The sequence below is a fragment of the Mucilaginibacter metallidurans genome (assembly GCF_003286435.2).
Classification (GTDB): domain Bacteria; phylum Bacteroidota; class Bacteroidia; order Sphingobacteriales; family Sphingobacteriaceae; genus Mucilaginibacter; species Mucilaginibacter gossypii.
This window is the reverse complement of record NZ_CP043449.1, coordinates 4,142,604-4,200,274: the sequence shown is the minus strand read 5'-3', so window position 1 is coordinate 4,200,274 and position 57,671 is coordinate 4,142,604. Positions and strand designations below refer to the sequence as shown.

Annotated in this window: 33 protein-coding genes and 1 riboswitch (2 of these 34 cut by a window edge); of the genes, 24 read left to right on the top strand and 9 right to left on the bottom strand. The window is 43.8% G+C overall.

The genetic code is table 11. The features are described from left to right. The 3 genes from DIU38_RS17935 to DIU38_RS17925 form a co-directional block, all read left to right on the top strand. A protein-coding gene (locus DIU38_RS17935; protein WP_208057785.1) for a glycoside hydrolase family 2 TIM barrel-domain containing protein crosses the window boundary here: on the top strand, nucleotides 1-992 show its final stretch. Its footprint begins 2,317 nt before the window's first position; only the last 992 of its 3,309 coding nucleotides appear in the window; its start codon lies beyond the left edge, outside the window; it ends in the stop codon at nucleotides 990-992. Then, nucleotides 989-4,330, top strand: coding sequence for a glycosyl hydrolase (locus tag DIU38_RS17930; RefSeq protein WP_112654695.1), 3,342 nt, complete (start codon nucleotides 989-991; stop codon nucleotides 4,328-4,330). Before DIU38_RS17935 ends, DIU38_RS17930 begins: the two co-directional genes overlap by 4 nt. Nucleotides 4,331-4,427: 97 nt before the next feature. Continuing rightward, nucleotides 4,428-6,470, top strand: coding sequence for an aceric acid hydrolase (locus DIU38_RS17925; protein ID WP_112654822.1), 2,043 nt, complete (start codon nucleotides 4,428-4,430; stop codon nucleotides 6,468-6,470). Between the two features lie 620 nt (nucleotides 6,471-7,090). On the opposite strand, the gene DIU38_RS17920 is transcribed toward DIU38_RS17925, so the two are convergent. The 7 genes from DIU38_RS17920 to DIU38_RS17890 all read right to left on the bottom strand — a co-directional run bounded on the left by DIU38_RS17920 (nucleotide 7,091) and on the right by DIU38_RS17890 (nucleotide 16,713). Then, nucleotides 7,091-9,403, bottom strand: a complete 2,313-nt coding sequence (locus DIU38_RS17920; protein WP_112654694.1) for a DUF5703 domain-containing protein — start codon at nucleotides 9,401-9,403, stop codon at nucleotides 7,091-7,093. 2 nt (nucleotides 9,404-9,405) lie between these two features. After that, nucleotides 9,406-10,827, bottom strand: coding sequence for a sialate O-acetylesterase (locus DIU38_RS17915; protein WP_112654693.1), 1,422 nt, complete (start codon nucleotides 10,825-10,827; stop codon nucleotides 9,406-9,408). A 119-nt stretch (nucleotides 10,828-10,946) separates the two neighbouring features. After that, nucleotides 10,947-12,401 (bottom strand): sodium:solute symporter, encoded by a 1,455-nt coding sequence (locus DIU38_RS17910; protein ID WP_244311218.1) that lies wholly within the window; start codon nucleotides 12,399-12,401, stop codon nucleotides 10,947-10,949. After that, a complete protein-coding gene (locus DIU38_RS17905) occupies nucleotides 12,398-13,564 on the bottom strand; it encodes a four-carbon acid sugar kinase family protein (protein ID WP_112654691.1) in 1,167 nt (388 codons plus the stop codon). Before DIU38_RS17905 ends, DIU38_RS17910 begins: the two co-directional genes overlap by 4 nt. Nucleotides 13,565-13,567: 3 nt before the next feature. Then, complete coding sequence (pdxA, locus tag DIU38_RS17900; protein WP_112654690.1) at nucleotides 13,568-14,608, bottom strand: 4-hydroxythreonine-4-phosphate dehydrogenase PdxA; 1,041 nt, start codon at nucleotides 14,606-14,608, stop codon at nucleotides 13,568-13,570. Further along, nucleotides 14,605-15,537 carry a dihydrodipicolinate synthase family protein gene (locus DIU38_RS17895; RefSeq protein WP_112654689.1) on the bottom strand — a complete coding sequence of 311 codons (933 nt, stop codon included), beginning with the start codon at nucleotides 15,535-15,537 and terminating at the stop codon, nucleotides 14,605-14,607. Before DIU38_RS17895 ends, pdxA begins: the two co-directional genes overlap by 4 nt. 9 nt (nucleotides 15,538-15,546) lie before the next feature. After that, the gene (locus tag DIU38_RS17890; protein WP_112654821.1) at nucleotides 15,547-16,713 is read right to left on the bottom strand and encodes an iron-containing alcohol dehydrogenase; all 1,167 of its coding nucleotides are present in this window, start codon (nucleotides 16,711-16,713) and stop codon (nucleotides 15,547-15,549) included. A gap of 418 nt (nucleotides 16,714-17,131) precedes the next feature. Between DIU38_RS17890 and fbp the strand changes: the two genes are divergently transcribed. The 21 genes from fbp (at nucleotide 17,132) to DIU38_RS17785 (ending at nucleotide 56,600) form a co-directional block, all read left to right on the top strand. After that, a complete protein-coding gene (gene fbp / locus DIU38_RS17885; RefSeq protein ID WP_112654688.1) occupies nucleotides 17,132-18,175 on the top strand; it encodes a class 1 fructose-bisphosphatase in 1,044 nt (347 codons plus the stop codon). A gap of 139 nt (nucleotides 18,176-18,314) precedes the next feature. Further along, nucleotides 18,315-20,780, top strand: coding sequence for a TonB-dependent receptor (locus DIU38_RS17880; RefSeq protein WP_112654687.1), 2,466 nt, complete (start codon nucleotides 18,315-18,317; stop codon nucleotides 20,778-20,780). A gap of 292 nt (nucleotides 20,781-21,072) precedes the next feature. Beyond that, nucleotides 21,073-23,286 (top strand): alpha-N-acetylglucosaminidase, encoded by a 2,214-nt coding sequence (locus DIU38_RS17875; RefSeq protein WP_243770722.1) that lies wholly within the window; start codon nucleotides 21,073-21,075, stop codon nucleotides 23,284-23,286. Then, the gene (locus DIU38_RS17870) at nucleotides 23,286-24,458 is read left to right on the top strand and encodes an acyltransferase family protein (RefSeq protein ID WP_112654685.1); all 1,173 of its coding nucleotides are present in this window, start codon (nucleotides 23,286-23,288) and stop codon (nucleotides 24,456-24,458) included. Before DIU38_RS17875 ends, DIU38_RS17870 begins: the two co-directional genes overlap by 1 nt. 264 nt (nucleotides 24,459-24,722) lie before the next feature. Continuing rightward, a complete protein-coding gene (locus DIU38_RS17865) occupies nucleotides 24,723-25,682 on the top strand; it encodes a family 43 glycosylhydrolase (RefSeq protein ID WP_112654684.1) in 960 nt (319 codons plus the stop codon). A gap of 14 nt (nucleotides 25,683-25,696) precedes the next feature. Then, on the top strand, nucleotides 25,697-27,679 hold the full coding sequence (locus DIU38_RS17860; RefSeq protein ID WP_208057786.1) for an alpha-L-arabinofuranosidase C-terminal domain-containing protein: 1,983 nt from the start codon (nucleotides 25,697-25,699) through the stop codon (nucleotides 27,677-27,679). Between the two features lie 37 nt (nucleotides 27,680-27,716). After that, nucleotides 27,717-29,858: a family 43 glycosylhydrolase gene (locus DIU38_RS17855; RefSeq protein ID WP_112654682.1), complete on the top strand. Its 2,142-nt coding sequence runs from the start codon at nucleotides 27,717-27,719 to the stop codon at nucleotides 29,856-29,858. Between the two features lie 409 nt (nucleotides 29,859-30,267). Next, a complete protein-coding gene (locus tag DIU38_RS17850) occupies nucleotides 30,268-31,083 on the top strand; it encodes a helix-turn-helix domain-containing protein (RefSeq protein WP_090531577.1) in 816 nt (271 codons plus the stop codon). Nucleotides 31,084-31,154: 71 nt separating this feature from the next. Further along, a complete protein-coding gene (locus DIU38_RS17845) occupies nucleotides 31,155-31,535 on the top strand; it encodes a YybH family protein (protein ID WP_112654681.1) in 381 nt (126 codons plus the stop codon). Between the two features lie 192 nt (nucleotides 31,536-31,727). Beyond that, nucleotides 31,728-32,516 (top strand): isocitrate lyase/PEP mutase family protein, encoded by a 789-nt coding sequence (locus tag DIU38_RS17840; RefSeq protein ID WP_112657998.1) that lies wholly within the window; start codon nucleotides 31,728-31,730, stop codon nucleotides 32,514-32,516. Between the two features lie 305 nt (nucleotides 32,517-32,821). Then, nucleotides 32,822-32,935, top strand: a riboswitch (SAM riboswitch). 112 nt (nucleotides 32,936-33,047) lie between these two features. Next, nucleotides 33,048-33,614 (top strand): TlpA disulfide reductase family protein, encoded by a 567-nt coding sequence (locus tag DIU38_RS17835; protein ID WP_112658000.1) that lies wholly within the window; start codon nucleotides 33,048-33,050, stop codon nucleotides 33,612-33,614. Between the two features lie 373 nt (nucleotides 33,615-33,987). After that, nucleotides 33,988-37,170, top strand: coding sequence for a SusC/RagA family TonB-linked outer membrane protein (locus DIU38_RS17830; protein ID WP_112658002.1), 3,183 nt, complete (start codon nucleotides 33,988-33,990; stop codon nucleotides 37,168-37,170). A gap of 6 nt (nucleotides 37,171-37,176) precedes the next feature. Then, complete coding sequence (locus DIU38_RS17825; protein WP_112658004.1) at nucleotides 37,177-38,613, top strand: SusD/RagB family nutrient-binding outer membrane lipoprotein; 1,437 nt, start codon at nucleotides 37,177-37,179, stop codon at nucleotides 38,611-38,613. Between the two features lie 177 nt (nucleotides 38,614-38,790). Beyond that, nucleotides 38,791-39,333, top strand: coding sequence for an isopentenyl-diphosphate Delta-isomerase (idi, locus tag DIU38_RS17820; RefSeq protein WP_243770723.1), 543 nt, complete (start codon nucleotides 38,791-38,793; stop codon nucleotides 39,331-39,333). 174 nt (nucleotides 39,334-39,507) lie between these two features. Then, complete coding sequence (locus DIU38_RS17815; RefSeq protein ID WP_112658006.1) at nucleotides 39,508-43,695, top strand: hybrid sensor histidine kinase/response regulator transcription factor; 4,188 nt, start codon at nucleotides 39,508-39,510, stop codon at nucleotides 43,693-43,695. Between the two features lie 470 nt (nucleotides 43,696-44,165). Then, entirely contained in the window at nucleotides 44,166-47,375 is a 3,210-nt protein-coding gene (locus DIU38_RS17810; RefSeq protein ID WP_208057787.1) for a SusC/RagA family TonB-linked outer membrane protein, read from the top strand. A 13-nt stretch (nucleotides 47,376-47,388) separates the two neighbouring features. Continuing rightward, the gene (locus tag DIU38_RS17805) at nucleotides 47,389-49,092 is read left to right on the top strand and encodes a RagB/SusD family nutrient uptake outer membrane protein (protein ID WP_112658008.1); all 1,704 of its coding nucleotides are present in this window, start codon (nucleotides 47,389-47,391) and stop codon (nucleotides 49,090-49,092) included. A 72-nt stretch (nucleotides 49,093-49,164) separates the two neighbouring features. Further along, nucleotides 49,165-50,667: an RICIN domain-containing protein gene (locus DIU38_RS17800; RefSeq protein ID WP_112683088.1), complete on the top strand. Its 1,503-nt coding sequence runs from the start codon at nucleotides 49,165-49,167 to the stop codon at nucleotides 50,665-50,667. 54 nt (nucleotides 50,668-50,721) lie between these two features. Further along, nucleotides 50,722-52,257, top strand: coding sequence for a glycoside hydrolase (locus tag DIU38_RS17795; RefSeq protein ID WP_112658010.1), 1,536 nt, complete (start codon nucleotides 50,722-50,724; stop codon nucleotides 52,255-52,257). Nucleotides 52,258-52,279: 22 nt separating this feature from the next. Continuing rightward, nucleotides 52,280-54,712 (top strand): glycoside hydrolase family 2 TIM barrel-domain containing protein, encoded by a 2,433-nt coding sequence (locus DIU38_RS17790; RefSeq protein ID WP_112658012.1) that lies wholly within the window; start codon nucleotides 52,280-52,282, stop codon nucleotides 54,710-54,712. A gap of 49 nt (nucleotides 54,713-54,761) precedes the next feature. Next, nucleotides 54,762-56,600 carry a glycoside hydrolase family 35 protein gene (locus DIU38_RS17785; protein ID WP_112658014.1) on the top strand — a complete coding sequence of 613 codons (1,839 nt, stop codon included), beginning with the start codon at nucleotides 54,762-54,764 and terminating at the stop codon, nucleotides 56,598-56,600. Between the two features lie 85 nt (nucleotides 56,601-56,685). Here the strand turns inward: DIU38_RS17785 and DIU38_RS17780 are convergent, their stop codons facing one another. Both DIU38_RS17780 and DIU38_RS17775 read right to left on the bottom strand, forming a co-directional pair. Then, nucleotides 56,686-57,528, bottom strand: coding sequence for a hypothetical protein (locus DIU38_RS17780; RefSeq protein ID WP_112658016.1), 843 nt, complete (start codon nucleotides 57,526-57,528; stop codon nucleotides 56,686-56,688). 68 nt (nucleotides 57,529-57,596) lie between these two features. Next, nucleotides 57,597-57,671, bottom strand: the end of a protein-coding gene (locus DIU38_RS17775; protein WP_112658018.1) for a cupin domain-containing protein. The gene runs 507 nt beyond the window's last position; the window shows 75 of its 582 coding nt (coding positions 508-582); its start codon lies beyond the right edge, outside the window — the gene reads right to left on this strand; its stop codon occupies nucleotides 57,597-57,599.

Genomic DNA, 57,671 nt, shown 5'->3' with positions numbered 1-57,671 from the left:
GCTACGAAATAGCCAGCGATCAGTTTCAATTAACTAAGCTTGAAACATCGGCTGTAAAAGCTGACCATAAGCAATCTCCGGAAACAAAACTATCCGAAGATGATAAGGCTTATCATATCAGCGGTAAAGATTTTGAGATAGGCATCAGTAAAAGTAACGGTGCTTTAAGCTCATACCTGTACAAAGGTAATCAGCAGATATTTGCGCCTTTATTGCCACATTTCACCCGATCAGTTACCGATAATGATCATCGCGGCTGGAAGATGGAAAAGAAACTGGCGGCCTGGTTTAAAGCGTCACCTGTTTTGAAAAAACTCTCGAGCCAAAAAACTGAAGATGGTGCGGTTGTAATAACAAGTATTTATTCCATGCTTAATGATAGTGCTTCGGTACAGGTGAACTACACCATTTGCGGCGATGGCTTGCTAAAAGTTGCGTATGTGTTTGATGCTAAACCGGGTTTGCCAAACCTGCCAAAGGTTGGTATGCAAATGGGTATTGCGCAGGCCGATAGCAATGTCAGTTATTATGGCCGCGGTCCTTATGAAAACTATATCGACAGGCGTACAGGCTCGGAAGCGGGCATATATTCGCAAAGCATTAACCAATTCATGGAACCTTACGTAGTTCCCCAGGAAAACGGCAACCGTACCGATGTACGCTGGATGCTGCTGCACCATACAACAGGTGGTTTGCTGATCACCGCCGATAGCCTGCTGAGCATGAGTGCCTGGCCTTATACCGAAGAGAATATTCAGACGGCAAAGCACACCAATAAACTAAAAGATGCCGGTTTTATCACGCTGAATATCGATCTGATACAAATGGGCGTAGGTGGTAACGATAGCTGGTCGGAAGTGGCCGAGCCATTGGAGCAATACCGGATCCCCGCCAAAAAGTATCAATACAGCTTTTACCTGAAACCTTATGAGGGTAAGCCGGAAGGCGCTGGAAACGCGGCGTACCAAATAAAATTTAACAGGAAGCCATGAGGAAGGTCATTTGTATAATTTGCCTTTGCTGTCTGTTGTTACCGGGGATAGCCCAACAGCGTAAACTACCTCTTAAAAATGATGATTTGAAGGAGGCTTTCCTGCATCCGCCCGAATCTGCAAAGCCCTGGGTATTTTGGTACTGGATGCAGGGTGCTGTAAGCCGAGAGGGCATCACTGCTGATCTGCAGGCTATGAAGCAGGCCGGAATAGCGGGTGCTTATTTAATGCCCATCAAAGGCCCTGCTAATCCACCGTTTATCACGACATCAATTAACCAGTTAAGCCCGGAGTGGTGGGCAATGGTAAAATTTACCATGCAGGAAGCCGACAGGATAGGCCTAAAACTGGCTATGCATGATAGCGATGGCTTTGCGCTGGCTGGTGGCCCGTGGATAACACCGGAACTTTCTATGCAAAAGGTGGTATGGTCAAAAGTTGAGCTTGAGGGTGGCAAAGCTTACCATGATACTTTGCCTGTTCCAAAGCACTATAAAAACTACTACAAGGACATCGAGATATTGGCTTATCCGTCGTTGCCCGGTGAGGGACAGAGTAGCTACGACGAGCATCCGAAGGTTACCGCCAGCCTGCCTAATACCGATGTACAATATCTCGCTGAAAAAGGAAATACAAAAAGCTTCACCAGCAACGAGCGTTGCTGGCTGCAGCTTGAATTTGAAAAGCCCTTTACCTGCCGCTCGCTTGTTATCCATACCTCGGCAAGCAATTACCAGTCGCAACGGTTGATGCTTGAGGTAAGTGATGATGGCAAAAACTTCCGTTCGGTAGGTAGGTTGGAACCTCCACGCCATGGCTGGCAGGATGGCGATGCGGAGATCACAAATGCCATTACCCCGACAACTGCAAAATATTTCAGGTTTACGTACGATAAAGAAGGTTCCGAACCGGGAGCCGAGGATCTGGATTTTGCCAAATGGAAACCTACACTGAAACTATCTGGTATTGAGTTGCTGGGCGAACCACGTATCCATCAGTATGAAAGTAAAACCGGTGAGGTTTGGCGTTTAAGCAAAAAAACTACTGATGCCCAATTGCCAACCGATCTTTGTGTAGATAAAAAGAAGGTCATCAACCTTACTGATAAATTAGGAGTAGATGGCAAACTGAACTGGCAGGCACCCGCTGGTAACTGGACAATTATCCGTATCGGGCATACTTCAACCGGGCATACTAATGCTACCGGCGGTGGGGGCATTGGTTTGGAGTGCGATAAGTTTAACCCGGAGGCTGCCAAAATACAGTTTGAGAACTGGTTTGGCGAGGCTGTAAAACAGGTTGGCCCGGATTTGGCTAAACGGGTTCTGAAAATCTTTCATGTGGATAGTTGGGAGTGCGGCAGCCAAAACTGGTCGCCGGTTTTTGCTGCTGAATTTCAAAAGCGAAGGGGATATGACCTGCTGCCATATCTTCCGTTAATGGCCGGTGTGCCGATGGAAAGCGCCGAAAAATCTGAAAAAGTATTAGCAGATGTGAGGCAAACCATAGCCGAGTTATTGGTAGATAATTTCTACGGTACGATGGCCAAACTGGCGCATGAAAAAGGCTGCACTTTTACCGCCGAAAGCGTAGCCCCAACTATGATGAGCGATGGCATGTTGCATTACCAAAAGGCCGATATTCCGATGGGGGAGTTTTGGTTTAGGAGCCCTACGCATGATAAGCCCAACGATATGCTGGATGCCATTTCAGGAGGGCATATCTATGGGAAAAATATTATCCAGGCCGAGGCATTTACCGAATTACGATTATTATGGGACGAACACCCTGGCATGCTTAAAACCGCGGCTGACCGGAATTTCGCCCTGGGCATCAACCGCTATGTTTTCCACGTAAATGTGCATAACCCATGGCTTGACCGTAAGCCGGGTATGACGCTTGATGGTATCGGTCTGTTTTTTCAGCGGGATCAAACCTGGTGGGAGCCGGGCAAGGCCTGGTTTGATTATATCAGCCGTTGCCAGGCTATGCTGCAACAGGGGCATCCCGTTGCCGATATCGCTGTTTTTACCGGCGAAGAAACACCACGCCGCACAATTTTGCCCGACAGGTTGGTTAATACCCTTCCCGGTATCTTCGGCACCGAACGTGTGAAGCAGGAAAAGGAGCGCTTAGCCAACAAAGGTGTGCCAATTATCAATTCGATTGAGGATGCAAGCCATTCGGCTAATATGGCACTGCCCGAAAATTGGACAGACCCGCTGAGAGGATATAACTACGATTCTTTTAACAAAGACGCTTTACTGCGTTTAGCTACAGTAAAAAAAGGCAGGATCATTCTGCCCGGCGGGGCAAGTTATGCCATGCTGGTAATACCCGGTGTAAGCCAGATGTCGCCTCAGCCATGGCAGTTATCGGCAGAAGTAATAAAAAAGCTTCAGCAATTGGTAAATGAAGGCGCTACGGTTTTATTCGGCGATAAGCGGATGAAAGCGCTTTTATCTAATGGTTCTGCAGGAAAGGTACTCATTGGCCCGTATCAAAAAGATACGTTTGATGAGGTAGGCCTCTCCCGCGATCTGATAGCTATAGATTCAGCTAATCAAACGGCAAAAGATATTGCATGGACACATCGTAGCGCTGATGGCTTTGATATTTATTTCATTTCCAATCAACAGGCTTTAAACCGAACCATCAAACTGTCATTGAGAGTAACAGATCGAGTTCCTGAACTATGGGATCCTTTAACAGGGGAGATAAAACAGTTGGGCGGCATTAGTAAATCCGGGCGTACAAATATTACGCTTGATTTGGCTGCCGATGGTTCTGCTTTTATCGTTTTCAGAAATGGAGTTTCTGTTGTAAAAAATGTGAATGATAAACCTGCTCATTTTAAAACGGCACAAACTTTTACAAACTGGCAGGTACAATTTGATCCTAAATTTGGTGGCCCTGCGAAACCGGTAATGTTCGATAAAGGTGATGATTGGTCGCGCAACGCCAACGATAGTATAAAGTATTATTCGGGAACTGCGGTTTACATTCGCACTTTCCAGTTTACGGCAAAAGCAGGGGCCAAAACCTATCTTGATCTGGGAAATGTAGCCAACCTGGCCGAAGTATATTTAAACGGCATCAATTGCGGCACAGCCTGGACATTTCCTTACCGGTTAGATCTCAGCAAGGCCATTAAAACCGGTGAAAACAAACTTGTGATCAAAGTAACCAACACCTGGGCTAACCGCCTGATGGGTGATCATGCCCTGCCCGAAAATAAACGTATTACCTGGACAAACGCGCCTTACCGTTTGGAGGGCCGTTCGCTGTTATCGGCTGGTTTGCTGAGCCCCGTAAAGTTGCTCATTGATATCCCTTAATGATATGAAAACGATTTTTAAATATATTGGAATAACCTCGCCCGCGTCCCATCAGGGTCTCTCGCAGAGGACCCTGAGGCCTTCGCTTGCTCCCGAAATGAAAACATTGTATAAGTACTTTATCATCCTAATATTGATGATTGCCGGCAATGAACTATCGGCCCAAAACAAGGCACTGGTAAATACCAGCAAAAGCAATTACGCCAAACTCAGCAGTCTTGATATGGGCGCGGTACAATGGACAGGCGGCTTCTGGGCCGACAGGTTCAAGGTTTGCCGTGATACCATGATCCCTAACCTGTGGCGGGTTTATACCGATCCGAAGATCAGTCATGCTTATCGCAACTTTGAGATAGCCGCCGGGTTGGATACCGGTTCGCACGAAGGGCCGCCATTTCATGATGGTGATTTTTACAAGCTGTTTGAAGCTGTAGCCAGCATGTACGCTAATACGCATGATCCCAAACTGGATGAACTGATGGACAAAACCATAGCCGTTATTGCTAAAGCGCAGCGGGCCGATGGTTATATCCATACACCAACCCTTATTGAAGAACGCAAGAACAGCGGCAAGGAAAAAGCTTTTAACGATCGTCTTAATTTTGAAACGTATAATCTTGGTCACCTCATGACAGCGGCCTGTGTACACTATCGGGTTACAGGCAAAACCACTTTGTTGAAAGTGGCTATCAAGGCTACAGACTATCTCTATAAATTTTATAAAACGGCCTCGCCCGAACTGGCGCGGAATGCCATTTGCCCTTCGCATTACATGGGCGTAGTGGAGATGTACCGTACCACCCGCGATCCCCGATACCTGGAACTGGCTAAAAACCTGATCGATATCCGCGGGTTGATGAAGGACGGTACCGACGATAACCAGGACAGAACACCTTTCCGGCAGCAAACACAGGCGATGGGGCACGCGGTGAGGGCCAATTATCTTTTCGCTGGTGCTGCCGATGTTTATGCCGAAACCGGGGATACCACACTTATGCACACTTTAAATTTAATGTGGAACGATGTGGTTAACCGCAAAATGTATATCACCGGTGGCTGCGGCTCGCTCTATGATGGTGTTTCGCCTGATGGTACATCTTACAATCCTAACGAGGTGCAAAAGGTACATCAGGCTTACGGCCGCGATTACCAGTTGCCAAGTTTTACAGCCCACAACGAAACCTGCGCCAACATAGGCAAGGTACTCTGGAACTGGCGCATGCTGCAGGTAACCGGCGATGCCAAATATGCGGATGTAATGGAACTTGCGTTGTACAACAGTGTGCTTTCGGGTATTAGTCTTAATGGTCGTAATTTTTTATATACCAATCCACTGGCTTATTCGGATAGTTTGCCCTTTAAGCAGCGTTGGTCTAAGGATAGGATAGGGTATATCAAACTTTCTAACTGTTGTCCGCCCAATGTGGTGCGAACCATTGCTGAGGTAAGCGACTATGCCTACAGTGCCTCTGATAAAGGGTTGTGGTTTAATCTGTACGGCAGCAACACCATAACCGCTAAATTGAAAGATGGCACCCCGGTAAAAATGACTCAAACTACAAATTACCCCTGGGATGGGAAGATCCATATCAGGTTTGATGAAGTACCGGGCAATAAAGCATTCTCGGTATTTTTGAGGATCCCTGGCTGGTGTAAGGGCGCAAGTATCAAACTCGAAGGTCAGCCGGTGCCGCAGTTGGATGCTACGCCAGGAACCTACGCTCAAATTAATGCCGTTTGGCGCAAAGGAATGACGATTGATCTCGACCTGCCGATGCCGGTAACCCTAATGGAAGCAAACCCGCTGGTTGAGGAAACCCGCAACCAGGTAGCCGTAAAACGTGGCCCGGTGGTGTATTGCCTGGAATCGGCCGATTTGGCCAAAGGGCAAAAGGTTTTCAATGTGGCTTTATCTGCCAATAGTCAACTCAAACCCGAAATGATCAGGATAGATAACAGTGAGATCATGAGCTTAGCCGGTAAAGCTGACTTGCGTGATGAAAATAACTGGATTAACCGGCTTTACAAAGAGGTATCTACCCCAAAACAAAACGCTGTTGATATCAGGCTGATCCCGTATTATGCATGGGGTAACCGGGGACATGTAGATATGGAGACCTGGATGCCGTTGGATAGGTAGTTTCGAGGCGAAAGGTAAAAGGCCAAAGGTAAAAGGTTGGAATGAAAAAAAGCCGCCGCTCGGCTCCCTGCCGGGTGGCAACTATTACACGGCCTCTGGCCGCCGAAGCGCAAGTGTAAAAGCCTATTATTAATCAAAGGTTAGTCCCGACGGCCAGAGGCCGCCCTGATAATTGCCACTCGGCTGGAGCCGAGCGGCGGCGGTTGTTTTTTCGTCCCAATATGATAGTAACCGGATGGCATGAAATATCGGTATTCATCCCCACAATTTTGGTGGCATTATTTTGTCAGTACCATTTATAACTGATGTGATCAATTTCAAAAAAGCCTAAAAACCACTAAAAAAACACGAAATAAGAAAGGCTTTTTTACCTGCCTTTGAAATAAGGAAAGTTTACTCTTTAAAGTTTTAATATTTGATAATCAGTTACTTAGCAGTGTTTCGAGTGGATTAATATCTCTTTGATTATCAGTGTGTTTCATTTTTAAGGTGCTCCGCGTTTTCACTCTCAAAAAATGGAACAGTCTCTTTTTACAAAAAAGAGCAGCGGGAGTTTTTTCAATTTTTTTTTGAGAATCAAAAAAATGGGACACCCTTTTTGTTACAAATGAACGAGGGAATTATTGGGCTAACATCATTGTAATATCCTTCCTTCTATCTTCGGGGAGAACTTTTAAATCAACCATCTTTCCATCCTTCAGTGTGGCTTCAACAGTGGTATTATAAGGCGCATGAAGTTTAAAATGCACATCCCAGTCCTTCGGCCAGGCGGGGAACAGCAGGATCTTTTTATCATCCACCTGCATCAGCATTTCCTGTAAGCCGATCATGCCTGATCCTCCCCAGTTATGATCGGGAGTCCAGTCGAAACCCGGCCCCCAAAATGCCGGGAAACGCCTGCCTGAGTTTTTGAGCTTGAAGGTGGTTAATTTGGCAGCCTCATCTGTCAGACCTAAGCGGGCCGCAAAAATATTATCCTGTTTCCAGCCAATGCCACTTCTGAATTTGGCTACAAGGGTGTCGAGTTTCCAGGTGTTTATGGCAACATCCAATCCCGGTTTGCCCAAGCCGAATATACCCCAGGGGAACACCGGGTAAAATTGAGTGTTTTCTTCGTTATTAACCCGCTCCCATGATTTTGCAGGGGTAAGGGTTTTATGGCCATCAATCTCTGCAAATGTAATAGGAGGGATGCGTTTTAATAGGCCTTCCAGTTTGGTACGCTCTTCTTTATTGAAATAACTATCCGGCAGGGCCAGCATCCGTTTGGTGATGGTTTGCAGGGCAGCGATAGTCGAGTTGGAATTATAGGCCATTTTGAAAGTCTCGGCAGACGAGCCCGGATATAGCACAAGATGCCCATTGCCATCAAGCGCTTTGGCGCTGCGCTTGCGGGAGAGGTATTGGTAATGCTCATCGAAGAAGGTTAAACAGCTTTCAATAAAGGGAATGTATTGATGGATATCATCGCTTTTGTATCGTTCCGTTTCCAGCATCATGAGGCAAAACTCAAAGACGGTATCCCAGGTATATTCCAGCCAGGCGTTATATTCTATGCCCTTGTCAAAGTTGGCAGGGCGTTTCCAGGTGTACTCGGCACTATTGGGCAGACCGAAATTCTCCACCTGCTCGGTAAAGCAGGCACCGTTATGGCCCCAATAGACCTTGCTGCGCAATTCGGCGTTTTTTAGGGAGCGGAGATAGAAATCAAACTCCGGTTTCATCATATCAATATCTCCGCTTTTGAGCATCGGGAAATAAACCAACCGCTGGTTTTGGGCCGTCATTAAGCCACCTCCCCAGTTACGAAAATCGGGTGTAAAAGCGTATTGAGGATTGACGAAAACTGGATCGTAAGTGAATAACCCGCCGTTAAATTTGGTGGGCGCTTGTCCGTAAGCATTGCAGCCTAACATATACCTGAACAACTGGTAGTTTTTGCCGGTTTGCCAGGCCAAAGTATCATTAGTCGGCTTGTTGGTATTGATGTTAATAAAGCCCCTATCCCAATATTGTTTCCACCAGTCGGCAGTTTTTTGCCAAGCATCTTTAGTGCTGTTTTCGGCTTCTTTAAGTACTTTTTCGAGTCCTTGCTGCCATTCGTTTACCGAAGCAGTTTGTTGGGTATACAGGCAGATTTTAAGATCCTGGTTGGTGGCCGGTTTAACGCTCTCCAGTTTCCAGCCCTCAAAATCGGTGTTGAGATATTGTCCTTTGGTAGTGCCTGCAGGCTTTAGATTTTTGCCCTGCATCAACCCACCGAAAGTTAAATTTTTAAGCGGATTGTACATCTGCTCCTTAACCGCATCCATACCCTGCTGTTTTATGGTAACATCAAATATGGTGGAATCAAGGTTATGATGATAGAACTGGATAGCATTGCCTTTGAAGTCGATGTTATCTTTCAGTGTTTTAACATCATTACGCGGGGCAAATTTCCACGAGCCTTCATTTTTTTCGAGGCCTTTAACTTCCCTGTTGCGGTAACGCCAGCTTTCAAAAATAGCGTCAGTTTTAATGGCTTTATTGCTGTTGATGTTGATGTGGATCACCGGGCGGTAAACATCAACCCAAAGTTTTATTTCGGCGTTTAAATCGCCATTTTTTCCGCTGATAAGCACAGAGCCATCTTGAAGCTTGAGCTCCTGTTTAAAATCATTGCCTTCAAAAGGATTGGGCGATAATTTGACCCTTACCCGGCCCGGTTTGAGCATGGCGTTGTTTTCGTCAAAGGTGCCGCTCCGGGCTATGTAAAAAAGGAGTTCACCTTTTTCAACCCAAACGTTCAGTCCGATATCGCCTCCGCCGCATGGCATGGATTGGCCTGAGTTTTGACTTTGGCTGGTCCAAACTTCATTGTATTGTTCGATGCCTTTATTTTGAGCTAACGCGATATTGCAGTACAGGAAGCAGAGCAGCAGGAGTTTTTTCATAATTACCAGTCGTCGGTTCTGAATGAGGAAACGGGGAGCCCGTTGGTGCCGAACAGGTCGCCCACAACAAAATCTTTGAAGGCGTAACGCACGGCCACAGGCTCTTTTACCAAGGGTGAAGATACAATTATTACGCTGCCCGATATCATTGCTTGCGCAGGATAAAACATTTTGTCTTTACCGGCTATCTCAAAGTTTTGAATGGGCTTGTTGAATGAGGTCAATCCATTTTCTGCATGTTCAAACCTGATGGTAGCCCGGTTGCCGTCAACCGTCATTTCTTTATATAACGGACTCGCATAATCGAAACCTTTAATACCATACGTTTGCGCCAAGGCCAGGTAGGCTAACCGCGTGCCGATAGGTTCTTTGCGCGGAGGGTGGATGAGTGTCTGTTCGCCCACATCAAGCGATACTGCCATACCGCTGTTAGGTATCGTTTTTAGCGATTGTCGTTGAGCATCGCGCAGATAGGCCGAATTGTATTTACCCCCGCTATTATAAGGCGGAAGCTGTGCGTAATCATACGGGGCTATCTGCATATAATAAAAAGGGAAAACACCTTGCTGCCAAAGCTCACGCCAGCGTTTTACCAGGGCCGGAAATAGTTTTTCGTATTGATCAGGCCGGTCGTAGTTCGATTCACCCTGGTACCAGATGCAGCCTTTGATGCCGTAACCAATCACCGGGTTCAGCATGCCATTGAACAGGGTAGTAGGTGTGCGCGATACTGCTTTGATGGAGTCTGTTTTGGCCGGGATCTTGATCTCCGGAAAATCTTTCAGTCCATCAGCATCCATCCAGGCTTCGGCATTCGAGCCCGCGTAACAATCACTGATTAAACCGATAGGTACATGCAGTATCTCGTTTAATAATCTGCCGAAATAATAACCTGTAGCACTAAAGTTGGAGACAAATTCGGGGGAGGCGACATGCCATTCTGATGGTTTGCTATTGTCCTGTACTTCGGTTACTGATGAGTGGGGAACGGTGTAAATATGGATGTTGGCGTTAGATGATTTAAGTATAGCATCAACAGAACCGCTTATTGGCTGGCTTTTATACCCCTTCATAGGGATCTCCATATTTGATTGTCCGGTGCACAGCCAAACTTCGCCAATAAGCACGTTGTTTAGTTTGATGGTATTACCATCGCTGATGGTAACGGTATACGGGCCGCCGTAAACCGGGGTGCTTACTTTAACAAGCCATTTGCCGTTGGCATTTACTTTGGCTTTGTAGTTTTTTTTGTTCCATGAGGTGTTAACGGTAACCGTTGAGCCTGCCTTGTCCCAGCCCCAGATTGGCGCCTCGCTTTGTTGCTGCAACACCATGTTATCGGTAAAAATGGATGCCAGTTTTACTTGCGCCTGTGTGGATATAAACAGGCACAAACCCAAGCCTGATGCCAGTAACTGTTTCATTGCTGTAAATTATTTAGTTAGCTTTCCGGCGCGCTTAGCCTCAAGCCATCCGCTGAAAAGGAGGTTTTTATTCAACTCGGGTTTAGGGAAAAACAAGCTGGCCACATAGCCTACTATGATTACCACCAGGTGACTATACACCCGAGCATGTATTTATGCTGATTGAAATTGTACCTGCCTAAATCAAGCAAGATGTGTTTGTCCGTACCCAAACCAATTTTAGTTGATGTTAAAAAAGCATAGCCCGTAAACAGGATACAGGCAATAATACCAATGTTCACCCCTTGGCGATTGGCGCGGCTGCTGAACAAGCCCAATAAAAATATCCCGGCAATACCGCCTGAAAATATCGCGTAAAGGGTAAAAACAATGCCCAGCGCACCTTCGTCGCCGGCAAGCAGGTAGAGGGTGGCTATACCCATTGCGCCCAAACCCGCCAGGATCACTATCCAACGACCAGCTTTTAAATATTCTTTATCCGATTTATTGGGCCTGAATTTTTTGTAATAGTCTTCCACACCAATCGCAGAAAGGCAGTTAAGATCGGCGCCCAGGCTTGAGATAGCCGCTGAAATTAATGCCGCCAATATCAATCCTACAACCCCGGTAGGCAATTTACTCATGATAAAATAGGGGAAAACGGCGTCGGCTTTAATGCCTGCTGGTAGGGGATTTTGTTGGTAGAAGGCGAATAAAGCCGTGCCTATGAACATGAATAATGCCCATAGCGGTACGGTGAGTGCTACACCTAATATGGATGCTTTTATGGCTGCCTTATCGGTTTTGGCTGTAAGATAACGTTGCACCATGGTTTGATCGGTGCCATATTTTTGGATGGCATAAAAAACACCATTAATGGCCATTACAATGAACGTAAGCTTTTTGAAATCCCAGGAATAGGGGCCGAAATTGTTTTTGTGGTTTATGCTGGCAATATGCCAGAGTTCGGGGAAGCCGCCTTTTATCGAACAGATGAGGATGATGAACGATGCGATGCCGCCGCCTATCAGCAGGAAACCCTGTACTACATCAGCCCAGATTACGGCTTCGATACCACCGATAAGTGTGATGACGATGATCACAAACCCTATCACCCAGATAATGGCGAACGTATTGGTATTGGTCATGTTGGAGAGTGCCAGTGCCAACAGAAAAAACACAGTACCCATTTTTGAAAAATGGGTTAATAAGAAACTGATAGAGCTGTAAAAGCGGGCAAACAGGCCAAAACGCTTTTCAAAATATTCATACGTGCTTACGCCTATCACCTCGCGGTACAGGGGCACTATAAACCAAACCATCAGCAATAAAACTACCGGAACCATTAAGCCCTGGACCAGCAAGATCCAGTTGGAGGCAAATCCTTCGCCGGGGTAGGCCAAAAACGTTACGCTGCTGATGAGCGTTGCCATTAATGACATGCCTATAGCCCAGGCCGGGATAGAACCGCGGGACACAAAATATTTTTTGGTAGAATTTTGTCCTTTTGAAAACTTAAGACCGATGGTTAATGAAATGGCCAGTGCCAGGGCTATGATGATATAATCTGCCAGGTGCAGGGTTTCATGTTTCATATGCAGGTATAATTATTGGTTGCCCAAATGGGGGCAGGCCAGGGGTAGCTGCCAGGTTTTAAAGTTAAACATAATTGGTTATTGCCGGCTATGCGCATATGAATAACTCCGGGAGCTATTAGTTTTGAGGGATATAATTTTTCAATGTTTAAACGCTCAAGTATAGCCCAGGCTGTTGCCCCGCCTTCAATCAGCAATTCGTGAAGCGAGGTGTGGTCAATAACCTGTTTTACAATATCTGCCATCTTGTGACTGAGTAATACCGGGTCTACCTTTATATCCTTGATGAAATCGGGGTTTATGGCAATGATTGCATTATTGCCGGCTACAATGCTTGATGCTACATGACTTGCGAAAAGGCCATGTACATGATCACCGCTGGTTTCGGCACAGATGGTTGCCGCAGGTACATAATGTACCGGGATATTGTTATGCTTGCCATCTTGAAGATTCAGCTTACCCTGATAAAAGGTGCTGCCAAATACAAACAGCCGCCTGCCTGTGGTTTCCGGGTCAGGGATTTCGATCCTTTGCGGAGTTGTTAAGTATTCAAGCAGTGTAGTAAACAGATTGGCCGAACCCGCTAAAAGGGTATTGCCATCTGTTTTACTGATCCAGTATTTAAGATCATCCTCGTCTTCGGCCGCTCCTATGATAATTCCTGTCGATGGTAGCTTGTCTCCATTGTTTACTAATTTGATACTTCCATCAGCCCTTAATAACTCAACAATATTTGAGCTTAAGGCCGGGAAGGTCGGATCGTTAGCAAAATCACTGAGGTGGATTGGCGCACCATTGTAATGGAACGTATCGCCGATAAGTTTTTTTGAATGATGGGGGTTGCCGGGTACAATAAGTGCCCGTTTTAACCCTGAAGCTGAAAGCTCACTCTGTAACTCCTCAATGATATGTCCTCTTAAAACGGAATCTATCTTCTTGAAAAGAAACCGGGGTTTTAGTTGCTGTAATTGGACGGTAAGATCATGAACAATATTCTTCGCTTCATTTACAGCGAGTGAACGGGTGTCGGTAGCTATAACCAACAGGTCGGCATCGCAGTGTTCATCAACAGTGGTGCTCACCTCGGTTCTTAATCCGTGGTTAAGACCTATGCCCGCCAGCTCGGCGGCTCCTGTTAAATCATCTGCAATTACAGCTATCATAGCCTATGCTTTTATCCGGTTTTTGCTCAACTGCACCGCTGATTCGATGGCCAATATCATGGCATCGCTGCTCGCCACGCCTTTGCCTGCAATTTCAAAGGCGGTTCCATGATCAACCGAGGTGCGGATAATCGGCAGTCCCATAGTGATGTTAACACCTTTTACACTGTCCATTTGCTGCTGTTCGGCGTTCCATTTAAAGCCGGTAAGCTTAAAGGGGATGTGGCCCTGATCATGGTACATAGCCACTACGCCACCATAATACCCGGTTGATGCTTTTGAAAATAAAGTGTCGGCAGGTACGGGACCTTCCACATCATAGCCTGATTTTAGAGCTTCCTGTACAGCAGGGAGGATCTCAAAATCATCTTCGGTACCAAACAAGCCTGAGTCACCTGCATGGGGGTTAAGCCCGGCTACACCTATCTTCAGGTTTTTCTCGCCCAGAGAAATAAGGCCCTCATGCAATAATTCAATTACTTCAATGATCCGATCTTTTTTAACCAGGTCACAGGCCTGCCTTAGCGAAACATGGGTTGATACATGGATCACCTTCATATTATGCTCAACCAATAACATGGCATACTTTTTTGTGCCGGTGTAATGCGCGTAGATTTCGGTATGCCCGGCAAAATGATGACCGGCTTCGTTAACGGATTTTTTGTTGATAGGTCCGGTCACCGTTGCATCAACATCGCCGGCAAGCGCCAGTTCAATCGCTTTTTTAACGGCTTCAAATGAGGCATTGCCTGCCATAGCCGAGATCTCGCCAAAGCGCAGCTGTTCCATATCTACATTTTGCAGATCATAAACGTCGGGCTTGCCAAACTCAAAATTTGCATTGCGGATATCTTTTATGGAGTTGATGCGCGCATTGAAACCCAACCGTTTTACGATGTCAAAAAACACCCCTGTATCACCTATAATTACCGGGCGGCAGATGTCGTATAATCTTTCCGTTAACAATGCTTTAACGGCTATTTCAGGGCCAATACTGGCCGGATCGCCCATGGTTATGGCTATGATCGGTTTTTCGGCTGTCATTGGTATATTGGTAAGCTGAGGTTTTCAACGTTAAGCATGCGCTGTAGTTTTCTTTGCAGGTCTTCGGCTTCGGCTTCAGTAACTTGCAATAAAGGCGCCATCATGTAAGTTCGGCACAATCCCGCGCTTTGCATCAGTGATTTTAATGCTGCCAATGACTCGCCCAGCAGGCGTTTGCCCTGGTAAATATCACCTATCAGGTTGGAATGCCTTTGTAGTTGCAGCGCGGCGGCTTCGTCGTTATTATCTGCAGCAACTATCATTTTGTAATAAATATCCGGGAACAGGTTTCCTGTACTCGGCACCAGGCCGTCGCTGCCGGTAAACAGCGCATGGGCAGATTGCGCACCCCAACCCAAAAAGTGGCTGAAATCTTGTCTGTGCGCCCATAACTTCAATGAATCCTTTAAACGCTCGTGATTCCGTTCCGAATCTTTAGTCCCAACAATATTTTCATGGTGACTTAATTCGTCGAGAAGATTTAGGTTTATTGATACATTGGTGGTAGCCGGAATGTTGTAAACTATCAGCGGGATAGGTATTTCATTGGCCAGCGTTTCAAAGTATGTTTTAATTTCGTATTCAGTTAAAGTGAAATAGGCAGGTAAGTGTGCTACTGCAACGTCAATACCTTCGTCGGCACAGCGTTTGGCAAGATCAATTGAATCGGCCAGGCAATTGGATGAAATGCCTGCATAAAGCAAGCGGCCAGGTTGCCTTATAGAAACAGCACATTTAATGAAATCGAGCTTGAGCTCGTTTGATAACGACGCTGACTCGCCGGTAGTTCCCAATATGAAAGGTACGCCTCCGTAGTTAAAGATGCTGTCGAATATTTTTTCAACTGCTTCGTGGTCAAGTTTGTAGTTGTCGGTAAGTGGCGTAATTGATGGCACTACCAGGCCATTATATTTCTTTTTTAGTTTCATTAGTATGTTTTAATAAGCAGCCTCGTAAATGTTAACGGCATCATCTATGTTTATCGGTCGCGGGTTGTTTTTAAGCAAGCGCGTAATTTTCATGGCATCAGCAGCCATTTGCGGTATGGTATTTTTATCTATGTCTATTTCTTTTAAGCTTGCAGGGATTCCGCATTCGCTGATCAGCTGCTTGATCTTTTCAACCCCGGCATAAGCGGTTTCAAAATCATTGATACTACTGTTACAACCCAATGCACGGGCAACGGCAGCATATCGCTCAGGTGCGGCAGGGATATTATACTCCATTACAAAAGGTAGCAGTAAGGCATTGGATAAGCCGTGGGCAATATGGTATAAGCTCCCCAACGGATAGGAGAGCGCATGCACTCCAGCCGTATTTACCGGGCCTAAACAAAAGCCACCCATCAAACTGCCAATAGACAATTGTGTACGGGCATCTTCATCAGTACTATCATTTACTGCTTTAACCAGGTTGCCGGCTATAAGCCTGATCCCTTCAAGTGCATACATATCTATAAAAGGATGTGCGTATAGATTGGTATATGCTTCAAGGCAATGAGTTAAAGCATCAAGACCTGTAGCTGCAGTAACTTCTGCCGGCAGGCTGATCATCAAAGCCGGATCAATGATCACTATATCCGGAACCAGGTAAGGGCTGATAATACCTTTCTTCTGGTTGTCTGCATCATCTATTAATATAGCGTTGGGTGATGCTTCGCTGCCTGTACCCGCCGTTGTAGGCACACAAATGAGTTTTTTATTGCGGTTTTTAAGCAAGCCAATTCCCGTGATATCTGCCAGGGTTTGGTCATTATCAAACTGCGCAGCTATGAGTTTAGCCACATCAAGCACACTGCCACCACCAATACCTATGATCACATCTACTTCAGTATGTTTTACAGATGCAAGCAAATCTCCAAAATCCTTGAACGAAGGCTCCCGTACTATGGAGGTATCAACACGAGCGTTAATCCCTGCTTCTTTAAATTGAGCCAAAAGTGGTTCAAGTTTATTTAATAGCGGACTGATGGTAATAATTAAAGCTGATTTATACCCGCCGCTGATAACATCACCGGTTAATTTAAAAAGCGAGTTTTTGCCAACAATTACCTGGCCCGGAAACCGGATAGTGATGTCGCGATAAGGATGTACAGTTTGCGGCATATACTTATATATTAATAATAGCTGGCCCTGGTTAATTGGTTTTGATATAAAACAAAGATGGATAATGCCGCCTCCCATTTTTATCCAACCGTTATCCAATTATTATACGATATTATCAAAAGGGATATCTGCCGGTAAGTTATTATGATATGATCTGCCTGTAATTGGCTTTAATAGGTAGTTGGAGTAGTAAATAATCGCTAAAATATAAGGAGACGGGGCATGACAGTTCGGCAATTAAAGGCCGGTAACTTAGCAAAAAGTTGAATATGAGGATATAGGGCCAAGTTTATATCGGCTGTTTATTTTTAATGCTTTTAATCACCGGTGGTTAAACTTCCACTTCCTAATTATAAACCATCCGGCTAAACTCCGGTATTTTTTAATATTTCTGTTAACCAATTAAATACATATCTCCATGAAAGTAGTAAAAACGTTAGGACAATTTATTATAGAGAAACAAGCAGATTTCCCTTTTGCCAAAGGCGAACTGTCAAGGCTTTTGCGGGATATAGGCATTGCCGCTAAAATTGTTAACCGCGAGATTAGTAAAGCGGGACTTATCGATATCATAGGCGAAACCGATTCTGTGAACTCCCATGGTGAACGTCAGAAAAAGATGGACGTTTATGCCAATGAGCAATTCATTTCGGCATTGCGTAGCGGCGGCGAATGCTGTGTTGTGGCTTCTGAGGAAAATGATGAACATATCCTGATAGAATCAGAGATCTCAAAACATGCCAAATATATTGTGGCGATTGACCCGCTTGATGGCTCATCAAATATTGATGTGAATGTAAGTGTGGGCACCATATTTTCTATCTATCGCCGTAAATCAACCGAAGGTGCAGCTAAACTGGAAGATGTATTGCAAAAAGGTACTGAGCAGGTAGCGGCCGGTTATGTAATTTACGGTTCGTCAACCATGCTGGTTTATACAACTGGCAAAGGAGTTAACGGCTTTACACTTGATCCATCAATAGGCGAGTTTTGCCTGTCGCATCCTGATATTAAAATGCCTAAAGATGGCTATATCTATTCTATTAATGAGGGGTATTATGCGCATTTTCCTCTGGGGGTAAAAAAATATATCAAATACTGTCAGGTTGAAGATGAGACAACTAACCGCCCCTACACCTCACGCTACACCGGGTCAATGATTGCCGATATTCATCGTAACCTGATTAAAGGGGGCATATTCCTGTATCCAACTACGGCCCAATATCCTAACGGAAAATTACGATTGGTTTATGAATGTAACCCAATGGCTTTTATTGTTGAACAGGCGGGCGGTACAGCTTCTACCGGTTATGAGCGCATCCTGGATTTAGATGTTAATGAACTTCATCAGCGTTCGGCTATTTTTATCGGTTCGGAGAATATGGTTAAGCGGGCCGAAGATTTCATGCTGGCTTTTTCTTCGCATCAGCCATCTATAAATCAGCATAAACAGGTTATTTAGTTATCTAAAGATTTCATTTTTATAGCGTAGCTGTTATTGAGATTGATAAGTGGAGTAATTTGCATGCTTTATTATTAAAATTAGATAAGGCTAATTTTTTTTATTTGTTTTGTATATTATTTATGATATGCTGAAACGAATGAGAAAAATATTTTTACTATGCTTTTTATTAATGCCGATAGCGGTTTTTGCCCAGCATGGTTCGCTCAAAGGAAGATTAACAGCCGGCAGCGAACCGCTCTCTTTTGCTACTGTTGCACTTTCAGGAACTTCTATCGGGGCTACTACCAATGATAAAGGCTATTACCATTTAAAAAATGTTCCGGCAGGCACATACACAATAGTATTCTCTAACATTGGGTATGTTACTGAGCGCCATAGCGTGAGTGTAAAACCCGATGAAGCAATTTTATTGGATGGCAATCTTAAGGAAAGCAGCTCCAAATTAAATGAGGTGACGGTAACCGGCGTTTCACGCAAAACTGAGTTGAGGAGTAACCCCATTCCCATCGCAGTAATGACCAAGAAGGAAATGGATCAGAATGTGAATAATAACATTATTGACGCCATTGTGAAAGGAGTACCGGGTGTTAATTCGGTTACTACCGGGCCCAATATTTCAAAACCGTTTATCAGGGGATTAGGCTACAACCGCGTTTTAACTTTGTATGATGGCGTACGCCAGGAAGGGCAGCAATGGGGCGATGAACACGGTATTGAGATAGACCAGTATGGCATTGGCCGGGCCGAAGTAGTGAAAGGGCCGGCAAGTTTAACTTATGGCTCAGATGCATTGGCAGGCGTGATCAACATGATCCCATATCTGCCGGTTGGCGAAAATAATGTTTTGAGAGCTGACTATACTGCCGATTATCATACCAATAACGGCATGATAGGTACCTCGTTAGGACTGTCATACAAAAAGAACGATTGGCGATACGCCTTCCGGGCAACTGCGAAAGCGGCGCATGATTATCATAATAGTGTTGATGGTTATGTGTATAACACAGGTTTCCGGGAGTTCAATTTATCGGGTATGGCCAGGGTTGATAAAAATTGGGGGTACTCGCAAATCGCAGCAACAGTTTACGATAACCGGCAGGAGATCCCCGATGGGAGCAGGGACTCGCTTACAAGGCAGTTTACCAAACAAATAGCCGAAAGCAGTACTGACAATATCAGGAACCGGCCAATTGTGAGTGATGATGAGTTAAGATCATACAGTATTACCCCGCTGCACCAGCGCATTCAGCATTATCGTATTTACTCGCACAATGAGTTTAAACTTGGCGAAGGCAGCAGTATCAATGCTTCAATCGGTTTGCAACAAAGTATCCGCAGAGAATATAACCACCCTACCTTGGCCGATCAGCCGGGCTTGTATGTAGTACTTAATACCCTTAATTACGATTTTAAATATAACCTGCCATCTATCGCGGGTATAGAAAGTAGCTTTGGTGTAAATGGCATGTACCAAACTAACCGGAGCAAGGCTGCAACAGATTTTCCGATTCCGGATTATAACCTGTTTGATGCCGGGACTTTTTTCTTCGCCAAAAAAACAATTGGGAAAGTTGATATCTCAGGAGGGCTCAGATATGATAACCGGCACATCCATTGGAACGATTTTTATGTGGGGCCTAACTCCAAAAACAGGTTTGAGCAACATGTGAAATTACCGGATACGGCGGGCGCTCATTTACAGTTTCCAGCTTTTAAACATGTATATCAGGGTGTTTCGGGGAGTTTGGGGATAACTTATAATATCAGCGAACGCTTATTGTTTAAAGCCAACATCGCGCGCGGATACCGTGCACCTAATATCACCGAAATAGGTTCAAACGGCCTCGACCCCGGGGCGCATATCGTGTATTTAGGTAACCGCAGTTTTAACCCTGAGTTTAGTTTACAGGAGGATCTGGGCTTCATCGCCTACTTGAAGGATGTCGACCTGATTGCAGAGCTGTTTAATAACCACATCAATAATTACATTTACCAGGCTAAACTTACTGATGCCGATGGCAATCCTGTGGTGATTGTACCGGGTAACAGCACTTATCAATACCAGCAAAGTAGTGCCCGCCTGTATGGGGCCGAGTTTACGCTGAATGTGCATCCTCAAAATGTTAAATGGCTGGCTTTTAACAATAGCTTGGCTTATGTAACCGGCATCAACGGCAACAAACAGCTTGTTGATGAATCTAACGGTGCAGCTAAATATCTGCCATTCATCCCGCCGCTGCATATCCGGTCGGAGTTTAAGGCGAGTTTGCAGAAGGCTTATGGCCCTTTTTCGAAGATTTACTTTAAGGCCGAAATGGATGCTTATGCTACCCAAAATCGCTTTTATGCTTTGGATAATACAGAAACAGCTACGCCGGGTTATGCCCTGTTTAATATCGGAGCTGGCGCCACTATCAAAAATAAATCGGACAAAGCCATTTGTGAGCTTTTTTTGCAAATTGATAATTTGTTTGATAAGGCCTACCAGTCCAACCTTAACCGTTTAAAATATTTTGAGTATTACCAGTCGTCGCCAAACGGGCATCTTGGCATTTATAATATCGGGCGAAATGTAAGTTTTAAAGCAATTTTCCCTTTTTGATTTATTTTCAATGAAATATGCCTTTTTTTGTTTTTATTGCCTTGAGTTTCTGAACATCGTGTAAGCGTGCGATAATAACGTGCCCTCAGGGTCTCTCGCAGAGGACCCTGATGTATACACCGAGTAAATTCTCCGTTCTGAATGCCCTCGAAGAAGTATAGAACGCGGCTGAACCTCAGGGTCCTCTGCGAGAGACCCTGAGGGGACATGAAGGATATGATCGGTGCGACAACGATTCGGAATTCATCGATTGACGTTCTTAACTCAATAATCATAAAAACATCTAAAGTAAATGGTTTATAAAACGAAGGTTTTCATTTGTATGCTGCTGTGTGGCATATGCGGTGGGATGATCAGCGCTCAGGCACAGTTGCAAGTGCCGGCTTCTTATGCTTTAATTAAACGGGTGGTGCCCGGTTATGCACAAAATTTTGTTGTTCAACCGCTTTCTGAAAATGAAGGCAAAGATGTTTTTGAAGTAGAAGGTGCTAAAGGCAAAATTGTACTCAGGGGCAATAATGGTATCGCAGTGGCGTCGGCATTATATTATTACCTTACCGAATATGCACATTGCCAAATCACCTGGAACGGTACAAATTTGAACCTTCCCGTAAAGTTACCTATACCAGCTCAAAGGGTTCATAAAACTACGCCTTACCAATACCGGTACTACCTTAACTATTGCACCTATAGCTACAGTATGAGCTGGTGGGACTGGAAACGGTGGGAAAAGGAAATTGACTGGATGGCCTTGCACGGCATCAATATGCCGCTGGCCATAACCGGGCAGGAATACGTATGGGATAAAGTTTATAAAGGCATGGGCTTTAACAATAAAGATATGCAGGACTTTTTTACCGGCCCCGCATATTTTGGCTGGTTTTATATGGGCAATATAGATAAATGGGACGGCCCGCTGCCCGCAAGCTGGATAACCAGTCACCGGGATTTGCAGATCAAAATATTGCAGCGCGAACGCGAACTGGGGATAAAACCAGTACTTCCGGCATTTACAGGTCACGTGCCGGCATCGTTTAAAAAACATTTCCCGAATGCTAAGCTAAAGCAAACCAACTGGAACAACGGCTTTGCCGATACCTATATCCTTGATTCGGAAGACCCGCTATTTGCAGAGATCGGTAAAAAATTTATACAGGAACAAACCAAGGTTTATGGCACGGATCATTTATACTCTGCCGATACATTTAATGAGAATGAGCCTCCATCAAACGATCCTAAATTCCTTTCGGAACTAAGCGCAAGGGTTTATGACGGCATGAAAGGGGCCGATCCGAAAGCTGTTTGGGTGATGCAGGGCTGGTTGTTTTTCAGCGATCGTAAATTTTGGCAAAACGAGCAGATTAAGGCATTGCTGAATGCTGTGCCTGATGATCATATGATTGTGCTTGACCTCAATACCGATTATGAACCGATATGGAAGCGCACCGAAGCATTTTACGGTAAACCCTGGATCTGGAATATGCTGCATAACTATGGCGGTAACAATAGCTTGTTTGGCAGGATAGAGGCCGTCGCAACCCAACCCGCACAGGCTCTTAACGACCCTAAATCAGGAAAAATGGTGGGCATAGGTTTAACTATGGAAGCTATTGAACAAACTCCTGTGCTTTATGAATTAATGACGCAACATACCTGGCAAAATAAGCCAATTGATCTTGATCAATGGTTGCCGGAGTACTTATTTAATCGTTATGGTGTAAAAAGTAAGGATGCGCTTGACGCCTGGCAAACACTCAGGGCTACCGTTTTTAATGGCAAGGATATCCGTGATGGGGCCGAGTCGATCATCACCGGAAGGCCAACACTTGATTCGGCCGCAGTATGGACCCGTACACGTTTAAATTATAAACGTAAAGATCTGCTGCCGGCCTGGGATAAAATAGTTGCAGCTATACCCACATGTAAAAAAAGTAGTGGTTTTAATTACGACCTGGTTGATATTACCCGCCAGATGCTGGCTAACTATGGCCGGCCGCTACAGTTGAAATGGATCAAGGCATACCATGATAAAGATGAAAAGGCTTTTGATAAGTATGCTGCCGAATACCTCACCCTGATTACCGATATGGACAGGCTGCTGGCCACCCGCAAAGATTTTATGCTGGGCCCATGGATAGCCGATGCCCGAAACAGGGGAACTACCCCGGCCGAAAAAGTGCTTTATGAGAAAAACGCCCGCAACCTGATAACGCTTTGGGGCGATGCCAATAGTCCGCTGCATGAATATTCATGCAGGCAGTGGAGTGGATTGCTCAATGACTTTTATAAAGTGCGCTGGCGAAAATTTTTCGATTTATTGAAAGGATCGTTTAAAACCGGTAAAGAACCCGATTTTAAACAATTTGACAAATCAATAAGCAATTGGGAATGGCAATGGGTTAATTCGTCCAAAACGTACCCGGTTGCTCCTGCCGGAAGCAGCGCTGCTGTTGCAAAACAGCTTTATGAAAAATACAGAACAAACATGGATAAGGATCTTAAATAATGGATACATTAACAGCTAAACCTGGAAATTCTGCGGCAAAGCCTGCAAGATTGTTATCGTTAGATGCCCTTCGTGGTTTTGATATGTTTTGGATAATGAGCGGGGAAGGGGTGGTGCATGCCCTTGCTAAAGCCACCGGCTGGCCACTGCTGGTATGGATGTCGGGGCAACTACATCATACCGAATGGAATGGCATCACCTTTTATGATATGATCTTTCCTTTGTTTTTGTTTATTGCCGGGGTTTCCATGCCTTATTCAATGGGCAATAAAGTTGCTAAACATGGGGTAGCTCACCCATATCTGTTGCCGTCCTCATCCAAAGGAGAAATTTATCGCACTATGCTCAGGCGTACCATTATCCTGCTGTTTTTAGGGGTGGTTGTTAACGGCTTGTTTAAGTTTAACGGTTTGGAGAATACACGTTTTGCAAGTGTGCTGGGGCGCATTGGTCTGGCTTGGTTTTTTGCAGGTGTAATTTATCTCAATTTTGGTACTCGTGGACAAATTTTATGGTTTGGTATTTTGCTGTTTGGTTATTGGGCAGTAATGGAGCTAATTCCGGTGCCTGGCTACGGGGCTGGGGTTTTAACCATGGACGGTAGCCTGGAATCTTACATAGATCGTTTATTGCTTCCCGGACGCCTGCACGATAAGGTACATGATCCCGAGGGTGTATTATCTACCATTCCGGCTATTGGCACTGCTATGCTGGGGATTTTTACAGGCCAGTTTCTGAAGTTTGAATCTGCAAAATGGCCGATGTGGAAAAAGGGAGTTTGTTTATTTGCAGTCGGTGTTTTATTTATTGGCTTAGGGATACTTTGGAATCTTGCTTTCCCTATTAATAAACGCTTATGGACAAGTTCATTCGTGATGTTTGTAGGTGGGTGGAGCCTGGTTTTCCTGTCGGTATTTTACCTGGTGATTGATGTCGCCGGATACAAAAAATGGGCATTTCCTTTTGTGCTTATTGGTGTAAACTCTATCCTGATCTATCTGGCATCAGAAGGGATGGTTGATTTTCAGCATACAGCCAATTTTTTCTTCGGGGGAATTATTAGCCATCTCGCACAAAGCTGGCAACCGGTATGGGCAGCAATATCCATTGTGGTTGTACAGCTTGCTTTGTTGTACTTTTTATATCGTAATAAGATCTTCCTGAAAATATAAATATAAAGTAGTTTTTTGAATGTAGAGACGCATAATTGCGTCTCCCGCATGCAAGTTAGGGCGATTTACTCCGTTGCAAGGTGGCTCGTCCTTTGGGAGACGCAATTATGCGTCTCTACATAAAAATATTTTAACCAAATTATCCAGTTACTCAGAATCACTTTTAATCGCAAGGCGATTGGAAAAAAATAATTGAGATAAAATCGTATTTAATTCGTTAATTGTTAAAATAACACTTAATATTGAATTGTTTTTACCTTCATTATGATCAAGCGCATACTTTTCTTTTTTACACTTGTTTTGATTGGCGCAGCTTCGCGTGCACAAAAGCAAATGATCCCAAATCCAATAACCGGGGGATACTTCGCCGATCCAACTATTGTGAAAGATAAAGGCCGCTATTTTATTTATGCCACAATTGATCCCTGGGGCGATAAAGAGCTGGCCGTATTGGAGACTACCGATTTTATTAAGTTTACGAGGCATCATATCAACTGGCCTACTAAACAAGCCTGCACCACTCCAACCTCGCTCAACGAAATGGTTTGGGCGCCATCTGTAGTAAAAGGAAAGGACAACAAATTTTACATGTATGTAGCCGTAGGCGGTGAAGTTTGGGGAGGCGTAAGCAATACACCGCTTGGGCCCTGGAAAAATTTAAAGAGTGATAATACGCCTATGGTAAAATCTACAGATTACCCGCAAGTGCATAATATCGATCCGGATTGTTTTATTGATGCCGATGGCAGCGCTTATTTGTATTGGGGATCGGGATATAAATGGATCAACGGGCATTGTATGGCTGTAAAGCTAAAGAGTGATATGGTTTCGTTTGACGGAACTCCGAAAGATATCACCACACCTCATTTTTTTGAAGGCGCGCATATGGTTAAACGCAATCAAACCTATTACCTCATGTTTTCAGAGGGTAAAGCGATTGATGCCACTTACCAGGTAGGCTATGCAAAGGGAAGCAGTCCGCTTGGCCCATTTCAGGAGGATGAGCACCGGATTATATTAAATACTTCTGCGGATAGTACCGTGATTGGTCCCGGTCACCATACTACCTTCGTTGAAAAAGGACAGCGCTATATTTTATACCACCGCATTTTTCCGCAAAAGGAATCTTTTGTGTTGCGACAGCTGTGCCTTGATAGTTTAAATTTTGATGTGGATGGCAATATTAAAAAGGTAAGTACCAAAGGAGTACAAAAGTTCAATTAACCTTATAACCTGTTATGATGAAAAAAATAGCCAGCACTGCGCTGTTAACAATTATGGTATTTACCTGGTTTGGAGCTTCTGCGCAGCAAAAAGCCGATGCCACAAAGATTAAAAAGATCAGTCCTGACCTTTTCGGGATCTTTTTTGAAGATTTAAGTTATGCGGCTGATGGAGGCCTTTATGCCGAACTTATCCAGAACCGCTCGTTTGAGTATAACCCGGCCGATAACCGCGACTGGAATTCGATGACCGCGTGGAAATATGAGACGGATGGTTTTGGCTATGGTACCATTTCGGTAGAAACGGCTGCTCCGGTTCATCCTAATAACCCGCATTATATTTTGCTTGATATCCAGGATGAAGGGCAAAAAGGAGTGGGGCTTGAAAATTCAGGCTTTGATGGGATCCCTGTAAAGGCTGGTAAAAACTATAATTTTTCGGTTTTTTTAAATGTGCTTTCAGATCAGTCTTTACCTGTAAAAGTAGCTCTTGTTGATCGGAAGGGTAAAGAATTAGGTTCTTCTTCATTTACAACGTCTGGTAAAGGCTGGAAAAAATACGCCGAACAGATTCATGTGAATTTTGATAATGACAGTGCCAAACTGGTATTGTTGATTAAAGCGAAAGGAAAAATCGGGATAGATATGGTGTCATTGTTCCCGGAAGAAACTTTTAAAAATCATAAAAATGGATTGAGGGCAGACCTGGCGCAGGTTATTGCCGATATAAGACCAAAGTTTATGCGTTTCCCCGGCGGCTGCCTTACTCATGGTGATGGCATAGCCAACATTTACCGCTGGAAAAATACCATCGGCCCGGTTGAGCAAAGGGTTGAGCAACGTAATATCTGGAACTATCATCAAACAGCAGGTTTAGGTTATTTTGAATATTTTCAGTTTTGTGAGGATATCGGTGCAAAGCCGGTTCCTGTACTTGCGGCCGGCGTAAGCTGTCAAAATTCTGGCGGTACCTGGAGGATAGGTTCTACCGGGCAAAAAGGCATTCCGATGGAAGAAATGAAAGCTTATGTGCAGGATGTACTTGATCTGGTAGAATATGCTAACGGGTCGGTCACTTCTACGTGGGGGGCAAAACGCGCCGCTGCAGGCCATCCCGCGCCTTTTAACCTGGAATACGTTGGTATAGGTAATGAAGATAAGATCACCGGTGTATTTGAAAAACGTTTCAGGATGATTTATGATGCCTTGCATAAGGCGCATCCCGAAATTAAAATCATCGGCACAGTAGGGCCAAGTCCAAGCGGCGAAGATTTTGAGAAAGGCTGGAAACTGGCCGATCAACTTTCGGTTGGTATTGTTGATGAGCATTATTATGAAAAACCACAATGGTTTTTAAAAAATACCCAGCGTTATGATGCATACAACAGGCTTAGGTCAAAAGTTTATATAGGCGAATATGCCTCATGGGGCAATACGCTGTTTAACGCCTTGGCTGAAGCTGTTTACATGACCAATTTAGAACGTAACGGAGATGTGGTAAGGATGGCATCATACGCGCCACTCATTGCCAGGATAGGCCATACTTCATGGAATCCCAATTTGATATATTTTAATGGTAGCAAGGTTTTCCCAACGGTAAACTATTATGTTCAGCAGCAGTTTGCTGCTAACTCGGGCAATGAGTATTTGCCGGGTGTAATAAAGCTGAAAGGGGAAAAAGCGGCTCTTGACACTACGGCAGGTGTTTCAACAGTACGCGACTCTGCGACGGGTGATCTGATCCTGAAAATTGCCAATGCCGGTAATGCGGCCGTTTCGGGAGAGGCGGATCTGTCAAAAATTGGTCAACTACCCCAATCGGCGACGCTTATTGTTATTACAGGCAATCCGGAGGTAAAGAATTCCGCCGATAACCCGCAAGCTATCGTGCCGCAATCGTCAGTAATAAAATTGCAAAAGAAGTGGGCTTTCACTGTACCTGCCTATTCATTGACAGTTGTCAGAATTAGCAGCAAAGGGATGGAAAAGCACAAATAATTATCCTGAACATTCGAAAAAAACAAACCAATTATACATGAGAAAAATAGTTTTACTGGGCGTTTTAGTTGGCTTTTACACAGTAGTCATAGCGCAGCCGCGGCAAAAATTCAGCGCCTATCTTTTTACATATTTTACAGGTGGCAAAGGCGGTGAAGAAATTCGTTTTGCCTTGAGTAATGATGGTTATCATTTCCGTGCCTTGAATAACAATCATCCCGTTTTAAATTCGGCTGATATCAGCGCTACAGGTGGTGTACGTGACCCGCATATTATGCGTGCTGCCGACGGTAAAACTTTTTATATGGTTGCCACAGACATGAACACCGAAAAATATGGCTGGGGACCGGATTATTCCATGGTATTGCTAAAATCAACCGACCTGGTACACTGGACCTCAAAAACCATTGATATCGCCAAAACCTTTGAAAAGTTTGCTGGTGTAAACAGGGTTTGGGCACCACAAACTATTTATGATCCGCAGAAAAAACAATATATGATCTACTGGTCGATGCGCTTTGGCGAAGAGGCCGACAAGATCTATTATGCTTATGCCAATAAGGATTTTACAGGTCTTACAACCGAGCCTAAACAGCTTTTCTTCAAACCGGATGGTGGTGCCTGTATCGATGGAGATATTGTTTATAAAAACAATAAATACTACTTGTTTTTCAAAACAGAAGGATCGGGTGCAGGAATCAAAATTGCCGTATCCGATAAACTAACTTCAGGCTATGTGTTGCGCGATAAATACGTACAGCAAACTAAAGACCCGGTAGAGGGAGCCGGCACCTTTAAATTAAACGATGGCAGCGGTTATATTTTGATGTATGACCTATATACACAAGGTAAATACCAGTTTACGAGGACAACCGATCTCGAAAATTTTAAACTGATTGACGATGAGGTGTCCATGAATTTTCATCCGCGCCATGGTACCGTGATGTCAATAACTTCAAAAGAAGCGGCGGCATTAACAACAAAATGGGAAACGGCTGAAGATGTCATACTTTCGCCGTTAAATAAGCAGATTAAAATCATCAATATTGTTTTAGATACGGCGAACCATAAAGTTCACCTGCCTGTAAAGCCAGGTACAAGTTTAAAATCATTTGATCCCCGGTTTACCCTATTTCCCGGCGTTACTGTCAGCCCGCTGAAACCGCAGGACTTTACCAAAGGCCCTGTTAAATATTCTGTAACTATAGCAGGTAAAAGAGCGCAGGTTTTTGAGGTTACTGCCCAGGAAACCCATAACCCGGCTATTGCAGGATACTATGCCGATCCGGAGATCCTGTACGCCGAAAAAACAGGCAAATTCTATATTTATCCTACCAGCGACGGCTTTGATGGTTGGTCGGGCAAGTATTTTAAGACTTTTTCTTCATATGATATGGTGAACTGGAAAGACGAGGGTAAGATTCTTGATTTACCGCAGGATGTGAGCTGGGCAAAAAAGAATGCCTGGGCTCCTTGTATCATCGAAAAAAAGATCGGCAATGAGTATAAATATTTCTACTATTTTGCCGCCGCTCAAAAAATAGGAGTGGCGACGGCAAATGATCCGGCAGGGCCGTTTACTGACTCGGGTAAACCTTTGATAGCACAATTGCCTGAAGGTGTTAAAGGCGGACAGCAGATTGACGCCGATGTTTTTGCCGATCCGCAAACAGGTAAAAACTATTTGTACTGGGGCAATGGCTATATGGCAGTGGCCGAGTTAAACGATGATATGATTTCATTAAAACCGGGTACTACCAAAATCCTTACTCCTTACTCGCATTATAACGAAGGTACATACGTGTTTTACCGCAATGGAACTTATTACTTCATGTGGTCTGAAAATGATACCCGGAGCCCTAATTATAGTGTGCATTATGGTACTTCTAAATCTCCACTTGGGCCAATAGAGGTTCCGGAGCAAAATACAGTTATCGCCAAAGATGCAGCAAAAGGTATTTACGGTACCGGCCATAACTCAGTGATCCAGATCCCGGGTACCGATGAATGGTATATTGTTTATCACCGGTTCAACTACCCCAAAGGCATTACCATGGGCGATGCCGCAGGATACAACCGTGAGGTATGTATTGATAAAATGGAATTTGATGGGAATGGATTGATTAAACAAGTGACGCCTACACATGAAGGTATAAGACCTGTGCATGTAAAAAAGTAAAAGCGGATTATTGAGTAACTTTAAGTTTTTTAAGCCGCCACGCGAGCTACTTTGAAGCTTTCGTAAATTAGATTTCTATTCATTGCCTTTGACTTTAGTCAACGGTTAAAGAAGCAAATAACCGGGCTTTAGCCACAATGTACGCGCGACATTTGGCTAAAGCCATTTTTTTTACAATTACTATTCCGTTGACTAAAGTCAACGGCAATGATCTTTATGAAAAGTAAATAAGTTTATCTGTTTTTAACGGGTCTTTAGCAACTTACATGGCGGCTTTGATTTACATAAAATCTATGCAGATCAATTAAACAGATATTGCCTTTAAGCTTTATGCCTTCCGCTTTAAGCTCCTAAAATATGTTCCGTTTTTTACAATTTGGGAACTTGGTTGTGTCCTATATTTGTAATCATGGTTTTCAAAGAGATGCTTCCGGAGCCAAGGCTACAGCCTTACATCAAGTGCTTCTATCTGTATGAATCTGATTCGGACAGAAGCTACGATGATATTGTGTTCCCGAGCGGTACCATGGAGGTAATCTTTAACCTCGGTGCCGGAAATTGGAAATCAAAGAAAGGTGATACATTTTTTACCACTCCTCCAGTTGAACTTTGGGGCCAGATCACTAAACCTTTGCCCATTCAATCTGTAGGGCGCAATATTATGCTCGGCTTCCGTTTTTACCCGCATTCGGCTGCTTACTTTTTTGATGAAAATGTATCAGAATTTAACAACGAAATTGTTGATGCCACGCACGTATTCGGACCTAAATTAAGAACGCTTTATTTAAAATTATTGGAGACCGCCGACCTGAATGCGAAGGTGGCCATGATTGAAGATTATTTGCGGAGCCGTTTATCGGCAACCGAAAAAAAGCATTCGAAGATCAAATTTATCGGGGATATTGTCAGTAGTCTTAAAAAGAATTACAGCGACGATAATATCCTGTCAATTTCCAGCCGTTATAACATTTCCTCACGGCACCTCAATACCCTTTTTTCGCAGTATACAGGTTTGCCGCCAAAATTATTTTACAAAATAAACCGCTTTCAGCATAGCCTTAACCTGGTTAGCGCTAATGAAGAAAAGCTAACGAATGTAGCCTACAGCGCCGGTTATTTTGACCAGGCACATTTTATAAAGGAATTTAAGCTTTTTACAGGTTTTACACCTAACTCATTTGCTGCTCAGGCGTCGCCTATAAACCAGGCCCTGGCGGGCAGTTAATACTCTTCCGTTTTATACAATTTTGGGCTATTCGAGCTACATAGTTTTGCTGATATAAAAAAAACAACAAAATGAAATCAGCAAAAACACCACAGGAAGTGCACGCAGTACTTGCGGCCGCTTTTAACACCAAAGATGTAAATGTAGTTATGAATGTGTATGATGCCAACGGTATTATTTTTCCGGAACCGGGAAAAGAAGTATCAGGCAGGGACCAGTTTGAAGAGGCTGTTAAAAGCATCTGCGCTGTGCCCGGAGTAATGGAAATCAAAACAGTTTACTGTCTGCAATCAGGCGATGTAGCGGTCGGCCGATCGGAGTGGAGCATTACCGACAATGGCAAAACACAGATTGCCGCAAAAGGGATAGAGTTAATGAAACAACAATCCGACGGCAACTGGAAAATTGTCATCGATCATGCATTCGGAGCTGAGGCTAATCTCGTAGCCTGATTTTCTCTATCTGAAACAAAAAATGGCCGGATTTACCCGGCCATTTTTTGTTTCACCTTTCACCTTTCACCTTTCACCTTTCACCTTTCACCTTTCACCTTTCACCTTTCACCTTTCACTAATCTCTTCCGTTTTATACAATTTTTAGAAAAATGCTCAAGCTAATTTTGAGCATAAAATAAAAACAAGAACATGAAAAATAGATTCAAAGAATTTTTAGCCCTGCATCATCAAACCAAACCTTTGCAAATTGGCAATGTGTGGAATGCACAAAGCGCACAGGTTTATGATAAATTAAATTTTAAAGCAATCGGCACATCAAGCGCCGCTGTTGCCAGCTCATTAGGCTTTGCAGATGGCGAAGAGATGAGTTTTGAGGATTACCTTTTTGTTGTTAAACGCATAGCTGCAACAACATCAGCCATGCTAACAGTCGACCTTGAAGGTGGTTATGGCGAAACACCGGAGGCTATCTGCAGTAACATCACCAAACTATATAATATCGGTGTTGTGGGTATCAATATAGAGGATTCGATAGTGGTGAATGGCCAGCGAAGTATTGTTGATGCCTTAGGCTTTGCCACAAAACTTAAACAGATAACTTCATTGTTAAGCGCCACAGGGGTAGAGGTATTTATAAATGTAAGGACCGATTCCTTTCTGCTTGGTTTACCTAACGCACTGGAAGACGCTTTGACCCGTACTAAACTTTACCAGGATGCAGGTGTGCATAGTTTGTTTTTTCCGTGCATTACCCAAATAGCAGATATTGAAAAAATAACGGCCTTATCGCGCCTCCCGGTTAGCGTAATGTGTATGCCCGGCCTTCTGGATTTTACAGCGTTGCAAAATGCGGGCATTAAAAGGATTAGCGCAGGCCCATTTTTGAATATGAACATCTACCGGTCACTGGAAAATTTGATTGAAAAAATAACGGCCGAAAATAGCTTTGCAGCCCTTTTTAACGGGGCTGCCAGTTAACAGGTGAATAAAAGTGCTAAATAATTAAAAACCTAATTAATTGCCTTGTTTTACCTTATTATAAGGTAGTTTAATAATCCGCAAAATAAGTTTAGGTTAAAGTCCCGGCAGCGAACGTTAGGGACTTTTGTTTTTACGGAAATGCTTTCAACAAGTTTCAGCTAATCTAATCAGTAAACAAATTCTGTAAATAAGCCTGCAGAATTTTGAGGTGTTAATTCATTTTATTGCAATAATTATATAAAGTCTATGGTTTTAGTAGAATTTATATATATTTGCATCATCAAATCGTTTCTTTGAATATTTTATTATCAAGAAAGACTGAGGGAAAGGCCCTGTGATGTCTTAGCAACCTGTAAGCCCACTGTTATAAAGGTGCTAATTCCTGTCTGCCCAAATAGGGGTGGAAAAGATAATGTAATAAGCTATTGGCTTGCATAGTTCGGGCTATAAGCACAATTCTTTTTCTCCTTTCTTTTTCTTGCTAAAAAATATTATTGAGTTGATATCACAATTTTAACGTGTGTAGCAATGAATATTAAACATTTACTTATTACCTGCCTGCTTTCTATAACAACGCTGCTTGCCGCTGCGCAAACAACAAATGTTGCTGATCCTAATGTTGACTGCGGTTATATCGTAAAAACAGGCGATGTTGCCCCAACAGATTTTGAACTTGTATTAAACGACGGTACCAAAACATCGTTAAAGCAACTTCGTGGTAAAGTAGTTATCCTGCAGTTTACTGCAAGCTGGTGCAGCGTATGTCGTGAGGAAATGCCACATCTGGAAAAAGAGATCTGGCAGGCTTACAAAGATAAAGGCCTTGTTTTGATAGGTGTTGACCGCGATGAACCGCTTGAAAAAGTACAAGGCTTTCACCAAACCATGAACATCAGCTATCCGCTGGCGCTTGATCCGGGGGCCGATATCTTCGGACGGTTTGCCAACAAAAAGAGCGGTGTCACGCGTAATGTAGTTATCGACCGCGACGGGAAGATAGTTTACCTTACCCGTTTATATGATAAACAGGAATTTGCATCGATGCTAAAATCTGTTGACGCTTTAGTCAACAATAAAACAGCATCTATCAACTAAAAATACGGAGGCAGCCCTGTTTGCTGTCATCAATAATAAAGAATCTATCTGCACTTATTTAATACCCGTTTTTATGAAAACAAACACTACCCCCTTACACGAAAATGCTTTCGTTTCGGTAAGCCAGTTAACCTGCAAGTCCATCTATTCAGGTATGCAAAGCATGCGTTGTTGCTGTTAATTCTTTACAGCATGTATGGTATTTAAATGCGGGCTTGCTGCAGCTTGTCTTAGCTTAATAATTACCATCCCCTAATCAATTCTTTACAGTTACGATAGGCTTATGAGCCGGGCAAATTATGTCCGCTAAGGCGATAGCCACGTCTTTTGTACCGGTAAGGGCATCAAAAATTAATCTCAATTATTAATTATCATGTTAAAAATTTACAAGCTATTACTGGCAATTATATTGCCTTTTATTCTCGTCCAGACGGTTGCAGGACAATCCGTTAAAATTAGCGGAGTGGTAACCGCCAAGTCGGACGGCCTACCGTTGCCGGGCGTTAGCGTATCTGTTAAAGGTAAAACCACGGGTGCACAAACCAATGTCGATGGTAAGTTTATCATCAACGCCAATGTTAATGATGTGATCAGGGTTAGCTACATTGGCTTTACAACCCAGGAAATCGCCGTTACGCAAGGTACAACTACCTTAAACGTAGTCTTGGTTGAAGCACCAAATTCGCTGAACGAGGTTGTTATAACGGCCCTCAATATCTCAAAGGATAAAAAATCGCTGGGTTACGCGGTACAAGGGCTTAAATCGAAAGATATCTCTGAAGCTAAAGAAACCAACTTTGTAAACGCGTTGGCGGGTAAAATTGCCGGTGTGCAGGTTACCAACAGCCAGGGCGATATGGGCTCATCCCGTATCATTATCCGTGGAGAAACGTCTATCTCACGGGAAAATCAACCTTTATTTGTAGTTGACGGAGTTATTGTTGATAACAGCCAATTTTTGGGCACTAATGGTTCAAGGGATTTCTCCAATGCCATTTCAGATCTGAATTCTGAAGACATTGAATCTGTAAGCGTATTAAAAGGCCCGAATGCAGCAGCGCTTTACGGCTCACGTGCCGCCGCTGGCGTTATCCTTATTCGTACTAAAACAGGCAAGGGCGCAAAAGGATTAGGTGTTACCATAAATTCTAATACAAGTTTTTCAAATGTACAGGTGCTGCCCAATTATCAGAATCAATATGGTCAGGGGTCAAACGGCAAATTTAGCTATGTAGATGGTAAAGGTGGTGGCGTTAACGATGGTGTTGACGAAAGCTGGGGCCCCGCATTGGATGGCTCATTGATCCCTCAGTTTTATTCAAATGGCCAGGCCGTACCTTTCGTGGCGCATCCTGATAACGTAAAAGATTTTTTTAAAACCGGTGTAACGCTCAATAATGGCATCGCGATAGCGAGTAGCAGCGATAAAAGCGATTTTAGGTTATCCTATAACAACCTGCACCAAACTGGCATTGTGCCTAATACCTCACAAGGCCGTAACTCTTTTGCTTTAAACTCAAGCTACCGTATCAATAATAAATTAACAGTAAATACTATTATTGATTACAGTAAGGATGACGCTGATAACCTTCCTGGCGCATATGGAAAACGTGCAACCAGCACCATGCTGCAGTTTACCTGGTTTGGTCGTCAGGTTGATATCAACAGGCTTAAAAATTACAAAGATGCTAACGGCAATACCTTTAACTGGAATAATAGTTACTATAGCAACCCTTACTGGCTGGCTTATGAAAATACGGTTGGGCAGCATAAGAATCACCTGATAGGTAGTATCGAATTGAATTATAAGATCATTGATGGTCTATCGGCCAACTTCCGCACGGGGACTGATTATTATAATGATCGTCGTAAAATTAGGGTGGCGTATGGTACCAACGGAACGCCGTTTGGCTCATACGAAGAGGATGCTTATAGTGTAAATGAAAACAACACCGAAGCCAGGTTACAATACACTAAAAAGCTGAATAACGATTTCTCGCTTGATGTATTTGGTGGCGGTAACATATCCGTCAGAACAAATGAACGTAATGACCAACTGGCACCCAAACTTGCAGTTGCAGGTTTATATACCTTGAGCAATTCACGCGATCCGTTGGTTTCCACCAACGAGTATTATAAATTAAAAACCTATAGTTATTTTGGCTCGGCCCAGCTTGGTTTCAGAAATTACGCTTTCATCAATTTTACAACCCGTAATGATTGGTCATCGACTTTACCGGCAGATGCACTGTCATATTTCTATCCTTCAGTTAATGGAAGTTTAGTACTGTCAGAAGCATTGGACATTAAAAGTGACGTACTTACTTATGCAAAAATAAGAGGCGGTTGGTCAAAAGTAGGTAAGCCCGCTGATCCTTATCAGTTGTTCAATGTTTTCACGTCTTCAAACCTTTTTGGCTCAAATCCACAACAAAGTTCAGGGTCTACTTATCAGAATTCTCGCCTTAAGCCAGAAACCACAAGATCAGCAGAGGCTGGTTTTGAATTGGGATTTTTCCACGATAGGGTGCACTTAGACCTAAGTGGCTATAATACTAACAGCGTTAATCAGATTCTTACAGTACAGGTAAGTTCATCAACAGGTTATGGCTATAAAGTAATAAATGGGGGGCGCATCAACAATAAAGGCGTCGAGGTCCAGTTGGGTATCACTCCAATTAAGTCGAATAGCTTTACCTGGGATATAACAACCAACTATTCGTTAAACCGGGGTAAGGTAGCCTCGCTTGATGCTGACGGCCGCCTGCAAAACGTAGTTTTGGGTACAGATCGTACTGTACAGGTTTTAGCGGCCGTTGGCCAGCCTTACGGCGCGCTGTATGGTACCGCATACACACGTAATGCTTCAGGTCAGATTATTATCGACGCTAATGGTACACCTGTATTTAATACCACCAAACGTTATTTAGGTAAATTCACTCCAAATTGGTTGGGAAGCATCAATAACAGCTTCTCCTACAAAGGGATTAACCTGAGCTTTTTGGTTGATGCACGTTTTGGCGGATCCATTTATTCAAACACCAACCGTACAGGTACTTATACCGGCGTGTTGGCTTCTACCTTACCGGGCCGTGGCGCTGCTAACGGAGGCTTAAGTTACTATTACCCGGGCAACAATACTTCGGCTGCTGCTGTGCAGGTTACCGGTGCAGCCCCGGCAGGTGTAACTGTTTATAATGATGGGATGATATTTAAAGGCGTTAAGGCCGATGGTTCGCCAAATACCACTATTATCCCTGCGCAATCATATTACAAAGGCTTTACCAATATTGACGAAGCATTTGTTTACGATGCCTCATACATCAAGCTTCGCGAAGTAAAACTGGGATACTCTTTACCTGCTAAATGGGTGAATAAGATTGGTTTCCAGGGAGCTACATTTTCGGTAGTTGGCCGTAACTTGTGGATCATCCATAAAAACGCACCGAATATTGATCCGGAAACAGCCTTTAATGCAGGAAACGGACAGGGCCTCGAAGATCTTACCCTGCCTACCGTGCGTAACATCGGTTTCAACGTAAACCTTAAATTTTAAAACATCATGAAACTTAAATATATCAGCATATTATCTGCCGCGGTTTTATTATCGGTAACATCGTGCAAAAAGGATCTGTTAAAGATCAATCAAAACCCTAACGGCTCACAAACAGCACAGCCCGACTATTTATTAACTGCAGCCACCAAAGCAACGGCAGATACCTATTGGGGTGTAGCCAATAACATGGATGCCAGTCTGCTTTTTGTGCAGTATTGGTCTAAAATTCAATACACCGACCCCGACAGGTATATTTACGCCAGTAGTGCGTTTGAGGAGCTGTGGAGCACGGGCTATTCAAAAAGCATTGTAAACCTTAACCAGATCATCAAACTTGCCGATGCCCAGGGTAATACCAATTATAAAGGCGTTGCACTGGTACTTCGTTCATGGGCATTTAGCTTATTAACAGAGGCTTATGGGGATATTCCTTACAGGCAGGCCACCAATATTGATCAGTACCTTACCCCGGCTTATGACACCCAAAAGGATGTTTATTTTGCTTTGCTGGATGACCTTAAAGCAGCTCAAACGGCGCTTGATCCATCAGGCAAAGCTATAGCAGGAGATGTGATCTATAGCAACAATATTGCTTCATGGAAAAAGTTTGCCAACTCGTTAAGGCTTCGCATCGCCTTGCGCATTGCCGATAGGGAACCTGCAAAAGCTAAGCAAGTATTAGATGATATTAAGACCGAAGGCGGTTTATACATCAGTTCGAATGTCGAAACCGCGCAGTTGGTTTATTTAGATTCGCCTAACCAAAATCCGATAAGCAACCTGTTTGATACCCGTGACGATTACCGTATCAGCAAAACTATAGTGGATAAGCTGTTTGCACTTAATGATCCCCGCTTATCAATATATGCCGCTAAAACACAGGATGTAACGCCTCAAACCTATGTTGGCTTGCCAAACGGTTTGTTGGTGGGCGATGCCAGCAATTACGGCTTCACCAAAACTTCTAAACCAGGCACTTATTTTCGTGCACCACATGCCCCTGCTGTAATATTAAGCTATGCGGAGAGCTTGTTTGACAGGGCAGAGGCTGCCGCTCGCGGTTTTACTACCGAAGATGCCGCTTCATTATACGGTCAGGCGGTTACTGCTGCGTTGGCACAGTACAGTATTGCTTCGGCTGATATCGCTACTTATATAGCGCAGCCGGCAGTGCAATATGATGCCTCTAATTATAAAAAATCAATAGGCGAGCAAAAGTGGTTAGCGCTGTTTGGCCAGGGATTGGAAGGCTGGACCGAATGGCGCAGGCTTGATTATCCGCAATTACAGCCGGCAGTTGCAGGTACACTTAATGGTAAAATACCGGTAAGGTTTATTTATCCGGGAACAGAGCAATCGCTGAACAAAACTAATTACCAGTCGGCAGTAGCAGCACAGGGAGCCGATGCGCTTACTACCAAGCTTTGGTTTGATGTAAACTAAACAAGTGTCACTTCGTAAAATAAAACGGATTTCTCCAAAAGGAAATCCGTTTTTTATTGAAAATAAAGCTGAAATTTGCGGTATGGCTTTGGCCCTGTTTTTAGGATTAACAAAAAATAACAAGAAATTCCGGAGATCTGCGTGTCTCATCAGGAAGATTACAACAAATTATAGCGAGTGAAGATAGAAGAAACCGTGATTTTGGTTGATCGCGATGATCAGGAAATTGGCACTATGGAAAAAATGGAGGCGCATCTTCAGGGGAAGCTACACCGTGCGTTTTCAGTTTTTATTTTTAATAAAAAAGGAGAGCTCCTGTTACAGCGACGCGCCGAAGGCAAATATCACTCGGGTGGTAAATGGACAAACACCTGCTGCAGCCATCCAAGGCCCGGCGAACCCACATTTGCAGCAGCCCATCGCAGGTTACAGGAGGAGATGGGAATGGCCGCCGAACTTAACTTTGTATTTTCTTTTGTTTACTGTGCAGCTATCCAGGACGATCTGGTTGAAAATGAATACGATCATGTGTTTTTTGGCATCACCGATGCTTTGCCGATCCCTGACCATGGCGAGGTCTCCTCATTTAAATACATAACCATGGCCCGGCTGGCAGTCGACCTGAAAGAAAACCCGGGCGATTATACCAGGTGGCTCGCCATATGTTTCGACGAGGTAATGGATCATTATCAGCAATTACAGATCGCCGATATGCAGTAATAGTTGCTGTAAAATAATGCTGTCCTTACAATTTTTCTATATGATAAGGGTGAGCCATTACTTCTTATTGTAACGGGTATTTTACATTTTTGCAATATTATTGTTTACTTTACAATTAATTAGGTAGCTTTAATCTTCCAATTATTTGTGTAATTCACAGCCTGCAACGTGTTAATGAAAAAGGGATCCTTCTGCTGCATTGTTCTTTGTTTGATCATTTCCTCGGTCTATGCCCAGTCGCCCATCAAAAATAAGATCCTCAATTATTCTTTAAAAAATGGTCTTTCTTTTGGTATTGTAAATAGCATTACACAGGATGATAAGGGTTTTATGTGGTTTGCCACCAATGATGGCCTCAATCGTTTTGACGGTACAACTTTTAAGATTTTTAAATCGCGCCTGGGCGATTCAACTGCGCTGGCCAGTAACTATGTACAAAAGGTTTTGTGCGATGTTCATGGCAGCATCTGGGTATCGTCAAGAAACGGCCTCAGCAAATTTGATAGCCGTACAGAAAAGTTTATCCATTATAAATTCACCTCTAACAGGGCCGTCAAAAACGATATCAGTAATATCATTCAAAGCCATGATGGTAATTTATGGATCACATCTTATGGGCAGGGCTTTTCTTATTTCAATACCAAATCGGCAAAGGTTGTTAATTACACCCAGGCCAATTTATCCCGGTTGTCAAGTAACAGGGTGCTCTGTTTGTACGAAGATTCAAGGGGCCTGGTATGGGTGGGTACACAGGAGGGCAGCATCAATGTTTTTAGTCATAAGGATGGTGTAATAGCCAACCTTGCGGGCATAGGCCCTCCAATAGCCAACCTGCCGGGTACCCGGATCAATGACATTTTTGAAGATCATTTTCACAACATGTGGATAGCAACCGGAGGCGGGCTCGGCTACTACAACAGGCAATCAAATAAATTTACCTTACTACAAACCGGTCAGCAGGGTATTAAAAGTAAACGATACATATCAGTTATTGAGGATAGTGATAAGCAATTGCTTGTAGGCCTGCAGGATGGCGGTTTGTTTAAAGTTAACATTGGCACAAGTCCCAACTACAACATTAATAACTTTTTTCTTCAGCCGGTAACCGGCGATGACGGATATTACCTTACACAGCGCTCTGTTCAAACGCTTTATATAGATAAGGATAAAAATGTTTGGGTAGGTACCTATGGCGATGGCATTTACATGGTGAGCAGCATTAAGGAGAAATTTTCAAAGATTGCTAAAAAGCGATATGGGGCCAGCGGCGAAAGCTTGGTAAGGTTTTATGGCCTGTGCCAGGATAGCGACGGCTTTTTATGGCTGGGCACTGATGGCGAGGGGATTTACAAAACCAGCCGCAACGGCACCCTGATAAAGCAATACAAAGCAGATGGGCAACCCGGCAGTATTACCGATAATGCCATTTTATTCGGCTATACCGATCAGGATGGTAATTTATGGTTTGGTACTTATGCGAAGGGGCTTTTGCAGTATAACAAGAAAACGGATTCGTTTGTCAACTACGTACACAGCCAGGCAAATAACAAAAGCCTGGGGGGTAACGACGTACGGGTTATATACCAGGACAAGTATAAAAATTTATGGATTGGCACCAATGGCGGCGGCTTGTGTCTGTTTAATGCCGTTACAAAAACTTTCACCAACTATACACCTGCCAATAGCGGCCTTACTTCATACGATGTAAGATCAATTGCCGAAGACGATAAAGGTAATTTATGGGTTGGTACTTATGGTGGGGGACTTGATTTTTATAACGCCGGGCAAAAGAAATTCAGCAGGTATTTTAAACCCGCCGATGAAAAAAGCAATTTACCAGGTCAGGTGATATTTTCACTCCATCCCGACAAACAACACAGGTTATGGATAGGAACTGAAGGCGATGGACTAATTTCATACGATCTTCAAAACCGGGTTTTTAAAAAGTTTAATGAAACTAATGGTCTCGCTAACAATACAGTATCGGCCATTAAGGAATCATCCGATGGTTCATTGTGGCTAAGTACCAATAAAGGCTTATCAAACCTTGATGTACGGAATAACAAGATCTTAAATTATGATCAGTCGGACGGGTTACAGGCCGGGCAGTTTAACGCGGGGTCTGTTTTGTTTGATTCTGCTAATGGATTGATGTATTTTGGGGGAACAGAAGGGCTTAACTTTTTTGACCCTGAAAAAGTAAATCAAAGCGACTATAAACCAAAAGTTATTATAACCGGATTACAAATTTTTGGTAAGCAGGTTGAAGTTGGCGGGCTTGACAAGGATCGTACCGTATTGCCCGAAGCCATTAACCAGGCAAGGCAGATCGTATTACAGCCCGATCAGTCGGTATTTTCTATCCAGTATGCCTCGTTAAATTATACCTATCCGGATAAAGGCGGTTTTGCTTATAAACTGGATGGCCTTGATAAAACCTGGAACTATGTTGGCGATCAGCGGCTTGCGACCTACCGCTACCTTGAACCCGGAGAATATACGTTCAGGGTAAAAGCATCTAACCAGGATGGCTTGTGGTTTGATAATTATGCCACCTTACAGGTTAAGATCCTGCCGCCCTGGTATAAAACCTGGTGGGCTTATTTAATTTATATAGCAGCAGCAGGGGTTGTAACTTATTACTATATACTTTACAGAAACCGCCAAACCAGGCTTAAATACGAGGTTAAAGTAGCCCAGCTTTCGGCCGAAAAAGATAAGGAGCTTAACGAGCGTAAACTTTCTTTTTTTACCAATATTTCGCATGAGTTCCGTACACCATTAACGCTCATCATCAACCCGGTAAAGGATATGTTGTTCGGGAAGGGCGAGGTTACTGATGACGCCGGCAATTTGCATATCATTTATCGCAACGCACGGCGTCTTTTGAGTTTGGTTGATCAGCTTTTACTGTTCAGGAAAGCCGAAAGCGACACTGATAAGCTTAAAATAGTAAGGCTTAATATCGTATCGCTTTGTCATGAGGTGTTTTTGTGTTTTAACCATCAGGCGCGCACCAAACACATCCAGTTTGATTTTATTAGTGAAAAAGATGCTATAGAGATTTACGCAGACAGGGAGAAAATGGAAATAGCCCTGTTTAATCTCATCTCGAATGCGTTAAAGTTTACACCGGAGTATGGCATAGTAACTTGTACAATAGCCGATTTTAACGATAAAATTACCATTGAGATAAAGGATAGCGGCTGTGGAATAGCGGAGGGTACCGGCGATCAGTTATTCGGCAAGTTTTACCAGTTGCAAAATTCGGCGCCAATGGCAGGCGGTTTTGGTATTGGGCTATATTTGGTTAAAGCGTTTATTGAAAATCATAAAGGCAGCATCGGTTATAGCAGCCAGCAGGGGCAGGGTACGGTGTTTCATGTATCGTTGTTAAAAGGCAGAGAACATTTTGGGCAGCAGTTTGTGTTTGAAGACGTTGCCGAAACTTCGGTATTCCTGGATGAGCTGATGGAGAATAAGGGTGAATTAGTCGCCGTTGAAGCTGAAAACGCCGTCGCAGCCAAAAGTTCTGAGGCTTTAAGCTCCGATACCAAAACCATGTTGCTGATTGATGATAACCAGCAGATCCGTACTTACCTTAAACAAATTTTTAGCGATGAGTTTGAGATTTTTGAGGCTGATAATGGTACAGATGGGCTTGACCTTGTTTATCACCTGGTACCCGATATTGTGATAAGCGACGTAATGATGCAGGGATTAAGCGGTATTGAAGTATGCAGCCGTATTAAGGAAGATCCTGTGCTGAACCACATCCCCGTGATATTGCTTACCGCCAGTTCCTCACCCGAAATAAAGCTTAAAGGTATTGAGGGAGGGGCGGATGATTATATTAGCAAGCCTTTTGAAAAAGAGATCCTGGTGGCCCGTGTTAACGGGATCCTGAAAAGCAGGAACAACCTGCAGAAGTATTTCTATAATGAAATAACCCTTAACAAATCAAACGATCTGAAGATCTCGCAGGAGTACAAGGAGTTTTTGGAAAAATGCCTCCAGATAGTTGAACAGCACTTAACCGACCCGGATTTCAGCATTAAAACACTGGCTGCCGAAATAGGCATGAGCCACTCTAACTTATACAAGCGGATCAAATCTATTTCCGGGCAATCTGCCAATAGTTTTATCCGTTTTATCCGCTTGCGTAAGGCCGCCGAAATCTTGCTTACAACCGATAGCACTGTGTACGAAACAGCTTATAAGGTGGGCTTAAATGATTTGAAATACTTCAGGGAGCAGTTTAATAAGGTGTTCGGCATTAATCCGTCCGATTACATTAAGAAATATCGTAAGCCATTTCACAACAATTACAACGTGAACCGGGATGTAATTAAGGAGAATTAATCGCGTTTATCGGTTGGCTGATTCACCTGGTTTATACCTCGCCGGACCAACTTCCCTTCGGCTTCAGGTTCACAGCAAAGAGCTAAGAGTGGTTTTTGTGGCCCTTCTTTACAAAGTAACGAGGTGACGATAAGCGCAGCAATGTTTGGGGGCTAAATACTACAACTTATTTTTGTCCCCCTGCCAGTATTGATTTACCCCCTCTTTAAAAAGTGCCCCAAACGCTGTTTTTAAGCATTTTTTATGAAATACCCCCTGTCTTATTCAGAATTTACCCCTCACTCATTTTTGCTTTAAAACGCAATTTAGCCCTACCAATAACCAAGGTTTAAACCAAACTTTTGTGCTGTGTATAAACAATAAGGTCAAAATGGGGCGGTAGTTTATCGATGCCGAATCCACTTTCTTGTTTTTATGCGCCTCGCTTTGTAAGGTTTGAGCCGATTAAAAAACCAATTTTTTAAAACCATATGAAACTAAATTTACATGTAAAGGATTCTCCCCATCGGAAAAGGTCACCCCGCTTTTTCGTTGTTGCGGCCGGCATGGCCGTAGCTTGTTTAGCTACAGTTCAAATGCCGGTAATGGCTTTTGCGGGTACTATTAACGAGCAGCGTTTACCTGATGCCAGGATAACGGGTAAAGTAACCGACGAAAAAGGCGAAACATTACCCGGAGTAAGCGTTTCGTTAAAAGGGACTTCAACCGGCGTGGTAACCGATATTAAAGGTAACTTTAGCCTTAACGTCCCCAATGCTTCATCGGGCACACTGGTGTTTAGCTACATCGGTTACACCTCACAAGAGGTTGCACTGAACGGACAAACCACTATCAACGTGCAATTAACTGCAGATTCAAAGTCATTGAATGAGGTAGTAGTTGTAGGTTACGGTACCCAGAAAAAGGCAACTTTAACAGGCTCCATTTCGCAGGTAAAAGGTGCTGAATTGGTAAAAAGCCCTCAGCCCAACTTATCAAACTCTTTAGCCGGTCGTTTTTCTGGCGTAATTGTAAACAACCGTAGCGGCGAACCTGGTTACGATGGTTCAAGTATTACTATTCGTGGTCAGGCTACTACGGGCAGCAACGATGTACTTATTGTAGTTGATGGTGTGCCAGGTCAGATAGGTGGTTTGGAAAGGCTTGATCCTAATGATATCGAAAGCATGTCGGTATTAAAAGACGCATCTGCGGCTATTTATGGTAACAGGGCGGCAAACGGCGTTATTTTGGTTACTACCAAACGCGGTAAAACGGGCAAGCCAACTATTAATTATAGCTTCAATCAGGGCTTCAGTTCGCCAACCCGTTTGCCAAAAATGGCCGACGCGGCAACCTATGCTCAGATCATGAATGAGATCAATTATTATGCAAGTCCAACGCAGGGTTTAAATCAGTCTTACTCGGCCGAGCAGATCCAAAAGTTTAAGGATGGTTCTGATCCGCTTAATTATCCAAATACCGACTGGGAAAAACAGACACTTAAAGGGACTGCTTTGCAAAACCAACACAGCCTTTCTGTTGCTGGGGGAAGTGAAGATGTAAAGTATTTTGTATCCCTTGGTACTATTTATCAGGATGGTATATACAAGAATGGTGTTACCAAATACCATCAATATAATTTCCGTTCAAATATTGATGCCAACGTAACCAAACGTTTAAAAGTTGGTTTATCGCTATCCGGCCGCCAGGAAGACAGGATTTTTCCGCAGATAGGCGCTGGTGACGTATTCCGTTCGGTATATAGGGCTAAACCTATTGTAGCCGCTTACTATCCAAACGGCTTACCTACCAGGGGTATTGAAGGTAGCAATCCTGCTGTTGCTGTAACAGATATTGGAGGCACTAATAACAATCCTAAACAGGTTTTTAACGGTATTTTACGAGGCAGTTACGCTATTCCGGGTATAGAAGGTTTATCTCTTGATGGTTTCTTTTCTGTAGATAAATCATACACGTTTGATAAAAACTTTAGCAAACCATATGTTTTATACAGCTATGATCCATCACAGAAAATCTATAACCAATCAATAGTTGGTGGAAATAACAATAAGGCTATGTTATTTGAGTCTCAAAATAACGAGTCGCTTATTACCTCAAACATCAAGCTAAATTTTGCAAGGAAGTTTGGTTCGCATGATATTAACGCGTTTGTTGGTTATGAGCAAAGTAAAAATCATCTGGAATATTTTGATGCTACCCGTTATAACTATTTATCAAATCAATTACCTGAGCTATCGCAAGGTGGTGGTGCAGCTACTGACTACCTTAACTCGGGTTATAGCTCAAATTACAACCGTCGTAGCGTAATCAGCCGTTTGGCTTATGCATATGACGAAAAATATCTCTTTGAAGGCCAGTTGAGGGCCGATGGGAGCTCAATATTTCCGTCAGGCAAACAATGGGGCTATTTCCCATCTGCTTCGGTAGGATGGAGAATCTCGAAAGAAAACTGGTTTAAAAACAGCGTTGGTTTTTTTGATGATTTGAAGGTAAGGGCATCATACGGTTCGCTGGGTAACGACAATGTTAAGGGCTTCCAATATTTTGATAACTATGTTTTGGTTAACAATGCTTTTGTAGCTTTTGATTCCCAAGCCAATTCAAATACAATTCAGCCAAATGTAAAGCTTGTAAAGCTTGCTAATCCTAACATCACCTGGGAAGTTTCAAGAAAACTGGATATTGGTATCAACGCCACCTTCCTGCACAATTTTACTGTCGAGGCGATTTATTTCAAACAAAAAAGGACTGATATTTTAACATCGCGCAATGCTTCGTTGCCCGGCTCATCTGGTATCGTAAACCCTTATGACGATGGAAGCACTAATTATACTCCTTTAGTTCCTTCTGAAAATATTGGTAAAGTAAATAGCCAGGGTTTTGAAGCTACTTTAGGTTATAACCACACCGGCGATAAATTTAGCTGGGGGATAAGTGGTAACTTCACTTACGCTAAAAGCAAGATTGTATTTATAGACGAAGCTCCCGGAACTTTAGCTCATCAACGTAAAACCGGCAGGCCATTAAATACTTATCTGCTTTACAACGCTATCGGCATTTTCCGCACCCAGGCAGAGTTGGATAGTTACCCGCATGTGCCAGGAGCGCAGGTTGGCGACCTGAAATATCAAGATTTAAGCGGGCCAGATGGTAAAGTAGATGGTAAGCTTACTGCAGACGATCAAATGCGTTCTAAATATGGTAACATCCCGCAAATTACTTATGGTGTAAATGTAAATGCGGCATATAAAAACTTCGACCTTTCGCTTTTGTTTTCCGGTCAGGCACAGGTTAGTCAATATGTATTGCCCGAAGCCGGCAGCATAGGCAACTTTTACAGCAGCTGGGCCGATAACAGATTTAGCCCTTCAAATCCAAACGGCACTTATCCAAAGGTTGCAGATCGCGCGTCGAACTCGGTAAACGGCTCGTATCAAAATACGTTTTGGCTTAACGATGCTTCGTTCTTCAGGTTAAAGAACGTTCAATTAGGCTATAATTTCAGTGCACCATTCCTTTCGAAAATTAAACTTGGCGGCTTAAGGGTTTATGCAAGTGCGTTTAACCTGTTTACCATTACCAAAGTAAAAGATTATGATCCTGAAGGTAACAGCGGCAGCGGCCAGTTTTATCCGCAGCAGAGAATTATAAACTTAGGTGTTAACGTGAAATTTTAATCAGTAATCAATAATGAAACTACAATATAAAACCCCATTATATGTGATGATATGCGGCGCAATGCTGAGTGTCACAGCATGTAAAAAAGATCTGTTGAATGTGCAGGCAACCGACAGGATCTCTACAACTGCTATCGAATCAGATACGGCAGTATATGAAGCTTTTGTAACCAATCGGTACATCGGCGAAAGGTTACAGGATAAAGAGGGCGATGGCTCAAACCCGGGCTTTGGCCGTGGCTTTGAATATAGCATGTGGAGCTCACTGACCGACGAATCTATCTATAACAATGACGATGCTACCTGGTTAATACAAAGAGGGCAGCTTGCTCCCGAAAATTTAGGAGGTGCCGGTGTTCTTTGGGGGCGTAGCTACAGGAGTATCAGGGAGTGTAACTATGCATTAAGTATTTTGCCAAAAATGCCTTTTAGTGCCGGGCACAAAATGCGTCTTGAGGGCGAGTTGAAGTTTATCAGGGCTTTCCGTTACCAGGACATAATCCGCAATTATGGCCGTGCTGTATTAATGGGTGATAAGGTGGTTAACCTTACCGATAATTTACAGGATCCGGCTTTGTTTAAGCGCGCTTCAATTAAAGAAAGTATTGATTACGTTGTTGCACAGCTTGATGATGCCGCTTCGAAGCTTCCGTTAGACAATGATGGTTCATGGATATTAGGCCGTGCAACCAAAGGCGCTGCATTGGCTTTAAAATCAAGATTAACACTTTATGCCGCAAGTCCGTTGTATGCCGCAGGTACCTGGGCCGATGCGGTTACAGCCGCGCAAGCTGTTATTAGCCTTAATAAGTATGGCATTTATACAGGTGGTTATCGTAACCTGTTTTTAACCAATATAACCAACGAAACCATTTTTGAACGTTTATACACCAAAAATGCCAACCATACTCACCTTGAAATAGCCAATGGGCCAAACGGTTACGGCGGTTGGGCTGGGAATACGCCTCTCCAAAACCTGGTTGATGATTATGAAATGGATAATGGGAAGGTCATTACTGATCCAACTTCGGGCTATGATCCAACACATCCATATGATCACCGCGACCCAAGGTTTGCTGCCACCGTGTTGTACAATGGTGCCCCATACCGCGAGAGATCTATTGAGGCCTTCACTCCGGGCGGAAAAGACAGTAAAGATGGTGCCGATAACTGGAACACTACCAAAACTGGTTACTATCTTAAAAAATACATGAACGATGCTTATCCGCTGCAAAACCCGTGGGGTAACGCGGGTTTCCAGCCATGGATCTATTTCCGCTATGCTGAGATCCTGTTAAACTTTGCTGAAGCAGCTAATGAGGCTTACGGACCGGATGTTGTACCTTCAGGTTCATCGTTATCTGCACGTACCGCTATTAACCTGATCCGTTCACGTCCAAGTGTTGAGATGCCTAATTTGGCCGGAGGGCTTTCACAATCGCAAATGCGCGATGCCATACGTTACGAGCGCCGTGTAGAGCTGGCGTTTGAAGAACACCGTTTTTACGACGTACGCCGTTGGAAAATTGCCGACGTTACGGAAAATAAACCTGCCGGTGGTGTGATCATCACTAAAAATGCAAATGGTACATTTACTTATACGCCAAAAGTGGCCTTAGATGGCCGTAAGTTTTTGCCTCAGCATTACTGGTTACCAATACCAAGGGCCGAAATTCAGGCTTCAGGTGGGCAGCTACAACAAAACCCAGGTTACTAAGAACTAAATATTCCGGGGGAGGAGCTTCTTTCTTCCCCCTTTTTTCTCCCCAATTATAACCTATAGCAAATTATGAAGAACTTAAGTATTGCATTAATAGCGATGTGTTGTTTGGTGGCCGGGTGTAAAAAGGATATCGTATCAGTAAAAAAAACATCAAACCAGGATGAAGTAAAAACAGGAGATAAAACAGTAACTACAGATTCAACACCGGCAAGCGCGCTGAAAGGCGTGAACTGGGCTGCCGATGGCGATAACTTTAGCGACGGGATACTGGTATTAAGCGGCTTAACCTCTGCTGATAGTTATGCCACGGTATCGGCTAAAGCTGATGCCGTATTAACAGGGATCCAAGCCAATACAGGTGCAAACACGGTAAGGCTGCCGGTAAATTATTCAACCGTATCACAAACCTGGTGGAACTCTTACACAGGTGTTATTGATAAAGCATTGAGCAAGGGAATGAATGTGATACTGGGCTACTGGGAAGCCAAATCATCCGAAGATGGTAAGATAGATAATACCACCGAGTTTTGGTCAATGTGGCAAACCATTGTAAACAAATACGGCAGCAATGCCCACGTGTACTTTGAAATATTTAACGAGCCACATGGCTATACTTTAACCGACTGGACAACCATCTGTGCCCAGTGGTTAAGCAATTATCCTTCCATTCCGCAGGGAAGGATCCTGATCAGCGGTACTTCCTATTCGCAGGATATTACCGGTGTTGGAGCCGACAGCCGTTTTTCGGGTTGCCTGCTGTCAATACATGATTACACCTTTTTTAGCAATGGCACACTTACAACCGCTTTGCAATGGGAAAATCGATTGAAAGGCAATATCGGCGCCTATAGCAGCCGCGCGGTGCTTACCGAATTTGGTATCCCGATGACAGGTGGTAAAAATTACACCGGCGCTATTGGCGGCGATCAGGAAATAGCTTACCTGCAGGGCTTGACCAACCAGGCACGTGCCTACGGCATGGGCGCGGTTTACTGGCCGGGCGTACGTACCGGCGATAGCTATGCTATTCAACAACTGAGCGGCACAGGTACAAGCCTTACTGTATCAACCACAAATGCATCGGGGTTAAGCCGTGTCAAATATGCCTGGGGCGTGGGTGCCGGCGGTACCGATACATTTTATACCGGTGCATACTATAGGTTTTTAAATGTTAACAGCGGCCAGGCGCTTGATGTTAATGGCGGCTCAACTGCCAACGGCGCTGGCATCATACAATGGCCTCAAAACGGGGGCAATAACCAGCAATGGGTTATTGCTGCCAACGGCGGTGGCTATTACAAAATAACTAACCGTAACAGCACACAAGCTCTTGATGTTAACATGAGCTCAACAGCCAATGGCGCGGGCATTATACAATGGCCGTGGAACGGTGGCAACAACCAGCAATGGCAGCTTACTGCTACCAGCGATGGTATTTATAAAGTACTTAACCGTAACAGCGGGCTTGCGCTTGATGTTAACGGCGCTTCAACCACAAATGGTGCAGGCATTATTCAGTGGCCTTATGGCGGCGCTACTAACCAGCAATGGCAAATAGTGCAACAATAATATTGCAATAAAACAGCGCTAAACAGTGCTGTTTTATTTGTTGATTTAAACGCGATGATAATAAAAACTACTATAAAAAAAATACTGCTGGCTGTAGCTGTTTTGGGAATTAATATTCCTTTGGTAAGCGGCCAGGGCAAAGAAGTAACTATTGATATCAATTTTTCAAAAACGCACCAAACGATCAGCAATTTTGGTGCATCAGATGCGTGGGCCTGCCAGTTTGTGGGTAACTGGCCTGATGATAAGCGCAATAAAATTGCCGACCTGCTTTTTAGCCGGGATACCTATGCCGATGGTTCGCCTATAGGCATAGGCTTATCATTATGGAGGTTTAACATTGGTGCAGGCAGTACCCAGCAGGGAAACGAAAGTGGCATTAAGGACGAGTGGCGTCGTGCTGAATCGTTTTTAAACAGCGATGGCAGCTATAACTGGCAAAACCAGGCCGGGCAGTTGTGGTTTCTTGAGGCTGCCAAAAAGCGCGGGGTTAAGCAATTTTTAGGGTTTAACAACAGTCCGCCAGTGCAGTTTACTGTTAATGGAAAGGCTTACGCTACCGGTGGCAAAGTTAATATAGCACCCGATAAGTATGATGCTTATGCCGTGTTCCTGGCTAAAGTTGTAAAGGGAGTTGAGCAGGTAAGCAAAGTAAAATTTGATTACATAAGCCCGGTAAACGAACCTCAGTGGGATTGGAGCGATGGCGGTCAGGAGGGTGCCCCATATAATAATGCCGAGGTAGCAGGATTGATACGGGCCATCAATAAAGAATTCGTAAGTAATAAGATTAGCTCAAAGATCTTGGTTGGTGAGGCTGGGAGCATCAACTATTTATTTACTAAAGGTGATAAGCCGGGTAAAGGCAGTCAGATAACCGATTTTTTTAAGCTGGGATCGGCTAATTACGTAGGCGACCTGCCTTCGGTAGCCAAAACTATCGCGGCGCACAGTTATTTCACTACATCGCCAATGACATCGTCAATAAAAGCTCGTAGGGCATTGGCCGATAGTGTATCGGCTGTTAAGGGACTTGACCTCTGGCAGTCGGAGTATTGCATCTTAGGCGATAACGCGGGGGAGATTGATGGTAACAAACGTGATCTGGGTATTGATGCCGCACTATATTTAGCATCGGTGATCCATACCGATCTTACAGCGGCCAACGCGTCGGCCTGGCAATGGTGGACAGCCATTTCGGCCTATGATTATAAGGATGGCCTCATCTACATCGACAAAAATAAAACCGACGGCAATTTTTACGGCAGTAAAATGCTTTGGGCCATGGGTAACTACAGCAGGTTTGTTAAACCCGGGGCTGTGAGGGTTGATGCCGAAGTTTCATCAGTAGCCGAAGGAAAGCCCTTGCTGGTGTCGGCATTTAAAAATGGAAAAAACTTAACCGTGGTTATAGTCAACCAGGGCGCAAATGAGGTAAGCGCGGCATTCCATATGGATAATGCTAAAGTTCAGTTTACATCATCCTATTTAACATCGCAGGTTGATGAGCTTAAAGCCGGTAAAATAACCGGCGATAAGAATGTTGTTCCGGCACGTTCCATTGTCACGTTTACAGGTGTCATCAAATAGCATTTTATCTCTCTATCATCAAATGAAAAATAAAAAACATCTGCTTCTTTTCGTACTTGGCATGCTAATGCTGCCCGGCTTACTTAAGGCCCAGGGCGCCGGCAATCCGGTTTTATTTAATGCGTCATGGTCTTTCCACAAGGGCGAGATCAGTACAGGGATCAGCGGGATCGCTTCCGAAACGCAATGGAGAACTGTCGATCTGCCGCATGACTGGAGTATTGAAGGGCCTTTTAGCGATGAATGGGCAAGTGCTACCGGTTATTTGCCCGGAGGGATTGGCTGGTATAAAAAGAGTTTCGCCGGTAATGCAGCCTGGAAAGCGAAGCAGGTATATATTTATTTTGATGGGGTATATAAAAACAGCGAAGTTTGGATCAATGGGCATTCGCTGGGCAAGCGCCCAAATGGTTTTATCTCGTTTCAGTATGAGCTGACCAAGTATCTAAATTTAACTGGAAAAAATACGATAGCAGTAAGGGTAGATCACAGCGAATTTGCCGATTCGCGCTGGTACACTGGTTCGGGCATTTACCGCAATGTGCACCTTATTGTTAAAGATCCGGTACACATTGCCCCCTGGGATGTAGCATTTACAACGCCTGAAGTTTCGGCAGAGAAAGCTACCGTAAAAGTTAAGGTGAGTGTTACCAACAGCAACAAGGTTGATGCTTCTGTATTAGTGAAAGTAAACCTGCTTGATGGGAAAGGAAAAGTGCCTATTTCCCTCCAAAAACAAATAAAAGCAAGACCGGGAGTACACGAGGTTGAGTTTGAGAAAGAATTATCGTCCCCAAAACTATGGGATACCGAAGAGCCTAATCTTTATAAGCTGAAGATTTCTCTTAACAGCAATGGTAGGGCATTTGATGAGGTAACGCAATCTGTAGGGATCCGCAGTATCCGTTTTGACAAGGATAAAGGTTTCTTTTTAAATGATAAAAGCACCAAACTTAAAGGCGTTTGTATCCATGATGATGCAGGCGCCCTGGGTGTAGCCGTTCCGCAGGAAGTTTGGGTACGCAGGTTGAAATTATTGAAGGATGCAGGAGTAAACTCGCTCAGGTTAAGCCATAACCCCCATGCCGATTATTTATACGATTTGTGCGATAAGATGGGCTTTTTAGTAATGGACGAAGCTTTTGACGAATGGGAGGTAGGAAAAAACAAATGGGTAGCAGGCTGGAATGTTGGTACGCCATCCAAAAACGGATACCACGAATATTTTAAAGAATGGGCAGATCGGGATGTAGCTGATATGGTACTGCGAGCGCGTAACCATCCATCTATCATTATGTGGAGCATTGGTAACGAAATAGATTACCCCAACGACCCATATACCCATGAGGTGTTAAACACCGGCCGCAATCCGCAGATCTATGGTAAGGGCTACCTGCCTGATCATCCCCCGGCAAGCGGGCTAACACCGATAGCCAAACAACTGGTTAAAGCTGTAAAAGCGGTTGATCAAACCCGCCCGGTAACTGCCGCGCTGGCCGGTGTGGTGATGTCGAACGAAGTAGGCTACCCTGATGTATTAGATGTTGTGGGCTATAATTACCAGGAATACCGGTACCCCGAAGATCATAAAAAATATCCCAACCGGATCATTTACGGCAGTGAGAACGGCATGCAAAAACAAGCCTGGAACGCTGTTGACAGTAACGAATATATTTCGGCCCAATACCTTTGGACTGGTATAGATTACCTGGGTGAGGCCGGCAAATGGCCGCAGCGAAGTAACGGAGCAGGGCTTATTGACCTGGCCGGCTTTAAAAAGCCGGAATATTTCTTCAGGCAAAGTCTTTGGTCGGACAAACCCATGGCTTATATAGGTGCACGCCCTATTACCGGAACTGATGACAGGGGGATCTGGAGCCACCGTACTGCCGAGCCTGTTTGGAATTGGCAATCTGGCAGTAAAGTAAAAGTTGATTGCTTTACCAATTGCCAGGAAACAGAATTGTTCCTGAACGGCAAATCCCTTGGCAAACAAATACGGAGCACCGCAAGAGGGCAGGTTCCATCATGGCAGGTTGACTATGAGCCCGGCGAGCTGGTTGTTAAAGGGTACAACAACGGTATTGAAGTATGCACTAACACTATCAAAACAGCCGGCGATGCTTATCAACTTAAAGCGGTGGCTGATAATACCCTATTTAGCCATAACACAAAAGGACTGAGCCAGATCGAGGTTTACATTACCGATAAAAAAGGCAACCCTGTATTAACTGCTACCGATGAGATAACAGTAACAATTAACGGCGCGGTTAAACTATTAGGCCTTGAAAGTGGCAGCAACAGCAGCCATGAAAGCTATCAATCAAACAAACGCAAAGCATTGCATGGGCGCTTATTAGCCTATGTACAAACTACAGGTAAACCTGGCGTGGTACAGGTTCGGTTTAGTGCCGGTAATCTTAAATCATCAACTATAACATTAACCGTAAAATAGTCAACCCCCTTATACAAATACAAACTAAAACCCTGCATTTTTTCAATTTATGAAACTTATAAAACTACTGTTCCTCTTTGTTATCCTGTTTGCATCCACAAAGCTGCAGGCGCAAAATGCCAAGCATACTTTTGCTCTTGGCGATACCACATTTCTGCTTGATGGTAAACCGCTGCAGATCATTTCAGGCGAAATGCACTATACCCGCGTTCCGCGCGAGGCCTGGCGCCAGCGCATGAAAATGGCCAAAGCAATGGGTTTGAACACTATTGGCACTTATGTTTTCTGGAATGTTCACGAGCCACAAAAAGGACATTATGATTTTACAGGCAATCATGATATTGCTGAGTTTGTTAAAATAGCAAAGGAGGAAGGCCTTTGGGTGATACTACGCCCAAGCCCATACGTTTGCGCCGAATGGGAGTTTGGTGGCTATCCTTACTGGCTTGAAAAAGAGGAGGGTTTAGTGGTACGCAGCAAAGAACCCAAATACCTGGAAGCTTATAAAAAATATCTTACCCAGGTAGGTAAGCAATTGTCACCCCTGCTGGTGAACCACGGCGGCAATATTTTAATGGTACAGATAGAGAATGAATACGGCTCATACGGCAGCGATAAAGATTACCTGGCCCTTAACCGCAAAATGTTTATAGATGCCGGTTTTGATGGACAGCTTTACACCTGCGACCCTGAACCAGCTATAAAGGATGGTCATTTACCGGGCTTGCTGCCTGCTATAAACGGTGTTGATGATGTAACAAAAGTTAAAAAATTGATCGGCGAAAATTATAATGGCAAGGGCCCTTATTTTATTGCCGAATGGTACCCGGCCTGGTTCGACTGGTGGGGAACCGCGCATCATACTGTACCGGCGGCTAAATTTATCCCAAAGCTTGATTCTGTATTGGCAGCAGGTATTTCCATTAACATGTATATGTTTCATGGCGGCACAACGCGCGGTTTCATGAATGGTGCAAACTATAATGATCAAAATCCTTATGAACCGCAAATCAGTAGTTATGATTATGATGCCCCGCTTGACGAGGCAGGTAACGCTACAGATAAGTTCATGAAGTTTAGAGAGGTGATTAGTAAACACCTTCCGGCAGGTGTAACCCTGCCCGATGTTCCTGCTGCTAAGCCTGCTATGGGTTTGCCTGCAATTAAATTTACCAAATCAACCAGTTTGTTTAATGTGTTGCCGCTCGCAAAGGCCAACAATACTCCGCTTACCTTTGAAGACCTGAACCAGGCTTACGGTTTTGTATTGTATCGTACAACCATTAACGGCGGCAAATCTGGTCTGCTTAAATTGAAAGACCTGCGCGATTATGGCATGATCTTCGTAAACGGTAAACGTGTAGGAATACTCGACAGGCGCAAATACCAGGACAGCTTGATGATCAGCTTACCAAAAGGAAAGGTGACACTGGATATTTTGGTTGAAAACCTTGGCCGTATCAATTTTGGGCCTTATCTGCTTAAAAACAAAAAGGGTATTACCGAAAAGGTACTTTTTGCCGGTACTGAGCTGAAAAACTGGAAAATGTATTCACTGCCTTTTGATGATATCAATAAAGTGAAAACAAATCCGGCAATTAAAAAGGTTGCAGCTAACAACACACCGCAATTGAAAAAAGCAGTTTTCAAGGTTGATAAATTGGCCGATACCTATCTTGATATGAGTACATGGGGTAAGGGTATTGTTTGGCTCAACGGACACAACTTAGGCCGCTACTGGAATTGCGGTCCTCAGCAAACCTTGTATGTGCCGGTTGAATGGCTCAAAAAAGGTAATAATGAAATTACCGTACTTGAACTGATAAAACCATCAGAAAATACTTTAAATGCTATTGATCACCCTATTTTGGATGTTTTAGGGAAATAGGGTCAGGTTAGTCAATTAAAAAGAGGGCGCTGTTACTTTAAGAAAAAGTAGCAGCTCCCTTTTTTATTACATTATAAGTTTTGAGCTAATCAGCTTTAGCATGCTTTAACAGGTGTACACCAATAAGGTACGGCATTATGAAAGGAATGGCGGGTATAGCAAAAAGATAACCGGCGGTACCGAATGGCTCGGGCCAGTAGGATGGCAATACAACCAGCACCATGCCGATTAAGCCGAAGATGATATAATACCGGCACGAAACCGGGTTAAAAAGCCCGGTGACTTTAAGGGAAACAGCAAAAAATACTGTACCAAGGTACATCAGTAATACTTCGGCTATACTGATCACATAAAACAAGCTTTTTATCGGTCCATGCAAGTCCGGACGTTTTGAAACACTTAATTGTATAAACACCCGGAATGCATCGGTTAGGTAATATCCCCAAAAAGCCATGTTGATGATAAAGAGTGACAATGAAAGATTAATCGCTGCTGAAGCCATTACCGAATATAGATTTTCGCCTGCCGCCTGTAATTTTACTTTCAATAATGCAGAACCCAGCGCGAATAAAATACCGCCGGCAATGAGTATAGTATACCGGATCTGCTGCTCGGCAGCGGAATTAACCCAACCTTGCAAGGTTGCAGGAGGTGGCCCCATCCCCGCGAAAATGGAAAAGAATAGCCAGGGCGCAAATAGTAATAAAGCTGTGATTACCTGCTTCTTTATCTCCTGGTTATTGTTTCGGAGTTGATAACCACCTAAATGCCACGTTGCTGCTACCATTAAACAGGCGTTAACAACCCAGATTGGCAAATAAATTTTATAACTCACATGGCCTATCCCAAATCCTATAGCTACAACTGCTAAAGGTATAAGGCATAAGTAAACCAGGCTCAGTTTTTGTTTAAAAGCAAGCCACTTCATGATAAGTAAAAAGGTATATAAATTAACATCAGAAATAAATTATTTGGTAAAAATGATGGTTGGGCCGGCTAAAACTTTTTATAGTAATCAAGCGGGGGGCCTACACGTTCAAAGCCATGTTGCTTTCTGAATGCATCAAGCTC

Excerpts from the sequence above, each read along its gene's own strand:
- DIU38_RS17930 (WP_112654695.1), top strand. The coding sequence starts at position 989 with ATGAGGAAGGTCATTTGTATAATTTGCCTTTGCTGTCTGTTGTTACCG.
- DIU38_RS17925 (WP_112654822.1), top strand. The coding sequence starts at position 4,428 with ATGAAAACATTGTATAAGTACTTTATCATCCTAATATTGATGATTGCC.
- DIU38_RS17920 (WP_112654694.1), bottom strand. The coding sequence starts at position 9,403 with ATGAAAAAACTCCTGCTGCTCTGCTTCCTGTACTGCAATATCGCGTTA.
- DIU38_RS17915 (WP_112654693.1), bottom strand. The coding sequence starts at position 10,827 with ATGAAACAGTTACTGGCATCAGGCTTGGGTTTGTGCCTGTTTATATCC.
- DIU38_RS17910 (WP_244311218.1), bottom strand. The coding sequence starts at position 12,401 with ATGAAACATGAAACCCTGCACCTGGCAGATTATATCATCATAGCCCTG.
- DIU38_RS17905 (WP_112654691.1), bottom strand. The coding sequence starts at position 13,564 with ATGATAGCTGTAATTGCAGATGATTTAACAGGAGCCGCCGAGCTGGCG.
- pdxA (WP_112654690.1), bottom strand. The coding sequence starts at position 14,608 with ATGACAGCCGAAAAACCGATCATAGCCATAACCATGGGCGATCCGGCC.
- DIU38_RS17895 (WP_112654689.1), bottom strand. The coding sequence starts at position 15,537 with ATGAAACTAAAAAAGAAATATAATGGCCTGGTAGTGCCATCAATTACG.
- DIU38_RS17890 (WP_112654821.1), bottom strand. The coding sequence starts at position 16,713 with ATGCCGCAAACTGTACATCCTTATCGCGACATCACTATCCGGTTTCCG.
- fbp (WP_112654688.1), top strand. The coding sequence starts at position 17,132 with ATGAAAGTAGTAAAAACGTTAGGACAATTTATTATAGAGAAACAAGCA.
- DIU38_RS17880 (WP_112654687.1), top strand. The coding sequence starts at position 18,315 with ATGAGAAAAATATTTTTACTATGCTTTTTATTAATGCCGATAGCGGTT.
- DIU38_RS17875 (WP_243770722.1), top strand. The coding sequence starts at position 21,073 with ATGGTTTATAAAACGAAGGTTTTCATTTGTATGCTGCTGTGTGGCATA.
- DIU38_RS17870 (WP_112654685.1), top strand. The coding sequence starts at position 23,286 with ATGGATACATTAACAGCTAAACCTGGAAATTCTGCGGCAAAGCCTGCA.
- DIU38_RS17865 (WP_112654684.1), top strand. The coding sequence starts at position 24,723 with ATGATCAAGCGCATACTTTTCTTTTTTACACTTGTTTTGATTGGCGCA.
- DIU38_RS17860 (WP_208057786.1), top strand. The coding sequence starts at position 25,697 with ATGATGAAAAAAATAGCCAGCACTGCGCTGTTAACAATTATGGTATTT.
- DIU38_RS17855 (WP_112654682.1), top strand. The coding sequence starts at position 27,717 with ATGAGAAAAATAGTTTTACTGGGCGTTTTAGTTGGCTTTTACACAGTA.
- DIU38_RS17850 (WP_090531577.1), top strand. The coding sequence starts at position 30,268 with ATGGTTTTCAAAGAGATGCTTCCGGAGCCAAGGCTACAGCCTTACATC.
- DIU38_RS17845 (WP_112654681.1), top strand. The coding sequence starts at position 31,155 with ATGAAATCAGCAAAAACACCACAGGAAGTGCACGCAGTACTTGCGGCC.
- DIU38_RS17840 (WP_112657998.1), top strand. The coding sequence starts at position 31,728 with ATGAAAAATAGATTCAAAGAATTTTTAGCCCTGCATCATCAAACCAAA.
- DIU38_RS17835 (WP_112658000.1), top strand. The coding sequence starts at position 33,048 with ATGAATATTAAACATTTACTTATTACCTGCCTGCTTTCTATAACAACG.
- DIU38_RS17830 (WP_112658002.1), top strand. The coding sequence starts at position 33,988 with ATGTTAAAAATTTACAAGCTATTACTGGCAATTATATTGCCTTTTATT.
- DIU38_RS17825 (WP_112658004.1), top strand. The coding sequence starts at position 37,177 with ATGAAACTTAAATATATCAGCATATTATCTGCCGCGGTTTTATTATCG.
- DIU38_RS17815 (WP_112658006.1), top strand. The coding sequence starts at position 39,508 with ATGAAAAAGGGATCCTTCTGCTGCATTGTTCTTTGTTTGATCATTTCC.
- DIU38_RS17810 (WP_208057787.1), top strand. The coding sequence starts at position 44,166 with ATGAAACTAAATTTACATGTAAAGGATTCTCCCCATCGGAAAAGGTCA.
- DIU38_RS17805 (WP_112658008.1), top strand. The coding sequence starts at position 47,389 with ATGAAACTACAATATAAAACCCCATTATATGTGATGATATGCGGCGCA.
- DIU38_RS17800 (WP_112683088.1), top strand. The coding sequence starts at position 49,165 with ATGAAGAACTTAAGTATTGCATTAATAGCGATGTGTTGTTTGGTGGCC.
- DIU38_RS17795 (WP_112658010.1), top strand. The coding sequence starts at position 50,722 with ATGATAATAAAAACTACTATAAAAAAAATACTGCTGGCTGTAGCTGTT.
- DIU38_RS17790 (WP_112658012.1), top strand. The coding sequence starts at position 52,280 with ATGAAAAATAAAAAACATCTGCTTCTTTTCGTACTTGGCATGCTAATG.
- DIU38_RS17785 (WP_112658014.1), top strand. The coding sequence starts at position 54,762 with ATGAAACTTATAAAACTACTGTTCCTCTTTGTTATCCTGTTTGCATCC.
- DIU38_RS17780 (WP_112658016.1), bottom strand. The coding sequence starts at position 57,528 with ATGAAGTGGCTTGCTTTTAAACAAAAACTGAGCCTGGTTTACTTATGC.